This is a genomic window from Streptomyces sp. NPDC002088, assembly GCF_040296605.1.
Lineage (GTDB): Bacteria > Actinomycetota > Actinomycetes > Streptomycetales > Streptomycetaceae > Streptomyces.
Map to the genome: position 1 here is coordinate 1 of NZ_JBEOXO010000026.1, position 55,885 is coordinate 55,885.

Genomic DNA, 55,885 nt, shown 5'->3' on the forward strand with positions numbered 1-55,885 from the left:
ACGCTGGTGTTGGCGGTGACGTTGACCGTCATGCCGAACATGCCGATCGGGGCCCCGTCGCCGGGCCCCTCTGATCGTTTTCTCCACAAACGGAGCACAACTCACCCACAGGGGAGGATTGCATTCCGCAGGTCACGGGTATGACGGGCTACGACCTTGGTGCACAGTCCGGCCGCCTGGGAGGGACCCGACATGATCTTGGAAGCGCTCGGTTCGGCTGTGCTCGGTGTCCTGCTGGCATGGGCGGCGAACCACCGCTTCTCCCACCGCCTGCCGAACCGCGCCCTGGTGTTCGCGACAGGCGTCGCCGGAGCTCTCTTCGGTGACTTCGTCACCCACAGCGCGCTGGGCCCCGGCAGCGTCCTGCCGAGCCTCCTCGGCGCGGCGGTCATCTCCACCGCCTCGCTCTCGCTGCTGCTCCGCCCCGCGGGAAGACTCCGGCGACGATCGGCACCGGCGTAACCGCCGAAGACTCTCGTCGCCATCAAGAGCACCGCCACAGCCCCCGCCGGCCCGCGGGTTCGTCACCGCACTTCCGGCGGAGCGCTTAGGCGGCCAGCCCCAGCGCCGCCATCCGCTTGGTGTGCGCCTCGGTGATCCGGGAGAACATCCTGCCGACCTCGGCGAGGTCGAAGCCGTCCGCGACACCGCCGACGAGCATCGTCGACAGCGCGTCCCGGTCGGCGACCACCCGCTGGGACTGCGACAGGGCCTCGCCCATCAGCCGCCGCGCCCACAGCGCGAGCCGTCCGCCCACGCGCGGGTCCGCGTCGATGGCCGCGCGCACCTTCTCCACGGCGAAGCCGGCGTGCCCGGTGTCGTCGAGGACCGCCAGGACGAGCTCGCGTGTGTCCGAGTCGAGGCGGGCCGCGACCTCACGGTAGAAGTCGCTGGCGATCGAGTCGCCGACGTACGCCTTGACCAGCCCCTCCAGCCAGTCCGAGGGTGCCGTCTGCTTGTGGAATCCGTCGAGCGCGGCAACGAAGGGCTCCATCGCGTGGGTCGGCTCCTCGCCGATCTCCGTGAGCCGGTCGCGCAGCCGCTCGAAGTGGTGGAACTCGGCCGACGCCATCTTCGCCAGCTCGGCCTTGTCCGCCAGCGTCGGCGCCAGCTTGGCGTCCTCCGCGAGCCGCTCGAACGCCGCCAGCTCGCCGTACGCCAGCGCGCCGAGCAGGTCCACGACCGCTGCCCGGTACTGCGGCTCGGTGGAGGCCTGCGCCCAGTCCTGGGCGGCGACTCCGGTGTGCTCGACGGATCCGGTGGACTCGGCGGCCTTGGCGGGTGCGGCGGGTGCGGCGGCGGTTTCGGAGGCGTTCTCGGGCTTGTCAGAGCTCGTCATGAAGCGCACAATAGCTCGCCCGCCGCGCGACGGAAGTCCCTGGTCAATCAGTGTGACCACGACTACGTGAATCGGTGTGACGACGACTACGTGACCGAATCGGCCATCACGTGTGCGCGATTCCAGGGTATGGTGGTAATGCGCCTGCTGGTACTGACTCGTACCTCGACAGGCCGCACGTATGAGGATGCCCGGTCGGTGGCCCGATCGGCTCCGACCCGACAGCCCTCCCTGACCGTACGGCACTGTGCGTACGACGATCGGAGGGAACCCTCAGCGGTTCGAGCGCTAGAGCGTCGGCAGTGGTCCCGTGCCCTACGGCCTATCCGTAAGGCAGCCGACGTCCCCCCGGCACGGTCCCGACACGACCCCCGCGCTCGCCTCGCACCGCCCACACAGAAGAGGCAGCACCCTGACTACGACGTTCCGAGAGCTCGGGATCCTTCCCGAGACCGCCGAGGCCCTTGAGGCCGTCGGCATCATCAATCCCTTCCCCATCCAGGAGATGACGCTCCCCGTTGCCCTGACCGGCACCGACGTCATCGGCCAGGCCAAGACCGGCACCGGCAAGACGCTGGGCTTCGGCCTCCCGCTCCTCGAGCGCGTGACCGTCCCCGCCGACGTCGAGGCCGGGCGTGCCAAGCCCGAGGACCTCACCGACGCTCCGCAGGCGCTCGTCGTCGTCCCCACTCGCGAGCTGTGCACGCAGGTCACCAACGACCTGCTGACCGCGGGCAAGGTGCGCAATGTGCGCGTCCTCGCCATCTACGGCGGCCGGGCGTACGAGCCCCAGGTCGAGGCCCTCAAGAAGGGCGTCGACGTCGTCGTCGGCACCCCGGGCCGACTGCTGGACCTCGCGGGGCAGAAGAAGCTCGACCTCAAGCACATCAAGTCGCTCGTCCTCGACGAGGCCGACGAGATGCTCGACCTGGGCTTCCTGCCCGACGTCGAGAAGATCATCAACATGCTTCCGCCGAAGCGCCAGACCATGCTGTTCTCGGCGACCATGCCGGGCGCGGTCATCGGCCTGGCCCGCCGTTACATGTCACAGCCCACGCACATCCGCGCCACCGCGCCGGACGACCAGGGCGCGACCGTCGCGAACATCGCGCAGCACGTCTACCGCGCGCACTCCATGGACAAGCCGGAGTTGGTCGCTCGCATCCTGCAGGCCGAGGGCCGCGGTCTGGCGATGATCTTCTGCCGTACCAAGCGCACGGCCGCCGACATCGCCGAGCAGCTCCAGCGCCGCGGCTTCGCCTCCGGCGCGGTCCACGGCGACCTCGGCCAGGGCGCCCGTGAGCAGGCGCTGCGCGCCTTCCGTAACGGCAAGGTGGACGTCCTCGTCTGCACCGACGTCGCCGCGCGCGGCATCGACGTCGAGGGCGTCACCCACGTCATCAACTACCAGTCCCCCGAGGAAGAGAAGACCTACCTGCACCGCATCGGCCGGACCGGCCGCGCGGGCGCCAAGGGCATCGCGATCACCCTCGTCGACTGGGACGACATCCCGCGCTGGCAGCTGATCAACAAGGCGCTGGAGCTGGACTTCAACGACCCGCCGGAGACGTACTCCACGTCCCCGCACCTCTTCGACGAACTGAACATCCCCGCGGGCACGAAGGGTGTCCTGCCGCGCGCGGAGCGCACGCGCGCCGGCCTCGAGGCGGAGGAGCTGGAGGACCTGGGCGAGCCGGGCGGCCGCGGGGCACGCGGTCGCGGTGGCCGCGGTGACCGTCCCGACCGGGGCGACCGGGGCGACCGGGGCGAGTCCCGGTCCGCCGACCGCGAGCGCCCGGCCCGTACGCCGCGTCGCCGCCGTCGTACGCGCGGTGGTACAGCGCTGGACGCGACGCAGCCGATCGCGTCCGAGGCGACCACCGCACCCGAGCAGACGCCCGCGGCGGAGGACGGCACCGCGTCCCGTACCCCGCGCCGCCGTCGCCGTACCCGCGGCAGCTCGGGCCTGGAGTCGACGCCGGCCACGGCGACGACCACCGAGTCCCCGGTAGCGGAGACCGCCGTGGCAACGGCGGAGGGCACCGTCCTCGACGCCCCGGAGGCCCCGGAGCAGCCGCGCCGCCGCCGTACCCGCAGGTCCGCGGTGGCGACGGAGACGCCGGTGGCCCCGGCCGAGACCACGCAGGTCCCGGAGCAGGCACTGACGGAGCCCGCCGAGGCCGCGGCCACCACGCCGCGCCGCCGTACGCGCAAGGCGACGGTTGCCGCTGAGGCGGCGGTCGACACCGCCGAAGCCACCGAGGCAAAGCCCCGCCGCACCCGCAAGACCGCGGTAGCCGCCCCGGAGACGACCGAGGTGGCGGAGACGGCGGAAGCCAAGCCCCGCCGTACGCGCAAGGCGACGGTTGCCGCTGAGGCGGCGGTCGACACCGCCGAAGCCACCGAGGCCAAGCCCCGCCGTACCCGCACCCGCAAGGTCACCGAGCCGGAGACGACGGCCACCGCCGACATCCCGGCCCAGACCGCGCAGGAACCGGAGCCCAAGCCCCGCCGCACCCGCAAGACCGCGGCAGCAGCACCCGCACCGGAGGCAGAAGCCGCCGAGGCGAAGCCCAAGGCACGCCGCACCCGCAAGGTCGCAGCCGCGGCCGAGACGGCCGTCGAGACCGCCGAAGGCACCGAGGCCAAGCCGCGCCGCACCCGCAAGACCGCGGCAGCCGCCCCGGAGACGACCGAGGTGACGGAGACGGCGGAAGCCAAGCCCCGGCGTACGCGCAAGGCGACGGTTGCCGCTGAGGCGGCGGTCGACACGGCCGAAGCCACCGAGGCCAAGCCGCGCCGCACCCGCAAGACCGCGGCAACAGCAGCCGAGACGGCCGTCGACACCGCCGAAGCCATTGAGGCAAAGCCCCGCCGCACCCGCGCCCGCAAGGTCACCGAGCCGGAGACGACGGCCACCGCCGACATCCCGGCCCAGACCGCGCAGGAACCGGAGCCCAAGCCCCGCCGCACCCGCAAGACCGCGGCAACAGCACCCGCACCGGAGGCAGAAGCCGCCGAGGCGAAGCCCAAGGCACGCCGCACCCGCAAGGTCGCAGCCGCGGCCGAGACCGCGGAGAGCTGAGCGGAGAGCTGAGCACAGGTCCGAGGGCCCGGTCCACATACGTGGGCCGGGCCCTCGGCGTTTCGGCGCCCACCGCGCCGTTCCGCCGTTCCCGATAACCTCCCCCCGTGACCAACCCCACCGCCTTCGACACACCCCCCGGCGCTCGCGCCTACCCCCTGCGCACCGCGCGCGGTGAGTTCGCCGTCGTCGACATGCCCGCGGTCGCCGACACCGAGGTGAAGGGCGTGGCGTTGATGCTGCCCGGGTTCACGGGGAGCAAGGAGGACTTCAACCTGGTGCACGAGTCGCTCGCGGTGCGCGGGTACCGCAGCGTCGCCGTGGACGGGCGGGGGCAGTACGAGTCCGACGGGCCGACCGAGGACGAATCGGCGTACACGCGGGCCGAGTTGGCGCGTGACGTGCTCGCGCAGGCCGAGGCGCTCGGCGCTCCCGTGCATCTCGTCGGGCACTCCCTCGGTGGCCAGATCGCCCGCTCCGCCGCCCTCCTGGACCACTCCCCCTTCGTCTCGCTGACCCTCGTCGCCTCGGGTCCCGCCCAGATCTCCGTCTCCCAGGAGCAGCGCGTGAAGCTGCTGCGGGACGCGCTCGCCGTGATGACGATGGCCGAGATGTGGGAGGCGATCCGGGCCATGGGGCCGCCCGAGGAGGTCGGCGGCCCGGCCCGCGGTCTCGGCACCCAGGAGCAACTGCGCCGCCGCTGGCTGGGCACCAAGCCGGCCCAACTCCGCGCCACGGGAGGACAGTTGTGCAGCGAGCCGGACCGAGTCGACGAACTCGCAGCCCTCCCGCTGCCGTTCCACGTCCTGTCGGGCGCCCGCGACGACACCTGGCCGGTGACCGTCCTGGACGAGATGGCGGTACGACTGGGCGCGCACCGGACGGTCGTACCGGGCGCCGAGCACTCACCGAACCTGGACCAGCCCCTCCCCACCGCCCGCGCCCTCGCCGACTTCTGGGACAAACACACTCGGTAGTCCCATTCGTCGCCGGCAGACACCGGAAAGCCGGCCCCCGGAGAGATCTGGCCCCCGAAGAGAGCCGGCCGAGAGAGCCGGCCCCCGGAAAAGCCCTAGTACTGCGTCCGCAAGTGCTCCCAGAAGCCGTCCCGCAGCGCGCGCCGCAGGTCCGCCTGGCCGCGGAGTGAGTACGAGAGGAGCCCCTCGGCCTCCACCAGCAGGTCCTGGTCGACCGACCCGGGCAGATACGGATGGCCGGGCAGGAGTTCCACCAGTGTGTCGCGGCCACGCGCCGCAAGCCACTTCGCGGCGACCTGGGCGCCCACGAAACGGACGTCCTCGCGCGTGGGCCGGGCGGCCCCCGCCGACGACTCGTATGCCGGAGCGGTGCGCCGGAACACGTACGGCTTGAAGAAGTCGAGGTCGAGGGTGCGCTGACTGTCGACCTCCCAGAGGAGGGGTTCGGCCTGGTTGCGGCCTTCGGGGGACTCGATGCCCCACAGGTGGACCCGGGCGCCGTATCCCTGCGCCGCCTCGACGGCCGACACCAGGTCCTCGTCGCCGCCGAGGAGCGCGGCGTCGCTGATGGATCGGTGCCGGGCCAGTGACTCCAGGTCCGACCGGATCAGGGAGTCGACGCCCTTCTGCTGGTTGTTGGCATTGAGGTTGCCCAGGCGCACCTTCACGTCCGGCAGTTCCGCGATGGACTGCTGCTCGGCGGTGTGGATGCGGCGCCGGGCGCCGTCGTACCAGTAGACCCGCAGCAGCCTGCTGTCCGCGAAGATCGTGCGGGCACGGTCGATGAGCGCCTCGATCAGTCCCTCGGCGTCGAGGTCGAAGGCGCGGCGGTCCTCGGTCCCGGCCACCAGCCGGCCGGCGGCCGCGTACAGGTACCCCGCGTCGACGAAGATCGCATGGGTCGAGGGCGTCTTCGCCACCTCGGCAAGCATGCGCTGGAGCAGTTCGTTGGTGCGGTCGATGCGGGCCGCCAGGGCCTCGAGGTCGTCGTTCATCGCGTCCATTGTCCCGGCGGTCACGCTGCGAACACAACTGGTCCCGTTCAGTCTCCACAAACCCATCTACCGGTCGGTAGTTAGACGTTCGAAAAATTTATTTAGCGTAGGGAATGTCTGTAACACGCAGCGCGTTAGCTAGGTATGGAACAAGGGGCACTGCCGCCCCATGGGCCTTACGCCAAGTAGTTCTCCTCAGGAGGATGACCAGACGAAGGGGGAAGCCAATGCGCTTCGAAATCCTGCGACTCGACGACATCGACGGCACGCCCGTGGACACCACCGTCGTAGACGCCGCCTCCGTCAACCGGATCGTTCAGCAGGCCGCCGCCATCGGGCAGCGGCTGTGGATCCGTCCGGCCGACACCTCGGCCTCATAACACTCGGATCACCATCCACAGACTTCAGAGCCCCGTGAGGCAGCCGGTACGACCGGCGCCCCACGGGGCTCTGTGCGTTCCGGGGCCCGCACGCGGGCAGCGGTTCGGGCTCAGCCGGCCCGGATCACCTGAGTGACCCCGTTGATGATCTGCTGCACGGCGATCGCGGAGAGCATCATGCCCGCGAGCCGGGTCACCAGGACCACGCCGCCGTCCTTGATGACGCGGATGATCAGCAGCGAGTACCGCATGACCAGCCACAGCACGACATGGATCGCGAGGATCGCCGACCACACCGACACCTGTGAGGCCACGTTGTCGGCCTTCTGCACGGCCAGGATGACGGACACGATCGCACCCGGGCCCGCCAGCAGCGGCATGCCCAGCGGTACGAGCGCCACGTTGACGTCCTTGGTCTGCTTCGGCTCGTCGGTCTTGCCGGTGAGCAGGTCGAGCGCGATGAGCAGGAGCAACAGGCCGCCCGCGATCATCAGCGCCGGCACGGACACGTGCAGGTAGTTCAGGATCTGGTGCCCGAGCAGCCCGAAGACAGCGATCACACCTCCGGCCACGCACACGGCCTGGAAGGCCATGCGCTTCTGCACCTTGGCGGGGCGTCCGGCGGTCAGCGCGAGGAAGATCGGGGTGACCCCAGGGGGATCCATGATGACAAAAAGGGTCAGAAAGAGGGAGCCGAAGACGGCGACATCGAACACGGGTGAGCAGGCCTTGCGGGAGAGATGAGTGAACGGGGGCGCGCGGAGGTGAGTCTCAGACTCCGCCGGTCCCCGGGACCGGGAACGCTCCGGTCGCCCGCCGGGTGATCTCCCCGTACACCTCGGGGTCCGTCGTGTACTCGCCGAGCGAGACCGTCTTCCGGCTGCCGTGGTAGTCCGAGGATCCCGTGACCAGCAGCCCCAGGTCGGCGGCCAGGGCGCGCAGCCGCACCCGTGCGTCCGGGTCGTGGTCCATGTGGTCGACCTCGATGCCGTCCAGTCCTGCGGCGGCCATCTCGGCGATCGCCGACTCCGGCACCGTACGGCCCCGCTTGGCGGCGGCCGGGTGCGCGAACACCGCGACTCCCCCGGCGCCCTTGACCAGCCGGATCGCCTCGAACGGGTCGGTCTCGTGCTTCTCCACGAAGGCCCGGCCGCCGTCGGCCAGCCAGTCCTGGGTGAACGCGTCGCCCACGGTCGGCACGACGCCGAGCTCGACGAGCGCGGAGGCGACATGCGGCCGCCCGACCGAGCCTTCGCCGGCGATCCGCGCGACCTGCTCCCAGGTGACGGGCACGCCCAGCTCGTTCAGCTTGGCGATCATGCCCCTGGCGCGCGGCACCCGGTCGTCGCGTACCAGCTCGCGCTCGGCGAGCAGGGCGGGCTCCTCGGGGTCGAAGAGGTAGGCCAGCATGTGCATGCTGACGCCGTCGATACGACAGGACAGCTCGGCGCCGGTGACCAGCGTGAGCCCCTCCGGCAGCGCGGCGGTCGCCTCGGCGTACCCACGAGTGGTGTCGTGGTCGGTCAGTGCGACGACGTCCAGTCCGGCCGCGGCGGCGTTACGCACCAGCTCGGCCGGGGTGTCCGTACCGTCGGAAGCCGTGGAGTGGCAGTGCAGATCGATGCGCACGACGCGAACTCCAGGCGGTGACGGGGCGGAAGGGGACGCTCCAGCATAGCCGGAAACCGGAGCACCCCTGTCACACCCTCAACCCTGGTACGCCCCCTACAGCCATCCTCCAGCCGCGCGGCCAGCCCCTAAGGTTCCAGCAACCGCGGTGACAGCGCCCCGCACGGCACCAGCTCCAGCTCGGCCCCGGCGTCCCGCAGATCGGTCAGCACCAGCTCGTCGTACATCAGCAGCCCCGACTGCTCGGGCCACACCACCGCCCACAGCCACAGCCCGAGCGCCTCGCCCGCGAAGACGGCGCGGTCGTCGGGGGCGCCGGAGACATGCCAGAGCGGGGTCGGGCGGCCGGCGGCCAGGACCTTGGCCTGGGGCGGCTTCTCGACGTTCATGTACGGCCCCGGGTCCGGGCCGTCGATGCCGGCGTACCGCGCGCCGAGGCCGACGCCGAGCTCCTCGGCGACCAGGATCAGTTCACCCATACCGCCGAGCGGGCCGGGCCCGGAGCAGGCCACGACGGTGGCGCGGCCGCCACTGCGCTCGTCGCCCGCGTAGGTCACACCCGTGAACAGCCAGCCGACCGGCAGCGGCCACGGCATCCACACCGGCACCTGGGTGCGGTGCACCACGACACTGAGCGCCTCGACGCTGGGCGGGATCACGGGCTGCAGCGGATACACGGTGCCGTGCACATCACACTGCCAGGAATCGGCGAAGAGTCCGGGAGCCCTGACCCGGCCACCACACTTCGGGCAACTGGGTTCGCCCCTCATAGGGCCCCACGGTCCTACCCCGGCACGCCCACGTCAAGGACGATCACCCGTCCGGACGGAACCCGCCGCCGACCGGTCGCCACCCCGACGCCGATCCGTCTCCACTCGAAAAAACTACATGTACCTTGCATTAATTAGCCGACCTAACTTACTGTGTGTATATACCAACTATCTCCTCTTCGGATTGGAGAACCCAATGGACCCCCTCGACGCCGGATCCGGCGGCCTCCTGCGACAGCCCATGGCGGTCTGGGCGACGGCCGGCGCATCGGTCGTCGCGTTCATGGGCATCGGCCTCGTCGACCCGATCCTGCCGTCCATCGCCCAGGGCCTGAACGCCACAGCAAGCCAGGTCTCCCTGCTCTTCACCTCGTACTTCCTGATCACCGCCGTCGCGATGCTGGTGACGGGCTTCGTCTCCAGCCGCATCGGCGGCCGCAAGACCCTGCTGCTCGGCCTCGCCTTCGTCGTCGTCTTCGCGGGCCTCGCGGGCACGTCGAACTCGGTCGGCCAACTCGTCGGCTTCCGGGCCGGCTGGGGTCTCGGCAACGCGCTCTTCGTCTCGACGGCCCTCGCGGTCATCGTCGGCGCGGCCGCGGGAGGAAGCGCAGCCGCAATCCTGCTGTACGAGTCCGCCCTCGGCCTCGGCATGGCGTGCGGCCCGCTGCTGGGCGCGCTGCTCGGCAACGCCAGCTGGCGCTACCCGTTCTTCGGCACCGCGTTCCTGATGGCGGTCGGCTTCCTGTGCATCACGCTGTTCCTGAAGGAGCAGCCGAAGCCCGCGCGGAAGACGTCCCTGCTCGACCCGATCAAGGCGCTCGGCCACGGCGGACTGGCCTCGGCGGCGACCTCGTCCTTCTTCTACAACTACACGTTCTTCACCGTGCTGGCCTTCACGCCGTTCGTGCTGAACATGACGCCGTACAAGTCGGGCGCGGTCTTCTTCGCCTGGGGTGTTCTGCTCGCCGTGTTCTCGGTGTTCGTGGCCCCGCGGGTGCAGGAGCGGTTCGGCTCGGTGAAGGTGCTCGGCGGCTCGCTCGTGCTGCTCGCCGCCGACGTACTCGTCCTCGGCTACGGCGACCACACCACGGCCGTCGTCTGCACGATCCTGTCCGGTGCCTTCATCGGCGTGAACAACACCGTCTACACCGAGCTGGCGCTCGGCGTCTCGGACGCACCACGCCCGGTGGCGAGCGCGGGCTACAACTTCGTACGGTGGTTCGCGGCCGCCGCGGCGCCCTACTTCGCGCCGAAGATCGAAGAGTGGAGCAACATCCACATCCCGTTCGTGGTCGCGGCGATCACGGCCGTCATCGGCGCGGTGGTGGTCTTCGTACGACGGAACGCCCTCACCCACGAGGCAGAGGAGCTTCAGACGCGGCACGCGACAGAGGACGGCGTCACTGTCTTCACCAACTGACTGTTTCCGGCCAGGGGTTGGTGAGCTTGCTCACCTTGTACTCACTCCAGCGGGACGGACTTGCGGGACGGATCCCGCAGGTCCGTCCCGTTCGTCAGCCAGCGCTCCTGGAGGGCCTGCGCGCCGTGCACACGCTTCCAGGCGGCCTCGTTCGGCGTCATGGGGAGCAGGGGCAGGAACCGTACGGGGTCGAGCGGCTCGTCCAGTTCCAGGTCCTCGACCAGACCGCCCGGCTCGGCGACCAGGACCGAGGTGAAGGGGGCGCCGGGCCACAGCGGCCCGCCCACGTCGAGGGAGGCGCCGGGGGCCACGATCAGGCCCTCGACCTGCGGGGACGCGGCGAGCACGGCGAGCGGACGGAGCACCTTGTCGGTGTCGGCGATGCCCGCGCGGACGGAGAGGACCAGCTCGGCGCGGGGGCCCTTGACCGGGTCGGCGAGCACCGCGGTGGGGTCCGCCATGGGCTGCGCGGACATGCCGAGCGTGGCGTAGCGGACGACGGCGCCTTCCCTGGAGTCGTCCAGGAATCGCAGCACCTCGATGCGGTCCGTACCGAGGAAGGTGACCGCGGCGCGCGCGTCCGGCTCGCCCAGCGCGGTGCGCAACCGGGCCTCGACCAGAGGAAGAACATCAACCATGCGGCGAGCATAGAACTCGTCAGCACCGGGCAAAGCAGCACCTTGACACTTCAGTCGGCTGATACTCTTGCCCGGTGGTTCGGGGCAGCACGCAGAAGCGTCGCGATCAAGCCCCGACGCCGATGGGACTCCCTTACGAGGGACCGGCCGGAGGAGGTGGGGCTGCAATGGACCGAAGTCGACCTGGCAGTACCACCCGCTCTTCCGGCCGCTGATGTAGCTGCTCTGGCTCTGGCTGGCTGCCACCTCTCGCGCCCGTATCACTACGGAAGAGCACTTCGTTTTGCCTGATCTGTCTGATCCGTATGACCTGAATCAGTACCTGTATCAGTAGCGAAGCTCGCCACCGCAACGGTGCGGTGCTCCCCGCTTTGTGGACGTGCCAAACATCCGCAGTCAGGACGTCCCCATTCCGGGTAGTTCCACCCGTTCACCGGCGGCCTTTCGTTGCTCGTTGCGAAGGAGCCTGCCCATGTCGATGATCCGCGACCTGCGTGCCGTGGTCCGTCCGTCCCGCGTCTCGCCGCGCAAGGACGGCCTGCGCATGGACAGCGGCGTGTACGACACCACCCGCGACCCCTCGACGCCGTCCGCCGTCGTGGACTGCGCCGTCTACCGCGACGGCGCCCGTGTCGCCACCGCGAAGCCGCTGACCCCGCACGAGGCGATGCGCCAGGTGCGCCGCGACGGTGGCTTCGTGTGGATCGGCCTGCATGAGCCGACCGAGGCCGAATTCGCCGGTATCGCCGGTGAGTTCGGGCTGCACCCGCTGGCCGTGGAGGACGCCGTGCAGGCGCACCAGCGGCCGAAGCTGGAGCGCTACGACGACTCCCTGTTCACGGTGTTCAAGACCATCCACTACGTCGAGCACGACCGGCTCACCGCCAACAGCGAGGTCGTCGAGACCGGCGAGGTCATGTGCTTCACCGGCAGGGACTTCTTCATCACCGTCCGGCACGGCGGCCAGGGTTCGCTGCGCGCGCTGCGCCACCGCCTCCAGGACGACCCCGAGCTGCTCGCGAAGGGCCCGTCGGCCGTGCTGCACGCCATCGCCGACCACGTCGTCGACGGCTACATCGCGGTCGCCGACGCCGTACAGGACGACATCGACGAGGTGGAGACGGAGGTGTTCTCGCCGGGGCGCAAGGGCAGCCCGCGCGGCACGGACGCCGGCCGGATCTACCAACTCAAGCGCGAGGTGCTGGAGTTCAAGCGCGCGGTGTCGCCGCTCGTGCGCCCCATGCAGCTGCTCAGCGAGCGGCCGATGCGGCTGGTCGACCCGGACATCCAGAAGTACTTCCGGGACGTCGCCGACCACCTCGCCCGCGTCCAGGAGCAGGTCATCGGCTTCGACGAGCTGCTCAACTCGATCCTCCAGGCCAACCTCGCGCAGGCGTCGGTCGCCCAGAACGAGGACATGCGGAAGATCACGTCCTGGGCCGCGATCATCGCCGTACCGACGATGGTGTGCGGGGTGTACGGCATGAACTTCGACTACATGCCGGAACTGCACTCGAAGTACGGCTACCCCGTCGTCATGTCGGCGATGGTGGCCATCTGCCTGGGCATCCACCGCACGCTGAAGCGCAACGGCTGGCTCTGACAGCGCCTGGTTAGGCTGGGCCCATGACAAGCGAGCTGCTCGACCAGGCCCTCGTCGAGGAGGCCACGAAGAAGTCCGGCCTCATCTGGGTCAGGGGCGCCGGTGTCCCGGCCGCGCGTGCGCTGTGGCACGTGTGGCACGAGGGCGCGGCGTGCCTGATCGGCGACGGGCCCGGGGAGCAGCCGCTGCCGGGGCTGGCCGACGGGACCGAGGCCGAGGTCACCGTCCGCAGCAAGGACAAGGGGGGCCGGCTGGTCACCTGGACGGCGAAGGTCGTCGAGCTCGCGCCGGGGTCCGAGGAATGGGCGGCGGCGGTCGCCGAGCTCAAGGGCAAGCGCCTCAACGCGCCCGACGGCGAGGCGATGACGGACCGCTGGTCCCGTGAGTGCCGGGTGCTGCGTCTGGAGCCGACGGGGGCGATCGCGCCGCTTCCCGACGGCTCCCTGGCCGAGGCGCCGGTGCCGACGCCGGCCACGACCCGACAGCCGATCCCCGCGGGACTTCACCGGCTCCTGCTGAAGAAGCGCAAGCGCCGCTGAGCAGCCTTGACGAAGTCCGGTGCGGTATCGCGCCCCGCAAGGGGCGCGGGGCCGTGTCGACATGCGGCTCCGCCGCGCGGGCGCGACCAGCCCCCCACCGGCCCGCGGGTTCGTCACCGCGCTTTTCAACGGAGCGCTCAGCCGCTACGACGTCGGCAGCTGCTTCCCGTAATCCACGGTGTCGTCCTTCGCCGGTTCCTTGACGGTGAAGTCCTTGCCCCAGTCGGAGAAGGCGAGCGTCCCCGCGCCGCCCGCCCGCACCAGGCGCAGCGGATACGGCTTGCCCTCCAGGGAGACGTCCAGCGTGCCGCCGGAACCGTCGTCGCCGGTGATGCGGATCGTGCGGACACCCGACTGCTCGTGGTGGCCGTCCGTCCCGAGCGTGCCGTGCAGGGTCAGCAGACCGTCGAGGAGGACGTCCTTGTCCGTGAAGCCGCTGAACTTCTTGTACGCGGGGTCGTCCTGCGGCACCTTCACGTACTTGCCGTCGAGCTTGTCGGCGGCCGCCGTGTCCGTCCCGCCGTCGTCGGCCTTGCCGTCCTCGTGGCTCCAGAACCCCGCGCCGGCCTTGAGAAACAGCTGGTCATCGATCCGCAGCAGCTGAAAGGTCACCCCTTCCGAGGTGACCGACCCGGTCCCGCCGTCGGACTTCAGGCGCATGTCGAGCTTGTAGGTGCTCCCGCTGGCGACCACGGTGCCCGACAGCCGCACCGCGTCCACGGACGAGGCCGCCGTTCTGGTTCTGGTCTGGATCTGCTCGGCGGGCAGCTTGCCCACCCCGTTCGTGCCCGAGTCCGGGTCCGAGCTGCACCCCGTCAGTCCCGTTCCGGTCACGACCAGGGCGCACAGCGCGCTCACCAACACGGCCCGGCGGCCACGGCCCTGGGGAATCGCAGTCACAGATGGGGCTGCCTTTCTCGCGGGTCCTCAACGCAGTACGGCAGCGTACCGGGGTCCCGGACGACGAGCGGAGTCAGTCCGTCCGGACCGCTCACCAGGGCGTTACCGATCGGGACGGGCTAGCCTGAACCCCACCCGAGCGGGCAATCCGAAGAAGAAGGGGAAAGCAGCAGAAAGCATCGGAAAGCAGCACAGGGCGATACGCCCCGTAGGAAAAGGAAGCGCAGCCATGGCAGCCGGCGCCCCCCGGATCTTCGTCTCGCACCTCGCCGGTGTCCCGGTCTTCGACCCGAACGGCGACCAGGTGGGGCGCGTCCGCGATCTGGTGGTCATGCTGCGCGTCGGCCGACGGCCCCCGCGCCTGCTCGGGCTGGTGGTGGAACTGTCCACCCGCCGCCGTATCTTCCTGCCCATGACCCGGGTGACCGGCGTCGAGTCCGGCCAGGTCATCACCACCGGCGTGGTCAATGTGCGCCGCTTCGAGCAGCGGCCCACCGAACGCCTCGTCTTCGGCGAACTCCTCGACCGGCGCGTCACGCTGGTGGAAACCGGCGAGCAGGTCACCGTGCTCGACCTGTCGGTGCGGCAACTGCCCGCCCGCCGCGACTGGGAGGTCGACCGCGTCTTCATGCGGAAGGGCAGGAAGAGCAGCGCCTTCCGGCGCGACAAGGGCGAGACGCTGACCGTCGAGTGGTCCGCCGTCACCGGTTTCTCCCTGGAGGAGCACGGGCAGGGCGCCGAGAACCTGCTCGCCACCTTCGAGCAGCTGCGCCCCGCCGACCTCGCCAACGTCCTGCACCACCTCTCCGCGAAACGGCGCGCGGAGGTCGCCGCCGCCCTCGACGACGACCGTCTCGCGGATGTCCTGGAGGAGCTGCCGGAGGACGACCAGATCGAGATCCTCGGCAAGCTGAAGGAGGAGCGTGCCGCCGACGTCCTGGAGGCGATGGACCCGGACGACGCGGCAGACCTGCTCTCCGAGCTCCCCGAGGAGGACAAGGAGCGGCTGCTGAGCCTGATGGAGCCCGCCGACGCGGCCGACATGCGGCGCCTGATGTCGTACGAGGAGCACACCGCGGGCGGTCTGATGACGACCGAGCCGATCGTGCTGCGGCCGGACGCCACCGTCGCCGACGCCCTCGCGCGGGTCCGCAACCCCGACCTCTCCCCCGCCCTCGCCGCCCAGATCTACGTCTGCCGCCCGCCCGACGAGACGCCGACCGGCAAGTACCTCGGCACGGTCCACTTCCAGCGGCTGCTGCGCGACCCGCCGTACACCCTGGTCAGCGCGATCATCGACGACGACCTGCAACCCCTCGACCCGGACGACGCGCTGCCGCTCGTCGCCGGGTTCTTCGCGACGTACGACATGGTCGCGGCGCCCGTCGTCGACGAGGCGGGCTCGCTGCTGGGCGCGGTGACCGTGGACGACGTACTGGACCACATGCTGCCGGAGGACTGGCGGGAGACGGAGTTCGACCTCGACGAGGAAGCAACCGGTCATGGCTCCTGAGCGCGAGACCACCCGCGAGCGGACGCCCGCGGGCGCCACCGCCACCACCCGGCCGCGCGCCCGGCTGGACCAGCCGCGGCCGCCCCGGCGCCGGATCCTGCCCGAATGGGACCCGGAGGCCTTCGGGCGGCTGTCGGAGCGGATCGCGCGCTTCCTGGGCACGGGCCGGTTCATCGTCTGGATGACGGTCGTCATCATCCTGTGGGTGGTGTGGAACGTCTCCGCGCCGGAGCGCCTGCGCTTCGACAACTACCCGTTCATCTTCCTGACCCTGATGCTGTCCCTCCAGGCCTCCTACGCGGCCCCGCTGATCCTGCTCGCGCAGAACCGGCAGGCCGACCGCGACCGGGTCAACCTGGAGCAGGACCGCAAGTCGAACGAGCGGTCGATCGCCGACACCGAGTACCTCACCCGCGAGATCGCCGCACTGCGCCTGGGCCTGGGCGAGGTGGCCACCCGCGACTGGATCCGCTCCGAGTTGCAGGACGTGGTGAAGGAGTTGGAGGAGCAGCACCCGAACGGACATGTCGTATTCCCGGCAGAACGGTCGGAACGGTCGGAACGGTCGTCCGCACGTGACGTAGACGACCGCTGACGGGCTTCCCGCGGCCCCCGCCCGGCGCCGTACCATCGTCCTTATGGCTACGGAAGACGCGGTGCGCGAAGCACTGGCGACGGTGAACGACCCCGAGATCAACCGACCGATCACCGAACTGGGGATGGTCAAGTCGGTGGAGATCGGCGCGGACGGAGCGGTCGCGGTCACCGTGTACCTGACGGTCTCCGGCTGCCCGATGCGCGACACGATCACCCAGCGCGTGACGGAGGCGGTCTCCCGGGTCGAGGGCGTCACCCGCGTCGACGTCACCCTCGACGTGATGAGCGACGAGCAGCGCAAGGAGCTGGCGACCGCGCTGCGCGGCGGCCAGACCGAGCGCGAGGTCCCCTTCGCCAAGCCGGGCTCGCTGACCCGTGTGTACGCGGTCGCCTCCGGCAAGGGCGGCGTCGGCAAGTCGTCGGTGACGGTGAACCTGGCGGCGGCGATGGCGGCCGACGGTCTCAAGGTGGGCGTGGTCGACGCCGACATCTACGGCCACTCCGTGCCGCGGATGCTGGGCGCCGACGGCCGCCCCACCCAGGTCGAGAACATGATCATGCCGCCGTCGGCGAACGGCGTGAAGGTCATCTCCATCGGCATGTTCACCCCGGGCAACGCCCCGGTCGTCTGGCGCGGCCCGATGCTCCACCGCGCCCTCCAGCAGTTCCTGGCGGACGTGTACTGGGGTGACCTGGACGTGCTCCTGCTCGACCTGCCCCCGGGCACGGGCGACATCGCCATCTCGGTGGCGCAGCTGGTCCCGAACGCGGAGATCCTCGTCGTCACCACCCCGCAGCAGGCGGCGGCCGAGGTGGCCGAGCGTGCCGGCTCCATCGCCGTCCAGACCCACCAGAAGATCGTCGGCGTGGTCGAGAACATGTCCGGCCTGCCCTGCCCGCACTGCGGCGAGATGGTCGACGTGTTCGGCACGGGCGGCGGCCAGGCGGTAGCCGACGGCCTCACCCGCACGACCGGCGCGACCGTCCCGGTCCTCGGCAGCATCCCCATCGACGTACGCCTGCGCGAGGGCGGCGACGAGGGCAAGCCGGTGGTCCTCACCGACCCGGACTCCCCGGCGGGTTCCGCGCTGCGGTCGATCGCCGGAAAGCTCGGGGGGCGGCAGCGGGGTCTTTCGGGCCTGTCGCTGGGGATCACCCCGAAGAACAAGTTCTAGGAGTTCTAGGAGTTCTAGGAGTTCTGCGAGGAGTTCCAGCCAGGGCTTCTAGCCAGGGCTTCCACGAAGAAGGGGCGCCGTCTTTCACGGACGGTGCCCTTCGTCGTATGCCCTTCTTGTGATCGCCGTCAGTGCTCGCGCCCCGGGCACAGGTCGAGCGAGCTGCACAGCAGGATCTCCTGGTAGGAGCCCCCCTCGGAACCCGCTCCCTGCTCGCGGTCGGCATGCGGCACGAACCGCCACTGTGACGCCTTGATGTGCCGTGTGCTGTCCACCTTCTCCACGTGGGCGTGGAGCGTGCGCGCTCTGGAGTCGTTCGTCTCCACCAGCACCTCGTCCGCGGCGAGTGGGAAGTGATCGTGCAGAAGGCACAGGCCGAAACGGTTCAGGTTGCCGTGCTTGGCCAGCACCGCCACCAGATCCCGGACGAACGCCGCGTCCTGGGGGCCCAGACCTTCGGCTTCCTCGAAGCGGGGAAGCCGATTCCTCGCAGCGGACACACTTGTTTCGGTCATGACCCCTCCGTCAAATAGTCGGCGATCATCTGATTCCATCATCAGCCACTGACCGATTTCCTGCAATTCCGCAGCCCACGGCCGAAGGAGTGGGCTGCCTGACCTCCTGCCGTGTGTCTTGGTGTGACCCATAGAACGCACGTCTAAATTCTCCGGGCAGGAGGTGTCGGGGGCTATGACGAAGATGCGGTGGTGGCAACTTCTGTCGCTGGTGGTCATCGCGGTGATGTGGTGGGGATGCTCCCCTGCGGAGGCGCGGCAGGATAATCATGACATCTGCCTGACGGATCAACTCAAAGCCAGCGATGTTGACGCCACGATCCGGTTCGATCCGCACGGCAAAAATTACGTCAAGGTCTATTCGGGTATGACTGTCACGGTACCCGTGAACGAATGGCGGCTGGCAAGGCATCTGACATTCAGTGAGGAATCCACGGAATATCGGACGGCGATGCGCTGCCTGCTGCGAGGACAGGACAATTCCCGTCGCCTCAACGAATGGCGCACCCACGACCCGGCGGTAACCTCCGAAAATGGCACGGTTACAGTTCGGTACGACTCCTTCGCCTGGATCAAGGGTTACAACACCTTTCAGCTCGGCCCTTGGAGGATCGCCAGGATCGAGGGACAGAAATGGAACGTTTCCCTCCGGCCACCGACGCTGCAAACAATTCCCTGGCGGCATGTCGAGGCCAAGCTGGGCGGCCTCAATTTCAATGATCGCTATGGGAAGGCATCCTCTTCCGACGGGAACGGGCTGGAATGGAACAACCAGCTTCCCGAGCGCATCATGATCGAAGTCGAGCTACCGTGGCAACGGTCCTGGACCCTGACCTACGATCAGTCGTTCTGGAGTTCGGTAGGCGTTGCCGCGTGGTGGGTGTGCGGCTCGATCGTGATCGCACTGGCCGCGTTCCGTACCCAACGTTCGTACGCATCGCCCGCGTTCGGGACGTCGGCACCCAGGTGGCGGGTCGGCAACATCGTCGGCAGGCGCGGCGAAAGCCCCGCGCAGTCAGTTCTGCACTGGGCCCTGCTCAGCGGAGCAGTCGCCCTGGTACTGATTCTGATCATCTCGCAGCAGCCCGTCACACCCCGATGGCGCACGCTCATCTGTATTGCCGCCGGCCTGGCCCTGATCCTCGCCGCCCGCCCTTGGGGCCACAGCCCGTCACCCGCGGTCCCGAACGCCTGGACCGACGAGTCCGACGTTCCGGGCGGCCGCCGACGACGGCAGACTCATGCCGTCATCGGATGCGCCTCGACGGTGGCGGCGGCCGGCCTGCTGGTGGTGCTGGCCCCTGAACTCTTCGGCCTGTCTCCGACCCTGGATTCGGTTGGCCCGCCGACCGCCTTCGGCAAGGTCGGGTATGCGCTCATGGGCCTGACGACGGTGTGGTTGTGGCTGGCCGCGATGACCGCATGGGCATGGCGCTTCGCATGCGAAGGAGGACTGGTCCGCACTCGCTGGACCGCCAGGTGGGACCATGCGCCGGTTCGCTGCGCCGTAGCCGCCTCAGTCCTGCTGGGGGTGATCGCCGGGGGCCTGCTCGCGTGTCTCTGGTGGGCAAACGAAAACCAATGGGAACGGGTCACCTGGCTCACCGACCAAAAAGGTCCCGCTGCACACGGGGTATACGTCAGCGATTATCTGGCGAATTTCTCGTACACCATCCTCACCTGGATTTTCTCCTACAGCTGGGTTTTGACGGGTATCGCACTCTTCGCCCTGCTGAACTTTCGCACCAAGCCGCAGCGGGTTCAGGGCGGCCCTAAGGAGGTATTCTCCTTGGGACCGGAAAGGCCCGACCTTCTGCTGGTCGTCGTCGTATTTGCCTTCACCGTGGGACTGAGGGGCGCCACGATCACAGGCACCAACGCGCAGTACAGTATCTGGCTCTGGCTGAACATCGGCTCACTGTTCATGGTTCTTGCCGCGGGGCGGCGATGGTCGGTGCTGAGCCAGATGGGGCTTTGCTTTTACTTGCAGAGACTGGGTACCAGTAAGCGCCGACGCGAACTGATGGAAAAAGCCCATGAGTACCGCAATCTGAACCACCGACTACGCTTGTTGGAGCAAGGGCGCGCCGGTGACACGACACGCGAGCAGTTGGAGGATCAACTGCGTCAGCAACGCCAGTGGCTGGCCGCCGGATGCGACAGGGAAAATCCACCCGCGCAGCTTTCCGTACTGGACACCGCCCTGGCTTGGGGACCGGAAGACCATTGGTGGTCCAATGCCCTGCATGCCGCACGTCTGGCATTCTGCTTCGGAATTCCCGCCAGCGGCGCCCTCATGTATGTGGACATGGCGAGCGACTGGGGTTTGATGCAGTTTTCCCATGAGCCCACTCGGATTCCGAGTGTCGTCACGAGTTTCATTGCCTATCAGGTGGCGTGGGCCGGTGCGGGATTCGTCCTGGGCGCGCTGTGGCGTCTGCTGCCCGGCCGCCGCGGCCCTGTTCGCGCGTGGAGCCTGACCTTCGCCTACGCCGTGCCGGCCTGTCTGACTGCTTTGATCATCCAGGTCATTGATGCGGACTTCGGCCTGCTGCTCCTGTATTCGGTGCTCATGCTCACCATCCTGACGCTCACCAGTATCTGGATGGATACGGCGACGTTCAGGCAGGAGCGGCAGTACTGGCCCACCCGTTTCGCTTTGCTGCAGTCGATCTACCAACTGGGCGGCTTCTCCGGACAGGTCACCTGGCTTCTCGCCCAGGTCGTGGCTGCCGTAGGAATTTGGCGCACATTGGTCAAAAGCTAGTGGGACCGGACCGCCGCATTGCCGCGACGGTCCCCCTTGATGCCGTGCCTAGGCGTAGGCAGAAATGTCCTTGATCATGGCGAAGCCAAGACCATACGCACTCATGCCCCTCCCATACGCCCCCACGTGCACCCCTTCCTGCGTGGAACCCGCGAGCACCCAGCCGTACTCGGACTCCCGGTAGTGGAAGGGCGTGGGCGCGCCGTCCACGGGCAGGGAGAGCGTGGACCAGTCGGGACCGCCGAGGTCGTCGGCCAGCACCCACGCCGTTTCCGTCTGCTGCTCCAGCCAGGAGTCGCGCAGGCTGTGGTCCATGTGGCCGGGCCAGGTGAAGGACAGCAGCCCCACTCCGGCGAGCCAGGCCGCCGAGGACACCGAGGTGGCCTCCAGCAGGCCGGTGCCGTCCGCGCTGCGCCGCACCGGGTTGGCGGCGACGGTGACCACGACCGCGAAGCGCTCCTTGTCCTCGGTCGCCTCGTTGCGGATGGAGGGCTCCTCACCGTGCCCGATCGACCCGTGTTCGACGGCGCCGTCGGCCGCCGTACCGACCTGCATCAGCCAACGCGGCCCCGTGAAGGCCTCGTCGAGGCCGTACCAAGGGAAGGGCGCCAGCAGGTAGCCGTCGACCGTGCGCCGGTCCGAGGGGAGCTGCTGTCCGCCCTCCGCGGCCGGCGCCTGCGCGACTGCCCCACTTGTCGTCTCCATGTGCCGGACGCCTCCTCGCTCTCGTCGGATCCGGGCAGCCCGCCCCCCTTCGGGCGTACTCGTCCGGTCCGCGCAACAACTCGGCAGCATAGCCACCCCGCTCCGGGCAGCCGGGAAACCGCCCGGCGCGTGGGTCGCTCCGGCGCCCGGTTCAGGCCCTACCGGGCGGCGGCGGAATGTGAAACGCGTCACGTACGCCAGGGCGTGCGTGACGCGTCGTGGGCTCGACAGCGCGGGTACGGGCGCTCAGGTGGCGTCCGCATCGAACGGCGGGCGCTCGTCGCGGCCGTCGGAGCCGTCGGGCTTCTTCGTCATGTCGATGCGGCCGCCCGAAGAGGTGGAGGGGGACGACGACTCGGTGTCGCGACTGTGCACCGCGTCCGTGACCTCGGCCATCTCCTTCTTCAGGTCGAAGCCGTTGCGGATCTCCTTGAGCCCCAGCTCGTCGTTGTCCAGCTGCTTGCGGATGAACGTCTTGGGGTTGAGGTCCTCGAACTCGAAGTCCTTGAACTCGGGGCCCAGTTCCTGGCGGATGTCCTGCTTGGCGCTCTCCGAGAACTCACGGATCTTCCGGACCGTGCGCATCACGTCCTGGATGACCTTCGGGAGCTTGTCCGGACCGAAGACGAGCACGGCGAGGACAACGAGCGTGATCAGCTCGAGCGGTCCTATGTCATTGAACACCTGAAGCTCCTTGCGATGTCCTCGGCCCTCGGCCCTCGGTGGTCTGTGCGGTCTTCCGTGGTCCGGGCCGGGTCCACGGTACCCGGCCCACCTGTCCGACCGGTACCGTCCTGAGGCGTCCGAGTGCATGTAGGCGACCGGTTTTTCGCGCTGTTTGCCTTGTCAGGCCCGGAATCGCGCCCTGACCTGTGAGGATTCTGTCAATCGCGGCCGAAGCCGGTCCCCGGGCGATGCCATGGCCGATCCTCCGGTCCTCGCTGTCACTCGCCGTCCGCGGATCCGAGCACGAGCGTGACCTTCCGCTCCTGGCCGTCGTGTTCGACGGTCAGCTCCAGGCTGTCGCCGGGGCGGTGGGCGCGGGTCTTGACGATGAGTTCCTCGCCGGAGTGGACGGGCCGCCCGTCGACCTCGGTGATGACGTCGCCCGCCTTGAGGCCGGCCCGGTCGCCGGGGCCGCCGGCGGTGACCGGGGAGCCGCCGTCACCGCTCTTGGTGCCGACGCGGGCGCCGTCGCCCGTGTAGTCCATGTCGAGTGTGACGCCGATGACCGGGTGGGTCGCCTTGCCGGTGTTGATCAGCTCCTCGGCGACGCGCTTGCCCTGGTTGACGGGGATGGCGAAGCCCAGGCCGATGGAACCGGCCTGGCCGGTCTCGGAGTCCGAGCCGCTGTCGGCGGAGCGGATGGCGGAGTTGATGCCGATGACCCGGGCCTGGGAGTCGAGGAGGGGGCCGCCGGAGTTGCCGGGGTTGATAGGCGCGTCGGTCTGCAGGGCGTCCACGTACGAGACGTCGCTGCCGTCCGTCTCGCCGCCCGCCGTGATGGGCCGCTCCTTGGCGCTGATGATGCCGGAGGTGACCGTGCCCTCCAGGTCGAAGGGGGCACCGATGGCGACGACGGGGTCGCCGACCTGCACGTTGTCGGAGTTGCCGAGCGGGATGGGCTTGAGCCCGCTCACGCCCGTCACCTTCACGACGGCGAGGTCGTAGCCGCTGTCGTGTCCGACGACCTCGGCCTTGGCGGTCTCGCCGCCGTTGAAGACCACGGTTATGTCGCCGTCCGCGCCGGCGGGCTCCACGACGTGGTTGTTGGTGAGGATGTGGCCACGCGTGTCGAGCACGAAGCCGGTTCCGGTGCCCTGCTCCTCGCTGCCGGTGACGTGCAGGGTGACGACGCCGGGCAGGGCCCGCGCGGCGATGCCCGCCACACTGTCCGGAGCCCGCCCGGTGTCCTCCTCACCGGCCTGCGGCAGCTCTACGGTCCCCAGCCCGCCGTCGCGCTCCAGATACGCCCCTACGACGCCACCGACGCCCCCGGCCACGAGAGCGAGCAGCACCGCACCGCCGACGAGCGCCCGCCTCACCCGGCTGCGGCGCTGCCGCTCGCTGGGCACAGCGGCCCCGTTCAGCTGGAGAGGGGCGGAGGTGGCGAGCGGGGCGGGGGCCCAGGGGTCGTAGCGCTGCCAGGGGTCGGTGGGGGATGGGGTGTCGGGGAACGGGGCCTGGGGGAGGGTGGGGGCGGCTTGGGGGGCGACAGGAGGGTGGGCGAGAGCAGCGGGTGCGACGGGGGCGCCGTGCGGGTGCGACCCCTGTGCGGCGTACGGGCCATGGGGCGCGAACGGGACGGGCTGGGCGCGCTGGGCAGGCGGGCCGGGCGGAACAGGGGCTCCCTGGGCGGCCGGAGCGTGCGGGGCGGACACCCCCTGAGCGCTCGCGGCCTGCGCGGGCGCCGGGACCGTCGTGCCGTGCGTGGGCGTCGCCGCGGGGTGCTGGACCGGCGGGGCGGGCGCCCAGGGGCCCGGTTCGCCGTACGGCGGGGTGCTGTAGGGGTCGGGGTCGTGCAGGGGTGGGCGCTCGGCGGAGGGGGCGGCGGGGGCGGAAACGATCACCACCGGCTCGTCCCGCCCGCCCCGCCCATCTGCCTCATCCGGCTCATCCGTATCGGCAGCGGTCGGACCGCCCTCCGGGACGGCAGCCACCGACTGTCCGAGGTCCTCCGCGACCGGTGCCGGGATCGCTGCCGGGATCGGTTCCCTCACCGTTGCCCTGGCCGTGGCCGGCTGTTCCAGCACGAAGTCCCCCTCGTGCGTGTCACCGTCCGCGACCACGGCGGGCCGTTCCAGCTCGAAATCGCCTTCGTCGGTTTCCGGCGCGGCCGCCCGCTCCGCCGAGCCGTCCTGCGGTCGAGGCCGGCTCCACCACTTCGCCTTCGTGGGCTTCCCCTCGTTCATGCTCTCCCCACAGCCGCCGCGGCACGGCACTTCGGCGGCCGCGGCACGTCGAATCCCTCACCGCGCGCCCGGCTGCGTGCCGTGGGCGCGGCCCACCCTGGATTCAACCAGGTTCGCGGGTCGCCGCGCAGAGGCCGGTTCGGCGGGACCGCTGGTCGGCGGGACGGCTGGTCAGCGGGACGACGGTGAGGAGGAAGGGGCCGAGGTCGTGTCGGGGACGGGTGCGGCGAGCAGGCCGGGGGCGGTGACCTCCGGGGCCGAGGACCATGCGGTCAGAGCGATCGGTGAGACGGCGGTGAGCGGACGCACCAAGGGAGACATGGCTGCGGCACCGGCCATCACCGGTGTGGTGAGCGTGTGCACGATGTCCTGGGCCGTCCCGGGCGACGGCACCCCGGGCAGCAGCGGCGCGCTCGCCTCGGTCGGGGCGACCAGGCTCTCGCCGAGCGATCCCTGCCCACCCTGCGCGATGAGCGGACCGAGCCCGCGGCGACGCTGGCTCTCGGATGTGGCCGCGGCTCCCGTGCCCGGCGTACGCGCCGGCGTCACATTGCTGCCGCTGCCGGAGCCACCGCGGGCATCGGCGGCCGTGGCGCCCGGCGTGCCGGTGGTCACCCCGCCGAGCGCGACCGCGGCCAGCGACACCGCCCCAGCGGCGACGAACGCGAACCGCAGCCCGCGCGAGGCGGACCGCTCGGCGTCGCTCCGGCCGACCGGATGGATGCGGAAGCCCCGGTCCGGGGAAGCGGGCGGCAACATGGAACCGTGCTCGCCGGAGGGGACGTAGTCGAAGTCGAAAGGGTCGTCCCGCTTCACGCCGAAGACCCCCGGTCTCCCGCCGAAGCCCCCGGAGGCGCGTCCGGAGAATCCCCCGAATCCACCCCCGCCGAACGGCGAGCCACCGCCGTCCGGGTCACCTCCCCCGGGAAGCCCCTGGAGTCGGGCCAGGAAACTCTCGGAGGGGGGTGGAGGGGCCACTTCCGCGAAGACGTTCTTCAGCCGGCGCTGGGCGTCGACCTCCGTTTTGCACCTCGGGCAGGTCGCCACGTGCGCCAGCACGCGCTCGCGCGCGTCATGACCGAGCTCTCCGTCCACCAGGGCGGAGAGACGGTCTCCCAGATGCTGCTCGGCCAGGAGCCGTTCGGCCGGGTCGGGTCGTGATCCACTCACGCGGTCGCGCCCCCTCCCCCCAGAGCGGGCACACGGGCCACGAAGGAGCGGCGCTCGGCGCGCGCCTCCGGCGAGCGGTGCGCGAGGGCCTTGCGCAGCTGGGAGCGGCCCCGGTGGATCCGGGAGCGGACCGTGCCGAGCTTGACGCCCAGGGTCGCGGCGATCTCCTCGTACGACAGTCCTTCGATGTCGCACAGGACGACCGCGGCGCGGAACTCGGGCGCGAGGGTGTCGAGGGCCTGCTGGACGTCCGCGTCGAAGTGCGCGTCGTTGAAGACCTGCTGCGGGGAGGGCTCGCGGCTGGGCAGCCGCTCCGCCGCGTCGTCACCGAGGGCGTCGAAACGGATGCGCTGCTTGCGGCGGACCATGTCCAGGAAGAGGTTCGTGGTGATGCGGTGCAGCCAGCCCTCGAACGTGCCCGGCGAGTACGTCGACAGAGAGCGGAAGACGCGGACGAAGACCTCCTGGGTGAGGTCCTCCGCGTCGTGCTGGTTGCCGGTGAGGCGATAGGCCAGCCGGTACACCCGGCCGCTGTGCATGCTGACGATCTCCTCCCACGTGGGCGGAGTCCACGCCTGCCCGTCCGCGTCGGTGGAGAAAGTCGCGGTCTGGGCCTGGTCAGCGGCGTGGCTGTGGTCAGCAGCGGTGTCGTTCACGGATTTCGGCCTGCCCGCCGATCCGAGGAAGCGCTTCAGCACTCCGCCCCGATCCACAGGCGCAGCCGCACCTCCCCTATCGGCTCTGGTGGTGTCCAGTGGAGCCCCTACCATAGCCACCTCGCCCGTTAGCTCCGGATAAGCGGTTTTACGAGAATTTGATCTGTGCTGATACGGCTCATACGGCTGCGTCAGCAGTTGCTCGTCGTCTCGTCCGTCGTCGTGATCCAACTGTGTCCCCCCGCTGTCTCTGCCACCCCTATAAACGCCTGGTCCCATCTGCGGGTTCCCGGCGGCAACGGATACAGTCACGCCCAGGCAACCATGGGACAGGAGAGGGCCATTACCGGCAACCGGCAGACGAGCTGGGCGTTCGCCGACGCCTATGTCGCCGAAGACGAAGCGCTGCGCTGGGCCCGCGACCGTGCCCGCGACGCAGGGCTGCGCTCGGTGTCGCCCGGCACGGGCGCCGCGCTGCGGTTGCTGGCGGCCTCGGTGGACGCGAAGGCGGTCGCGGAGATCGGTACGGGGACCGGCGTGTCGGGCATCCACCTGCTGCACGGCATGCGCCCGGACGGCGTCCTGACCACCGTCGACCCCGAGCCGGAGCACCAGCAGTTCGCCCGGCAGGCCTTCCGCGCCTCGGGCTTCGCCAGCAACCGGGCCCGTTTCATCCCTGGCCGCGCGCTGGACGTCCTGCCCCGGCTGGCGGACGCCGGCTACGACCTCGTCTTCTGCGACGGCGACCGGCTGGAATTCCTCGACTACCTCGCCGAATCGTTGCGCCTGCTACGCCCCGGGGGCCTGGTGGTCTTCGAGGGCGTCTTCGCCAACGGCCGCACGGTCGACTCCGGCCCGCAGCCGACGGAGGTCATACGGATCCGGGAGCTGTTGCGCGGGGTGCGCGAGAGCCAGGAGCTGGTGCCGTCGCTGCTCCCCGTGGGCGATGGCCTGCTGTGCGCGGTCAAGCGCTGACGCACGGCCTCCAGCAGGCGGCACGAAAGCGCCGTACCCCCCACAAAACAGCTGCCCCGGCACCACGTAGGATGCCAGGGCGGCTGAAAAGGGTATGGTCGCTTGCGCGCTCAGCCGACGACCTTCTTGAGGGCGTCGCCCAGTGCGTCGGCCTCGTCAGGGGTCAGTTCGACGACGAGTCGACCGCCGCCTTCGAGCGGAACGCGCATGACGATGCCCCGCCCCTCCTTGGTCACCTCGAGCGGGCCATCACCCGTTCGCGGCTTCATGGCCGCCATGCTCGTTCCCCTTCCTGAAACCAGCTCATCGTCAAAGCCGACGGCCCCTGGGAGGGCACGCGCGATCCCTAGCGTGAGACGCGCGACACCGGCATCGAACACATTGCTTCCAGGCCATTATCCCGCATCTCAGGACCCGATGACCAACATCAGTCGGCATCGCTTGGGCAACGCGCGCGAGCAAAACCACTCAATTCGGCGATGTGACTGCGATACTGCGCCGCCGCACGGACTCCCATGGACCGGAAACCCACCGGAATTCTTTGACGCAGGTCACACGTAGGCTCAGGTCCATGGACGGTGATCTCCGCCATGCTGTCCTTCGGACACCGGACGTACCGACCGGTACGTCCTCACTGCGACACCGGAGGCGTTCCGCCATGGCCGACACCGTGCTCTACGAGGTGAGCGACGGACTCGCGATGATCACCCTTAACCGCCCCGAGGCGATGAACGCGCTGAACATCTCGGCCAAGGTCGCCCTCCGCGACGCGGTCGAGGCGGCGGCCGCCGACGGCGCCGTACGGGCCGTGCTGCTGACCGCGGCCGGTGACCGGGCGTTCTGCGTGGGGCAGGACCTCAAGGAGCACATCGGGCTGCTGGCCGCCGACCGGGAGACCGGGTCCGGGCAGACCATGACCACGGTCAAGGAGCACTACAACCCGATCGTGCGGGCGCTGGCCGGTGCGCCGAAGCCGGTGGTCGCCGCGGTGAACGGGGTCGCGGCCGGAGCCGGCTTCGGGTTCGCGCTGGCCGCTGACTACCGGATCGTGGCGGACACGGCCGCCTTCAACACCTCCTTCGCGGGCGTCGCCCTGACGGCGGACTCGGGCATCTCCTGGACCCTGCCGCGGGTCGTCGGCCCCGGTCGCGCCGCAGACCTGCTGCTCTTCCCGCGCAGCATCAAGGCGCAGGAGGCGTACGAGCTGGGAATCGCCAACCGGGTCGTACCGGCGGACGAGCTGCGCGGCGAGGCCGAAAAGGTGGCGCGGGCACTGGCCGCGGGGCCGACGGTGGCGTACGCGGCGCTCAAGGAGGCCGTCGCGTACGGGCTGTCCCACTCCCTCGCCGAGACCCTGGAGAAGGAGGACGAGCTCCAGGCGCGGGCCGGGGCCTCGGAGGACCACGCGATCGCGGTCCAGGCGTTCGTCAACAAGGAGAAGCCGAAGTACCTGGGCCGCTGAGCCCGGACGGGCCCACATGGGCCCGACGGACCCGTCCCGGCTCAGGGGCGGCGTGCGGTGCAGTCCGCCAAGTGGTCGTCGACCAGACCGCACGCCTGCATCAGCGCGTACGCCGTCGTCGGCCCGACGAAGCGCAGGCCCCGCTTCTTCAGGGCCTTCGACAGGGCCGTCGACTCGGGCGTGACCGGCGGGACGTCACCGACGGTCTTCGGGACGGGGCGGCCGGCCGGGTCGGGGGCGTGGGACCAGATCAGCTCGTCCAGCTCGCCCGGGGCCCACTCGGCCAGCACGCGCGCGTTGGCGAGCGTGGCGTCGATCTTGGCGCGGTTGCGGATGATGCCGGCGTCGGCCAGGAGGCGCTCCCGGTCGACGTCGGTGAAGGCGGCGACCTTGGCGATCACGAAGCCGTCGAAGGCGGTACGGAAGCCCGACCGGCGGCGCAGGATCGTGATCCAGGACAGGCCGGACTGGAAGGCCTCCAGGCTGAGCCGTTCGAACAGCGCGTCGTCGCCGTGGACCGGGCGGCCCCACTCCTCGTCGTGGTACGTCACGTAGTCCGGCGTGGACAGGGCCCAGGGGCAGCGCAGGGCGCCGTCCGGGCCGGCCACGGCCGCTCCGTCGCTCACCGGTGGTCCTCCTCGTCGGGCTTGTCCATCGAGACGCGGGACGCGGCCTGGGCGCCCGCCAGCGCGGACTCCAGGTCGGTGATACGGGCGTCCCGCTCGGCGAGCTCGGCACCGAGGCGGTTCAGCGCGTCGTCCACGTCCGCCATGCGGTAGCCGCGGGGGGCGAGCGGGAAGCGCAGGCTGTCGATGTCCGCGCGGCTGACCGGGCGCTCCGGGGGCAGCGGGTCGTGCAGTCGCTCGGGTGCCGCCTCCGGGAGTGGACCGGTGCCCTCGCCGCCGCCCACCACGGCGAGTGTCACCGCGGCGACCACCACGGCGAGCGCGACGACCAGGAACAAGAACATAACCATCGCTGGGTCCCCACGCTCGGTGTGCTCGATGCTGAAAGTGTCAGGGTCCGATCGTGCCATGCGAGTCCGACAGTTAGGGTCGCAGGCGGCCGAGGAACCGGTCATACCCAGGTCGTACTACGAGAGGTCACAGGGGATGCTCAGGCTGGGCAGGCGTGAATTCGACGCGCACGAGCCGGTGATCATGGCGATCGTGAACCGGACCCCGGACTCCTTCTACGACCGGGGGGCGACCTTCCGGGACGAGCCCGCCCTCGCGCGCGTGGAGCAGGCGGTGGCGGAGGGCGCCGCGATCATCGACATCGGCGGGGTGAAGGCCGGGCCGGGGGAAGAGGTGACGGCCGAGGAGGAGGCGCGGCGGACCGTCGGCTTCGTCGCGGAGGTACGGCGACGCTTCCCGGATGTCGTCATCAGCGTGGACACCTGGCGGGCCGAGGTCGGCGAGGCGGTCTGCGAGGCCGGTGCCGATCTGCTGAACGACGCGTGGGGTGGGGTGGACCCCGGGCTGGCGGAGGTCGCCGCGCGGTACGGGGTGGGGCTGGTGTGTACACATGCGGGGGGTTCGGAGCCGCGGACCCGGCCGCACCGGGTGACGTACGACGACGTCATGGCCGACATTCTGCGGGTGACGGTGGGGTTGGCCGAGCGGGCGGTGGCGCTGGGGGTACCGAGGGAGTCCGTGCTGATCGATCCCGGGCACGACTTCGGGAAGAACACGCGGCACAGTCTCGAGGCGACGCGACGGCTCGGGGAGATGGTCCGGACGGGGTGGCCGGTGCTGGTGTCCCTGTCCAACAAGGACTTCGTCGGGGAGACGCTGGACAAGCCCGTGAAGGAACGGGTGCTCGGCACGTTGGCGACCACGGCGGTGTCGGCGTGGCTGGGGGCGCAGGTGTACCGGGTGCATGAGGTGGCGGAGACACGGCAGGTGCTGGACATGGTGGCGTCGATCGCGGGTCACCGCCCGCCCGCGGTGGCCCGACGAGGGCTGGCGTAACTTTCCATGCCGTACCCGGGAGCGGAGCCCCCTGGTACGGCATGGACCAGCCCGTTCTAGCGGCCCGCCTCCTTCGACACCAACGCCACCGCCTCGTCCACGTCGTCCGTGACGTGGAACAGGGTGAGGTCCTTCTCCGATGCCTTGCCCTGGGCGATCAGGGTGTGCCTGAGCCAGTCCACCAGGCCGCCCCAGTACGCGCTGCCGAAGAGGACGATGGGGAAGCGGGTGACCTTCTGGGTCTGGACGAGGGTCAGGGCCTCGAAGAGTTCGTCCAGGGTGCCGAGGCCGCCGGGGAGGACGACGAAGCCCTGCGCGTACTTCACGAACATCATCTTGCGGACGAAGAAGTAGCGGAAGTTCAGGCCGATGTCGACGTACGGGTTGAGTCCCTCTTCGAAGGGGAGCTCGATGCCGAGGCCGACCGAGATGCCGCCCGCCTCGCACGCGCCCTTGTTCGCCGCCTCCATGGCGCCGGGGCCACCGCCGGTGATGACGGCGAAGCCGGCTTCCACCAGGCCTCGGCCCAGCCGGACGCCCGCGTCGTACTCCGGGGTGTCCCTCGGAGTGCGGGCCGAGCCGAACACGCTGATCGCGGGCGGGAGTTCGGCGAGTGTGCCGAAGCCCTCGATGAATTCCGACTGGATGCGCAGGACCCGCCAGGGGTCGGTGTGGACCCAGTCGCTGGGGGCGCGCTCGTCCAGCAGCCGCTGATCCGTCGTGCTTGCCTGGACCTGACTGCGCCTACGGAGGACGGGCCCCAGGCGCTGCTCGTCCGGCGGCACCTTCTTGCCCTCGGGGTTGCCAGTAGGCATGTGCGCTCCCTCCACTTGCGGGCTTTCCACCTCAGCGTAGATCTACGCGGGTTACGGACGGGGGACGTCACCATGTCCTCCGTGAAGACGTCCGCATGTCCTCCGTGAAGCGGTCAGCCCGCCGGCCGGCCGTCAGTCGGTCGTCAGCCAGGCACGCAGGCGCTCCTCGCCCGCCAGGATCTTCCTGGTTTCGACCCGTTCGTCCCGCTTGTGTGCCAAGTGCGGGTTTCCCGGGCCGTAGTTGACCGCCGGGATGCCCAGTGCCGAGAAGCGGGAGACGTCCGTCCAGCCGTACTTGGGCTGCGGGGTGCCGCCCACCGCCTCGATGAAGGCCGCCGCGGCCGGGTGGGACAGGCCGGGCAGGGCGGCGCCGCTGTGGTCGTCGATCACGAACTCCGCGACCCCGCAGTCCGCGAAGACCTCGCGGACGTGGGCGATGGCCTCCTCCTCGGTGCGGTCGGGCGCGTAGCGGAAGTTGACCGTCACGACGCACTCGTCGGGGATGACGTTGCCGGCCACTCCGCCCGAGATGCCCACCGCGTTCAGGCCCTCCCGGTACTCCAGGCCGTCGATCACCGGGTAGCGCGGCTCGTAGGAGGCGAGGCGGGCCAGGATCGGGGCGGCCGCGTGGATCGCGTTGGAGCCCATCCAGCCGCGTGCCGAGTGGGCGCGTTCGCCCGTCGTCTTGAGCAGCACGCGCAGGGTGCCCTGGCAGCCGCCCTCCACCTGGCCGTCGGACGGCTCCAGCAGCACCGCGAAGTCGCCCTCCAGCCACTTTGGGTGCGCCTCGGCGACGTGCTTCAGTCCGTTGAGGTCGGCGGCGACCTCTTCGTTGTCGTAGAAGACGAAGGTCAGGTCGCGGTTCGGGGCCGGGACCGTGGCGGCGATGCGGAGCTGGACCGCGACGCCCGACTTCATGTCGCAGGTGCCGCAGCCCCACAGCACGCCGTCCTCGTCGAGGCGGGAGGGGACGTTCCCGGCGATGGGCACGGTGTCGATGTGGCCGGCCAGGATGACCCGTTCCGAACGACCCAGGTTCGTACGGGCGATCACGTTGTTGCCGTAGCGCTCCACCGTCAGGTGCGGCAGGGCGCGCAGCGCGGTCTCGATGGCGTCCGCGAGGGGCTTCTCGGTGCCGCTCTCGGACGGGAAGTCGACCAGCCGCGCGGTGAGCTCGGCGGCGTCCAGCGTGAGGTCAAGGGGGGTGTCGGCCATGTCGTCGACCCTAGCGCGCCGGGCCGTCCACCCGCGTGTGCCGGCGGCCCCCACCCGGCGCGGCGGCCTCAGGAGCCTCCAGTACCTTGTACGGGTGCCAGAGCCGTCACCCACCTCCTCCAAGCGTCGTGGTCGCCTCTTCCGTTTCGGAGCGGCCTTCGTGGTCCTGTCCGCGGTCGCCGGTTATCTCGTGGTGCAGTACGTGACCGGCGGCACCGCCGGTCCGGGGTGCAGAGTCGTCTCGGGCGACGACGATGGGGCGGTCTACGAGTTCACGCCGGAGCAGGCGGTCAACGCGGCGACGATCTCGGCGGTCGGCACCGACCGCGGTCTGCCCGAGCGGGCCGTGACCATCGCGCTCGCGACCGCGCTCCAGGAGTCGGGGCTGCGCAACATCGAGCACGGCGACCGCGATTCGCTGGGCCTGTTCCAGCAGCGGCCGTCGCAGGGCTGGGGTACCGAGAAGCAGATCATGGACCCGACGTACGCGGCGGGCATCTTCTACGAGCACCTGGTCAAGGTGTCCGGCTACACGAAGCTCCCGCTCACCGTGGCCGCGCAGCGCGTGCAGCGCAGCGGCTACCCGGAGGCGTACGCCAAGCACGAGCCGGATGCCACGCTGCTCGCCGCGGCCCTCACCGGGCGGGCGGCGGCCACGCTGACCTGCGAGGGCCGTCCCGCGGCCGCCGCGACCGCGGGGCCGGACGCGGTGCGCACCGCTCTCGTACGGGACTTCGGGCGTGACGCGTTGCAGGAGGCCGGTGCGGAGGTGAGCGGGAGCGGTGGTGGCAGCGGCACCAAGGCCGCGTCGACGCCCGCGCCCGGCGTGACCGCCGAGTCCAGCGGGCGGACCGTGACGGTGCCCGTGCCGAGCGCTACGGGCGACTCCGCGGGGCGCAGCAGCGAGGAGCGCGGCTGGCAGCTTGCGCACTGGGCAGTGGCCAACTCCTCCGCCCTGCACATCGCACGCGTCGCCTACGCCGGACGGGAGTGGACCGCCGGGAGCACCGACAGTCAGTGGCGTACGACCGGGGCGAGGAGCGACGGCGGAGCGGAGCGGGCGGCCGCCGACTCGGTCCGGATCGTCACCGCTCAGTAGTACGGGACTTCACCCGCACGGGTTACGTACGGTGGCCGTGAACAGGGGGCGCGCAGGTTTTCGCGCCGTCACCCTCGCATCCGCCCAGCCCTTGCAAACAAAGAGCCGTAAGGATTCGGCGGACTCTCGGAGCGGGCGCCCTTTGCCCGATTTTATCCGTAACCGATAATGCGACGCATTACCAACTCTTTACGTTGGCTCGCCGCAACCTTCCCGGGCTTCAAGCGGTAGTCACTGCGTCCGAGCCCGGACCATCAACTGCGGTCGAGTGCCGGGACGGGCGGACACTTCCATCGTCTCTCCCTCAAAGGAGCATCATGTCCCTCCCTCTGACCCGCCGCATCGCCCGTGCCGCGCTGCTCGTCGCAGCGGGAGCGGCTGCCGGGGTCGGTGCGGCCGGCTCCGCGAGTGCGGCCGCCGAACTGCCGGCCACCCCGAACCTCGGCGGAGTGACCGCCCTGGACGGCGCGACCGTCGGCAACACCGTCGACGGCGCGGCGCAGCAGGCCACCGGGCTCGCGGGTGACGCCGGCGGCCAGGCCGTCAAGACGGCGGTGCCGGCCGCGGGCAAGACCGGTGGCAAGGCCGTGAAGAAGGCTGCGCCGGTGGCGCAGAAGACCGCCGGTCAGGCGGCGGGGTCCGCGGGGGCTCTCCTCGGGGACACCGCGTCGACCGCCACGAAGGGCGGGCTGCCGACGGACTCCCTCACGAAGGGCGGGCTCCCGACGCAGTCCGCGCCGGTGAAGGGGCTGCCGCTGGGCGGCTGAGTCTCGGGTTCCACAGCGAGGTTCCAAAGCGACGGGGTCCAGGTTTCCACCTGGACCCCGTCGCTTTGTGCACGACGGCTACACCGCCAGCCTCTGCACCGCTGCCCGCACCCGCTCGTCCGTCGCCGTCAGGGCCACGCGTACGAAGTTCTCGCCCGCCGTGCCGTAGAAGTCACCCGGGGCGACCAGGATGCCGCGGTCGGCCAGGTGGGACACCGTGGCCCAGCAGGACTCGTCCCGCGTCGCCCACAGGTAGAGGCTGGCCTCGCTGTGTTCGATGCGGAAGCCGTGGTTCAGGAGCGCCTCACGCAGGAGCGTGCGCCGGGACGCGTACCGTTCGCGCTGCTCGCGGACGTGGGTGTCGTCGCCGAGGGCCGCCACCACCGCCGCCTGTGTCGGGGCCGAGGTCATCATGCCGCCGTGCTTGCGGATCTCCAGGAGCGGGCCGAGGACCGCCGGGTCGCCCGCCAGGAAGGCCGCGCGGTAGCCCGCGAGGTTGGAGCGCTTGGAGAGGGAGTGGACCGAGACGATGCCCTCGTAAGAGCCGTCGTTCACGTCCGGGTGCAGGACCGAGACCGGGTCGGCCTCCCAGCCCAGCTCGAGATAGCACTCGTCGGAGAAGAGCAGGACGCCGTGCTCGCGGGCCCAGGCGACGATCCGCGTCAGTTCCGCCTTGCTCAGCACCTTGCCCGTCGGGTTGGAGGGCGAGTTGAGCCAGAGGAGCTTCAGGCCGGTCGGGTCCAGGTCCGTGGGGTCGTCGTAGACCTCGTACTCCGCGCGGGCGAGGCGGGCGCCGACCTCATACGTCGGGTAGGCCAGACGCGGGTAGGCGACCCGGTCGCCGGGGCCGAGGCCCAGCTGGGTGGGGAGCCAGGCGACCAGTTCCTTGGAGCCGACGATCGGCAGGACGTGCCGGTGGGTGACCTCGCGGGCGCCCAGGCGGCGCTCCAGCCAGCCCGTGATCGCGTCGCGCAGCTCGGGGGTGCCCCAGACCGTCGGATAGCCCGGGGAGTCCGCCGCGGCGATCAGGGCCTTCTGGATCAGCTCGGGGACCGGGTCGACGGGGGTACCGACGGACAGGTCGACGATGCCGTCCGGGTGCGCGGCGGCCGTTTTCTTGTACGGCTCCAGCTTGTCCCAGGGGAAGGTGGGCAGACGGTCGGAGACTGCGGACACGGGAATCTGGCTCACTTTCTTGAACGGCAAACGCCCCGGTCCCATGCGGCGCGATCTGCGGCGATCAGGCCGTACGGGACCGAGGCGGCACGGCTTGCGGGCCGCTGGTGCGGGGTTACCCGGCCTGCGGCGGCAGCGCGGCGATGAAGGGGTGATCGCGCTCGATCAGCCCCAGCTTGCTGGCACCACCGGGAGAGCCGAGCTCGTCGAAGAACTCGACGTTCGCCTTGTAGTAGTCCTTCCACTCCTCCGGAGTGTCGTCCTCGTAGAAGATCGCCTCGACCGGGCAGACCGGCTCACAGGCACCACAGTCGACGCATTCGTCCGGGTGGATGTACAAGGACCGCTGGCCCTCGTAGATGCAGTCGACCGGGCACTCCTCGATGCACGCCTTGTCCTTGACGTCGACACAAGGCTGCGCGATGACGTAGGTCACGCTGTCGTTCCTCCTCGATACGGGCGCTGGCGGGCCTCCCACAGGCTCCGCCGCCTGGCGCGCGGGAGCGCGGCGTAATCGATGCCCGCCTCTAGTATCTCCGTTCTTGGGCATGATCCGAACAGGAGGGGTGGACCGACCTGTGGAAATATCGGCCGCTGGACGTCTCGAGGTCCGTATCACCGCCGCTGACGTGGGCAAACGCGTCTCTGTGCGGCGATTGAGCGACCCCGGAGACACCGAAGGGAAATTCACCGACACGGTGGGTGTTCTCACATCATGGGACAACGCTGTGCTCGTGATCACACAGAAGGACGGCGAGAGCGTCCGGATCGCGGAATCCTCGCTGGTCGCGGGGAAGGTGGTGCCCGCCGCGCCGGCCCGGCGGCGGGGGCCGGCCGCGTCCTACGAGGAGCTCGTCCACGTCGCCGCACGAGCCTGGCGGCCGGTGGAGAGCGCGCGTCTGGGCGAGTGGGAGCTGCGGGCCGCCTCCGGGTTCACCCGGCGGGCGAACTCGGTGCTGCCGCTCGGCGACCCGGGCCTCCCGCTCGACGAGGCGCTCACCGAGGTACGACGCTGGTACGGAGAGCGCGGCCTGCCCGCGTACGTCCAGACCGCGACCGGCGCCGAGGGCACCCAGGAGCTGCTCTGCGCGGAGCTGGAGCGGCGCGGGTGGGTGCGCGAGGTGACCGCCGAGCTGTGGATCGGGGCGCTCGCGCCGGTCGCCGACCTGGGTGAGCCGTCCGGGGTCGTGCTGTCCCGGGAGGCCGGTGAGGCGTGGCTGGCGCGCTATCAGCGCAAGGGAGTGAGCGACGTGGCCCTGAAGGTACTGGGCAGCGGGCCCTCGGTGTGGTTCGCGACCGTGCCCGGTGAGCGCGAGGGGGAGCCGCCGGCGGCGATCGGGCGGTGTGTCGTCGACGGGCGGTGGGCCGGGTTCGCCGCGGTCGAGGTGGATCCGGCGCAGCGGCGGCGCGGGCTGGCCAGCGCCGTCATGGCCGCGCTGGCCCGGCAAGCCCTCGAGGAGGGCGCCTCGGCCGCCTGGCTCCAGGTCGAGGCGGACAACGCGGGAGCGCGTGCGCTGTACGCCCGGCTGGGCTTCGCCGCGCATCACGCGTACCACCACTACCGGGAACCGGCCGAGCCCGGCAGCGGCCGGTACGGATCGCCGTGAGGGGGCACGAGCCTGCCATGCGTTCCTGCTTCCCCCCACCGCCCGAGCGCTCCGCCGAACTGCGGCTGCGGTTCGCCGAGGAGGTGCGCTGCGAGCGGCCCGATCTGTCCGAGCTGTGCCTGCTGGTGGGGGCGGCGGCCGACGGGGGGCTGGACGAGGCGGGCATGGACGCCGCGCAGATGGAGCTGGACCGGCTGGCGGGGCAGCTGCCCTTCCGGCCGGGCGGTCCGGCGGCCTGGGCGGGGGCGCTGCGTTCGGTGCTCGGGGAGCGCTGTGGGTTCCACGGGTCCCCGGCCGACTTCCAGTGGCTGGAGTCGTCGTTGCTGCACCAGGTGCTGCGACGGCGGCGCGGGCTGCCGATCCTGCTGTCGGTGGTGTGGATGGAGGTCGCGAGGCGGGCGGGGGCGCCGGTGTACGGGGTCGCGCTGCCAGGGCATTTCGTCGTCGGGTTCGGGCCGGCGGAGGAGCAGGTGCTGGCCGATCCGTTCGACGGGGGGCGGGTGCTCAGCGGGTCCGACGCGGAGTTGCTGGTGGCCGGGGCGACGGGGGCGGCGCTGCATCCGTCGATGCTGGTTCCCGCGGATCCGCTGGAGGTGGTGCTGCGGATTCTGAACAACGTCCGGGCGTGGGCCGCGGCTCGGCCCGAGCGATCGGATGTGGCCTTGTGGGCGGTGGAGTTGTCGCTGCTGTTGCCTTCGCATCCGGCTCGGTTGCGGTATGAGCGGGCGCAGATCCTTGTGCAGCGGGGGGACTTCGTGGGTGGGGCCACGGAGTTGGAGACGTATGCGGAACTGGTGGACGCGGTGGATTCGGCTGCGGCGCAGAGGGTGCGGGGGCAGGCGTTGGCAGCTCGGGCCAGGCTGAACTGAGGCCGGTTACAGCCAGCCTTTCTCTCTGGCGATCCGCACCGCCTCCGCCCTGTTCCGTACCGCCAGTTTCTGGATCGCCGTCGAGAGGTAGTTGCGGACCGTGCCCTGGGACAGGTGCAGGGTTTTCGCCAGTTCCGCGTTGGTGGAACCGTCGGCCGCGGCGCGCAGGACCTCGCGTTCGCGGTCGGTGAGGGGGTTGGCGCCCTCGGCCAGGGCGGCGGCCGCGAGGGTGGGGTCGATGACCCGTTCGCCGGCCAGCACCTTGCGCACCGCTTCGGCGAGTTGGGCAGCCGGGGCGTCCTTGACCAGGAAGGCGTCGGCGCCGGACTCCATGGCGCTGCGGAGGTAGCCGGGGCGGCCGAAGGTGGTGAGAACGACCAGCTTCACCCCCGGCAGTTCCCGGTGCAGGAGGGCCGCCGCCTCGATGCCCGTCGCGCCCGGCATCTCGATGTCGAGGAGGGCCACGTCCACGTCGTGTTCGCGGGCTGCCGCCAGGACCTCGTCCCCGCGCGCCACCTGGGCGACGACCTCGATGTCGTCCTCGAGGCCGAGCAGTGCGGCCAGTGCCTCGCGGACCATCGACTGGTCCTCGGCCAGGAGGACCTTGATCGTGTGGCTCATGCCCCGGATCCTATGTCCGCCGACGAGCCGGCCGGGACGCGGGCGACCAGTCGGAACCCGTGCTTGAGGCTGCCCGCCTCCAGGGTGCCGCCCGCCTTCTCCAGGCGCTCGGTCAGGCCCGTCAGACCGTTGCCGGGGCCGTCGCCCGAGCCGCCCGAGCCGTCGTCCTCGACGGAGAGTTCGAGGACCAGGCCGTCGAGGGTCTGGCGGCGGAGCAGCTCCACCGTGCAGCGCCGGGCGCCGCTGTGCCGTACGACGTTGGTGACCGCCTCGCGCAGCGCCCAGGCGAGGGCGGACTCGCTCTCCTCGGGGATGCCGGTGAGGTCGGGGGCGACGGGCACTCCGGCGGTGACGCCGGCGGCCGTCAAGGCGACCTGGGTGCCGGCGAGTTCGTCGGCGAGGCGGGGGCGCCGGTAGCCGGTGACGGCCTCGCGTACGTCGACCAGGGCCTGGCGGCTGACCTGTTCGATGTCGGCGACCTGCTGGGCCGCCTTGTCGGGGTGGTCGGGGAGCATACGGCCGGCCAGTTCGCTCTTCAGCGTGATCAGGGAGAGCGAGTGGCCGAGCAGGTCGTGCAGGTCGCGGGCGAGGCGCAGGCGCTCCTCGTTGGCGGCGAGTTGGGCGACCGTGGCGCGGGCTTCGCGCAACGCGATGGTCGTGCGGATCAGTTCGCGTACGCCGGTCATGGAGAACCCGCCGAGGAGCGCCGGGAGAAGCAGTCCGGCCAGGAACTCCTTCCCGTCGGGCACGACCAGGGCGACCGCGGTCAGCAGCGCGGACACGGCCGGGATGCACCAGCGGGCGAGCCGCAACGGAAGCGCCGCGCCGGAAGCGATCGCCACGTAGACGAACAGCACGAGCCACTCCCGGCCCAGGGCCAGGGCCAGGACGGTCGACTGGGTGGCGAGGACCGCCAGGGAGCCGAGCACCACGCCGTTGCTCTCGCCGCGTCCGGTGCGGAAGAGCAGGACGAAGTACCAGGCCACGAAGGCCACCAGACCCAGCGCGCCGAGGACACGGACGCCCGCGCTGTGCCCACCGTGCAGCAGGTCGTTGACGGGCGCGCTCAGATAGGCGAGCCAGATGCCCGACCACAGCGTCTTGATGACCTTCTGCCTGCGGTTCTGCGGGCGTTGCCCGATGCCGACGCTGCTCACGCCTTCAGCGTGTCCTTCCGGTACAGCCAGGCCGCGCCGCCCGCGAACAGGACGAAGAAGACGACGAGGATGGCGAGGTCCTGGGCGTGCGGGGCCTGGCTCTGTTCGATCGCCTGTCCCAGGGCAGCGTACGCGTGCGTGGGCAGCCACCTGGCGATGTCCTGCAACCACTGCGGGAAGGTCGTCGACGGCATCCACAGGCCGCCGAGCATCGACAGACCGAAGTAGGTGATCATCGTGATGGGGCGGACCGCGTCCCCGCTGGCGAGGTAGCCGATGGCGACGCCGAGCGCGGCGAAGACGAGGCTGCCGGCCCAGATCGCGCCGGTCAGGGCGAGCCACTGCCAGGCGTCCAGGCGTACGTCCTTCACGGCCGCGGCGACGACGAAGACGATGACGATGGACGGCAGGCTCACCACGGCGGCGCTCGCTGTCTTGGCGAGGACGTAGCCGCGGCCCGGCAGGGTGGTCAGCCGCAGCTGCCGTACCCAGCCGCTCTCGCGCTCCTTCGCGATGCGCTCGCTGTTGCCCATCAGGACGGCGGTCAGGGCGCCGAAGGAGGCCATCGAGACCATCATGTAGGTCGGGATGGTCAGGCCCGTGCCGTCGACCTGAGTGGTGGCGTCGGCCTTGCCCGCGATGAGCAGGAACAGGACGGACGGGTAGATCACCGAGAAGAACAGGAACTTGCGGTTGCGCAGGGCGCGGGCGAGTTCGAGCTTGATGAGGCCCCGCGAAGCAAATGTATTCAGCACGACTGCTTGGCCTCCTCGGCCTCGGTGATGGCGACGAAGGCCTGCTCGAGCCCCAGCCCGGCGACTTCGAGGTTGCGGGGGTAGACGCCGAGACCGTAGAGAGCGTGGACGGTCGCGTCGGCGTCGGTGGACTGGATGCGGATCGTCTGGCCGGATATGTCGATGGCGGTGAGGAAGGGAAGCGCCCGCAGCGGTGCTTCGTCGATCGGGCTGTCGTGGAGGTCGAAGGAGATCCTGCGTGCTCCCGCCTTCGCCTTGATCTCGGCGGCGGTGCCGTCCGCGAGGAGCCGGCCCCGGTGCAGGACGAGGACGCGGTCGGCGATGGCGTCGGCCTCTTCGAGGTAGTGCGTGGCGAACAGGACCGTACGGCCCTGGTCGGCCTGCTCGCGCATGGTCGCCCAGAAGGCCTGGCGGGCGGAGACGTCCATGCCGGTGGTCGGCTCGTCCAGGACGATCAGGTCGCTGTCGCCGGCGGTGGCGAGGGCGAAGCGGACGCGCTGGGACTGTCCGCCGGAGAGCTTGTCGACCTTGCGGTCGGCGATCTGCGAGATGCCCGCGCGGGCCAGTACGTCGCTCGCCCGGTACGGCTTCGGGTGCAGGTCGCAGGCGAGCTTGACCAGTTCGCCGACCGTCACCTCGTCCATCAGCCCGCCGCTCTGCAGCATCGCGCCCACGTGTCCGGCGACGATGGCCTCGCGCGGGCTGGTGCCGAAGACACGGACCGTGCCGCTGTCGGCGTGCTTGAGGCCGAGCAGCAGGTCCAGGGTGGTGGACTTGCCGGCCCCGTTGGGCCCGAGCAGGGCCACGGTCTCCCCCGGGTGCAGCCGGAGCGTGAGGCCGTCCACCGCCCGTACGGTTCCGTAGCTCTTGCTCACCTGATCGAACCCGACCACCTCGGTTGCGGTGGCCGTCACTGTCGTCGTCATGCAGACCATCGTGGCGGTGGGGCTCCGGTGCCCGGCAGTGTCGGCGGTCCTGACTGCCGGATGACAGATGTCATGTGTACGCGGTGACGGGCAGGCCGTCCCGTGGCCGGATACGGCCAGGGGCACCCGGCGGTGACGTACCGGACCGGGTGCCCCTCGTGTGCCGTGGTGTCCAGGACCTGTCCGGCCCTAGCTGGGGTTCGTGTCGATGGTGGCGACACGGTTGGTGGTGCTGGTCAGGGCCGGGCGCAGGGCGCTGATCACGTCCTGGACCGTGACGGCGGTCTTCTGGCCGGTACCGCGGGTGATGAGTACGCCGTCGAAGGTGTGGCCGTAGAGCTCCTTGAGCGCGGCCTCGTTGTAGCTTTCGACGAGCTTGCCGTCGACGGCCTTCACTTCGAGGAACTTCCACAGGGAGTTCTGCGGGCTGAAGGCGATCGAGTGCGCGGCGTCCGTCTGGACGGTGACCTTGCCGGACATCGCCGGCTCGGCGAATTTCTTCATCATCCGGTCGACTTCGGCGTTCGAGACCGTCGGCTGCTTGGTGGCCGTCGGGACCTTCACGGTGGTGGGCGTCCCGGTCTCCACCTGGGTGCGGAAGGCCTGTTCGACCGCGGTCTTCGACTGGGCCACGTCGATGCCCTTGCCCGTCTTGCCGTACACGGCGACGGCCTTGCCGGACTGGAACTTGATCGTGCCGTCGCTCGCCGAGCCGGAGCTGCCCGCGGCGCTCTCCAGGGCGGCCTGGAACTTCTCCTCGTCGACGTGTATCACCGGCTCGATGACGCGCTGCCGGCCGAAGAGCGAGCCGATCACGGAGACCGGGTTGTAGTCGCTCTGCGCGGCCGCGGCGACCGTGGCCTGCTCTTCGAACTGGAGCCCGGCCTGGTCCGGCTTGAGCGTGACGGTGTCGCCGTCGACCGACAGCTTCAGCTGCTGGTCGACACGCTTGCCGAAGGCGTCGTCGAGCTTCTTGACGGCCTCGTCGCGCGTACCGCCGCCGATGTCGACGCCGAGCACGGTGGTGCCCTGGGGCACGTCGGAGTGGTTCATCAGCAGACCCGCACCGTAGGCGCCGGCCGCGACGACGACTACGAGGCTGCCGAGCAGGACCAGCTTGCTGCGGCCCTTCTTCTTCCGGGGCGCGGCCGCTGGCACGTTCTGCGCGGCCGGCTCGGGCAGCTTCGGGGGCGTGTGCGGCAGCGGCCCGTCGGGGTGTGAGCCCGATCCGAACGGCGCGCCCTGGATGCCGGGGGGGACGACGGGGATGCCGCTGGTGACGGTGTGCCCGGAGACGTTGTCCATGCGGCCGCCGTAGCCGCCGGCGCCGGGTTCGGGGGCCGGCTTCTGCGGGGTGAGGATCGCGGTGTCGTCACTCAGACCGCCACCACCGCCTGCGGCGACGGGGCCATGAGCGGAGGCCGTGCCGGGACCGCCGGGACCGCCGGGACCGCCAGGTCCACCGGGACCACCAGGTCCACCGGGACCGCCAGGGCCACCGGGACCGCCAGGGCCACCGAGGCCGCCAGGGCCACCAGGGCCGCGGCCACGCGGTCCGCCGGGCACGCCGGGCACACCGAATGCCTCGGGGCCGCTGAATGCCTCTGGGGTGCCAGGAGCACCGGGAGCACCAGGACCGCCAGGAGCACCGGAAGCGCCGGGAACACGACGAACACCGAGACCACCGGAGCCACCAGGGCCACCAGGGCCACCAGGGCCACCAGGGCCACTCGGACTACCAGGGACGCCGAATCCGTTAGTCCCGGAACCGCCCGGGCCACCCGGCCTCCCGCCCATCGGAGGTGCCAGCGGGCCGTCGCCGGTGACCGGGCCGCCGGTCGGGCCGGAGGGGCCCTGAGAGCCGCCCTGGCCGCCGGGGCCGATCGGCGGGCCGCCGTAGCCGCCCTGGCTGCCGTGGCCGCCCTGACTGTTCTGGCCACCTTGGCCGTTCTCCGCGAAGTACGGCAGGTCGTCGCGGCGGGGCTCGCCGGAGCCGGGGCGCGAGCCGTTGCCCAGCGGACCTGCCGCCAGCGCCTCGGTCACGTCGAAGGAACCGGTGCCGCCGCCGTGGCCGGGCGCGACGGGGCCGCCGGTGGCACCCGGCAGTCCGGCGCCGTTCGTACCGCCGGGGCGGGAGCCGCCGGGGGCGCTCATGGAACCGACCACCCCGCCGGGACGGCCGCCGGTCGGCCGCGCACCCGCGGAAGCGCCGGCACCGGCACCGGCACCCGCCGCCGAACCGCCGGGCATGCCCGCGCCGTTGGTGGAGCCGCTGCCCTGTCCGCCCTTGCTCGTTCCACCCCTGCGGGGGGCGAACCAGTCGCTCGTCTTCTCCTCGGCCGTGCCCGCGGGCTCGGCGGGCGGTTCGACGGTCCCGGCGGACGGGGCGGCGCCGGCCGGCTGCGCGTCGGCGCCGGTGTCGTCGCCCGCGCCGCCCTCGGTGTCCCCGACGGGCGTGCGTACGACGACCGGCGGAATCGGCCGTGACCCAGGGATGTTGATCCGGATCCGGGTCGTCAGCGTGGTCTCGGTCTTGCGTTCCTCCGGTTGGGCGGCCGAACGGCCCGCGTCCGTACCGCCGTCGGAAACCATGGGGGTCCCGTACGGCGGCGTGCCCGAGGGGTATGCGGCTCCGCCGCGCCCGTCGGGCCCGGAGGACGGAGTGTCAGTTTCACGACTCAAGGCAGGTTCTCCCGGTTGGCTCCGCCGCCCGCACAACCTCACGGGCGGCTCGGCGGCGCGCACCACCATACTGGCCACTTCTGGCGTGTATCCCACGACCGTCGGGGAAACCCACACGGCACGTACACGCGCGCCGCACGGCGAAGTGGTACGTCACTTGCCAAGTCGGACGCGGTCTCCGTCCGGTTGCCGCCCCCGGCCAAGGGTGGCGCAGATCACAGCCAGAGCCATGCCGCCGAGCAGGAAGAGATAGGAGCCGCCTCCCGCGCCGAACAGGAAGTCCCCTTCGGGCCGGCTTGCGGTGAGGAAGACGACGGTCACCATCCAGCCCGCGGCGGGCGCGACGGCCCCGCCCCGGCTGCCCGTGGCGCGGGCTCCGCCGAGGAAGAGCCCGGCCGCGCCTGCGAGCGCGAGCAGGAGTCCGCCCGGGAACCACCCGGCCTGCACCAGCGCCCCGGCCAGGGCGACCAGCACGCCGAGCAGGAAGAGCCCCAGATAGGCGAGGGCCCGCCCGGCGGAGGGGGGTCGCAGCGGCTGGGCGAGCATCGATCCGTGTTCCGTCATGACGCCTCCCCAGCCCCGGCGAAGAGATCCGTCTCCCGGACCGTCTGCCGGGCCTGCTCCCCCGCCGTCTCCCGCCCGCCGCGCACCAACTCGTAGTACTCGGTGCTGAAGAGCGGCTGCGCAAGCTCGTTGGAGAGCGCGAAGTACGGTCCTTCGGGGGCCACCTCGATCTGCGTGGCGTGCGCGCTCATCGCGGCGGCCTTCGCGGCCGCGTAGGCGGTGCCGTCGATCTCGGTGGTGATCCGCTCGTCGGCCACGACGCCCGGTACGTCGTCGATGGCGGCGGCCTTGGCATAGGGCAGGCCGGGCAGCTCGGCGCGGAGCCGGTCGAAGGCCTCCTCGGCGACGGGGCGCGGCACGCGGTTCCAGTAGACCTTGGGGATCGGCCGGCCGGCGTCGGCGGCGAGTTCGGCGGCGCGCATGGCTACGCGGTGGGCCTGGATGTGGTCGGGGTGGCCGTAGCCGCCGTTGTCGTCGTAGGTGACGAGGACCTGGGGGCGTACCTCGAGGATCACTTCGAGGAGGTGTGCGGCGGCTTCGTCGACGTCCGCCTGCCAGAAGGAGGCAGGGTCGTCGTTGTCGGGGAGGCCCATCATCCCGGAGTCCCGGTAGCGGCCGGGGCCGCCGAGCTGACGGAAGTCCTCGACGCCGAGCTCGCGCATCGCGGCGGTGAGCTCGCGCAGGCGGTGCTCGCCCAGGGCGGCGCCGGTCAGGTGCGCGAGCTCGGGCGGGATGACCTCGCCGAGCTCGCCGAGGGTGCAGGTGACCAGGGTCACCCGCGCGCCTTCGGCCGCGTACCTGGCCATGGTCGCGCCGTTGTTGATCGACTCGTCGTCCGGGTGCGCGTGCACCAGCAGCAGACGTCGGGCGGGTGGTTCCGTCATGGGTTCACCCTACGAGGTGCTCCGCTCCTTGCAGCGTGGAAGGTTCCTCGTCGGGCTTCGTCCAGGAGATGCGCCGACCTCGCGCTCCAGCCAGGCGGCGACGCCGGGAGCGAGATGGGTCGTGTCGCACGCGGAGAGGAGCAGGCGGGGGTCGCGGCGGCGGTGGTCCGCCAGGAGGTCGGTAGCCGCCTGGAGAAGGGCGGGTGCCGGGCAGGCGGGCTGCGGTACGGCGGGGAGGGGCTTGCGGGGTGCGCGCTTCTTCGGGGCCGCCGCCGGTCGGGCCGGGGCGGAGCACTCGCCCTCGCCCTCGCCCTCGTCCTCACGGCGACGTCCGGGCTGGTTGCGGGAGACCGTGCGGGTGACGATGCGGCCGCCGGGGACGCGTTCGCGGGTGCGGCGCAGGTAGCCGTGGGCCTCCAGCTCGCGCAGTCCGGCGGCGATACGGTCCGCGCCCTCGGGGAAGCGAGCGGTGACGGCGCCGATGAGCTCGCCGCCGCCCCTGACACAACCCCCGGCGTCAGAACTTGATGCTGCCGATCATGCTCGCGACGCTCGTCGTCAGATCGCTGATCGTGGGCGCGACGGTGGAGGAGGCGAGGTAGAACCCGAGCAGGATGCAGACAACCGCGTGACCGCCCTTCAGGCCTGACTTCTTGACCAGCAAGAAGACGATGATCGCCAGCAGCACCACCGCCGAAATCGAGAGTGCCACGGCGGCTCACCTCCAAGGACCCGGGGATGTGGGGGGCAGAGCAGAGCAATTTGTAAATCCATACAACAGCCAGCAGGTTCATACCCACACAGCGCTAGCGATCATAACTATCCGTGCGTGCGCAAGCGTCGGCGCACTGCCGCACAAGGGGGCGCATGGCCAATATGGTCAGGGCATGACGACCGAGTCTGACTCCTTCCCCCGTCGGCACGCCCGCACCCAGCGCTTCACGCTCGGCGCGCCGCGTTCGTTCACCGTGGCTCCCGACGGTTCCCGTGTCGTGTTCCTGCGTTCCGGGTCCGGCACGGACCGGGCCAACTCCCTGTGGGTTCTTGATGTTCCGGACGGCGGGGAGCGGGTGGCGGCCGACCCGCGCGCCCTCCTGGGCGGAGCCTCGGAAGACCTCTCGCCCGAGGAGCGGGCCCGCCGCGAACGCAGCCGCGAGGGCGGTGCGGGCATCGTCGGCTACGCCACCGACACGGCCGTGGAACTGGCGTCCTTCGCCTTGTCCGGGCGCCTGTTCACGGCCGAACTGCGGGCCGGCACGGCACGTGAACTGCCCGTCCCCGGACCGGTGATCGACCCCCGCCCCGCCCCCGACGGGCGGCACGTCGCGTACGTCCACCAGGGCGCCCTGCGGGTGGTGGGCGCCGAGGGCGAGGGTGACCGCGCGCTCGCCGAACCCGAGTCGGCACCGGTTTCCTATGGATTGGCCGAGTTCATCGCGGCCGAGGAGATGGGGCGTTCACGGGGCTTCTGGTGGGCGCCGGAGTCGGACCGGCTGCTGGTCGCGCGGGTGGACGACACGCCGGTGCGGCGGTGGTGGATCTCGGACCCCGCACACCCGGAACGTGATCCACAACACGTCCCGTATCCGGCGGCCGGCACGGCCAACGCGGAGGTGCGGCTGTTCGTGATCGGGCTGGACGGGGCGCGCACGGAGGTTGTCTGGGATCGGGCGCGCTACCCGTATCTGGCGCGAGTGCACTGGTCAGAGGCGGGTGCGCCGCTCCTTCTGGTGCAGGCCCGGGACCAGCGCAGCCAGCTGTTCCTGGCGGTGGACCCGGACTCCGGGGCGACCCGGATGGTGCACGCGGACGAAGATCCAAAATGGCTGGAACTTTTCCCTGGGGTGCCGTGCTGGAGCCCGTCCGGACAACTGGTCCGGATCGCGGACGAGGGTGGCGCGCGGGTGCTGGCGGTCGGGGAACGGCCGCTGACGGGACCGCAGTTGCACCTGCGCGCGGTACTCGACGTCGCCGACGAGGACGTACTCGTCTCGGCGTCGGCAGGCGAGGCCGCGGCGGCCCCGGAGACCGGCGAGGTGCACGTCTACCGGGTGAACGAGCTCGGCCTGGAGCGCGTGTCGCAGGTACCCGGCGTGCACACGGCGGTGCGCGCCGGGGGCGTGACCGTTCTGGTCTCCGCCACGCTGGACCGGCCGGGGGCGCAGGTACAGGTGCTGCGTGGCGGGAAGCAGACGGCGACTGTCCCTTCGTATGCGGAAAATCCTGGTATGTCCCCGCGCGTGACGCTGATCGAGGGGGGCGCACGGCGAATCCCGTGCGCCGTGCTTATGCCTTCGGACTACCCCGGTGACACTCCCCTCCCGGTCCTCATGGACCCGTACGGTGGTCCGCACGGCCAGCGTGTGGCCGCCGCGCACAACGCGCACCTGACCTCGCAGTGGTTCGCCGACCAGGGGTTCGCGGTCGTGGTCGCCGACGGGCGGGGCATGCCGGGCCGCTCCCCCGCCTGGGAGAAGGCGGTTCACGGGGACTTCACCGTGTCGCTGGACGACCAGGTCGAGGCGCTCCAGGACCTCGCGAAGTCGTACCCGCTCGACCTGTCCCGGGTGGCGATCCGCGGCTGGTCGTTCGGCGGTTACCTGGCGGCCCTGGCCGTACTGCGCCGACCGGACGTCTTCCACGCGGGCATCGCGGGCGCGCCGGTCACGGACTGGCGCCTCTACGACACCCACTACACCGAGCGCTACCTGGGCACCCCGGACGCGGACCCCGACTCGTACGCGAAGAGCAACCTGGTCACGGACGGGGGCCTGTCCGCGGCCGCCGAGCCGCACCGCCCGCTGATGATCGTGCACGGCCTGGCCGACGACAACGTGGTGGTCGCGCACGCCCTGCGACTGTCCTCGGCCCTCCTGGCCGCCGGCCGCCCGCACGAGGTCCTGCCCCTGTCCGGCGTCACCCACATGACCCCACAGGAACAGGTCGCAGAGAACCTGCTGCTGCTTCAGGTGGACTTTCTACGGCGCGCCCTCAAGCTGGGCTGAGCGGTAACACTCCACAGAGCACCGCAACCATCGATTGAGGAACCACGACGAAGCACCAGCCAGGTCCGCGAGAGCGGCGCCGGCTCAGGCGCAAAAAGGGGCAACGGGCCGGGGCGACATGGCGCGCCCCGGCCCGTTTACGGCACCCGCACGGCCGTACGTTGTTCAGATTGACGCGTCCGTATATCGGAACCGGGTCGGCCAAGTTGCCTGCGTGTTAACGCGGTTGATGAGCTTTTGTATGGCTATGCCGTCCCGTCGGCGTGATCGTCCGGTGTCTCCTCGGGAGGTACGACCTGCTTCTCCTCCGCGAAGTGGCAGGCCGAGTCGTGCGCGGCCGGGCCGGCGGAGAGCCGGAAGTCGGCCGGGACCGCGAGGGCCGGCACCTCCAGGGTGCACCGTTCCTGGGCCTTCCAGCAGCGGGTGCGGAAGCGGCAGCCGGAGGGGATGTTCGTCGGGGACGGGACGTCGCCCGCCAGGATGATCCGCTCGCGGTGGTCCCGGGCCTCCGGGTCGGGGACCGGGACCGCGGAGAGCAGGGCCTGGGTGTAGGGGTGCGTGGGATGGTCGTAGATCTCGGCGTCCTTGCCGATCTCCACGATCCGGCCCAGGTACATCACCGCGACCCGGTCGGAGATGTGCCGCACGATCGACAGGTCGTGCGCGATGAAGAGGTAGGAGAGCTCGAACTCGTCCTGGAGCCTCTCCATCAGGTTGATGACCTGCGCCTGCACCGACACGTCCAGCGCGGAGACCGGCTCGTCGGCGACGATCACCTCGGGGCGCAGGGCCAACCCGCGGGCGATGCCGATGCGTTGGCGCTGGCCACCGGAGAACTGGTGGGGGTAGCGGTTGATGTACTCGGGGTTGAGGCCGACCACGTCCAGCAGTTCCTGGACCTTCCTGCGCCTCTCGCCCTTCGGGGCTGCCTCCGGGTGGATCTCGTACGGCTCCCCGATGATGTCGCCCACCGTCATCCGGGGGTTGAGGGAGGTGTAGGGGTCCTGGAAGACCATCTGGATGTTGCGCCGTACGGCCTTCAGGGCCTTCCCGGACAGCCGGGTGATGTCCTCGCCCTTGTACTTGATCGAGCCGGCCGTCGGCTTCTCCAGGTTGACCAGCATCCTGGCGACCGTCGACTTGCCGCAGCCGGACTCGCCGACGATACCGAGGGTCTCGCCGCGGTCCAGGGTGAAGTCGACGCCGTCGACGGCCTTCACCGCACCGACCTGCTTCTTGAACAGGATGCCCTGGGTGAGCGGGTAGTGCTTGACGAGCCCGCTGACCTCCAGAATCGGCTCAGCCATGCAGGCACTCCCGCCAGAAGTGGCAGGCGCTCACGCGGTCGGCGGAGACCTCGTACAGGGGTGGTACGTCGGTCCGGCACACGTCCTGGGCCATGGGGCAGCGGGGGTTGAAGGCGCAGCCCGGCGGGATGTTCATGAGGTTGGGCGGGAGGCCCTTGATGGCGTAGAGCTCCTGGCCCTTCTGGTCCAGGCGGGGGATGGAGTCCAGCAGGCCCCGGGTGTAGGGGTGGGCGGGCGCCTTGTAGATGTCGTGGACCGGGGCCTGCTCCACGATCCGGCCGGCGTACATGACGGCGATCCGGTCCGCGACGTCCGCGACCACGCCCAGGTCGTGGGTGATCAGGATCAGCCCCATGTTGTACTCGCGCTGCAACTCGGCGAGCAGGTCCATGACCTGGGCCTGGACGGTGACGTCGAGGGCGGTGGTGGGCTCGTCGGCGATGATGAGGGCCGGTTCGAGGGCCAGCGCCATCGCGATCATGATGCGCTGGCGCATGCCGCCGGAGAACTGGTGGGGGTACTGCCGCACCCGTTCCCTGGCGGCCGGGATGCGGACGCGGTCCATCAGCTCGACGGCCTTCGCCCGCGCGTCCTTCCGCGACATGCCGCGGTGCACGACGAACATCTCGCCGAGCTGGTCGCCCACGGAGAGCACGGGGTTCAGGGAGGACAGCGCGTCCTGGAAGATCATCGCCATCTCGGCGCCTCGGACCTTGCGCCGCTCGTCCTCCTTCAGCGTCAGCAGGTCCCTGTCCTGGAAGAGGATCTCGCCGCCGGTGATCCGTCCGGGCGGCATGTCGAGGATGCCCATGATCGCCTGGGCGGTGACCGACTTCCCGGAGCCGGACTCGCCGAGCACGGCGAGGGTCTCGCCCGCGTCGACGCCGTAGCTGACGCCGTTGACGGCCTTGGCGATCCCGTCCCTGGTCCGGAACTCCACGTGCAGGTCACGCACTTCGAGCAGCATGACGCCGTCACCTCAGCTTCGGGTCGAGGGCGTCGCGCACCGCGTCGCCGAGCATGATGAAGGCCAGGACGGTGAGCGCCAGTGCGCCGGAGGGCCACAGCAGCGCGTGCGGGGCGTTGCGGATGAAAGGGGAGGCGGCGGAGATGTCGATCCCCCAGGACACGCTGGGCGGCTTCAGGCCGACGCCGAGGTACGACAGGGTCGCCTCCAGCGCGATGTAGGTGCCGAGTGCGATGGTCGCCACGACGATCACCGGTGCGACCGCGTTGGGCGTGATGTGCCGCAGCAGGAGCCGGGAGTTGGAGGCGCCCAGGGCGCGGGCGGCCTGGACGTAGTCGTTCTGCTTGGCGGTGATGACGGAGCCGCGGGCGATGCGGGAGATCTGCGGCCAGCCGAGCAGCACCATGAAGCCGATGACCGGCCAGACGGTGTTGCTGGTGACCACGGACAGCAGGACCAGGCCGCCGAGGACGACCGGGATGGCGAAGAAGACGTCGGTGATCCGGGACAGGACCGAGTCCCAGATGCCGCCGAAGAACCCCGCGAGGCCGCCCAGGACGCTCCCGAGGAGCGCGACCCCGAGCGTGGCGCAGACGCCGACCGTGACGGACGTACGGGCGCCGTAGACGGTGCGCGTGTAGACGTTGCAGCCCTGGCCGTCGTAACCGAACGGGGCGCCGGGCTGGGAGCCCTCCTGGGCCTTGGCGAGGTCGCATTTCAGGGGGCTGCCGGAGGCGATCGCCGAGGGCCACAGGGAGATGAGGACGAGGAAGAGGATGACCAGCGTGGAGACGATGAAGACGGGGTTGCGGCGCAGGTCGCGCCAGGCGTCGGACCAGAGGGAGCGGGGTTTGCCGGCGGGGCCTGTGCCTTCCGGGCCTCCCGGAGCCCGTCCGCCGGAGGCGGCTGATGGATGCCGCTCCAACGTCGCGGCCTCGCTCGCGGCGAGGTCCATCGCGCCCCCCATGCCGGTGCCTGCGATCACGCCCTCCGGTTCGTACGACTGCTCAGGCATAGCGGATCCTCGGGTCGAGTACGGCGTACAGGAGGTCGACGAGCAGGTTGGCGACCAGGAAGACGAGGACGAGGACGGTCACGAAGCCGACGACGGTCTGGGTGTTCTGACGGAGGATGCCCTGGTACAGCTGGTAGCCGACGCCGTGGATGTTGAAGATCCGCTCCGTGACGATCGCGCCGCCCATCAGGGCGCCGATGTCGGTGCCGATGAAGGTGACCACGGGGATGAGGGAGTTGCGCAGCAGGTGCCGGGTGACGACGCGGCGCCTGGGCAGGCCCTTGGCGATCGCCGTACGGACGTAGTCGGACCGTTTGTTCTCCGCGATGGAGGTGCGGGTCAGCCGGGTGACGTAGGCCAGGGACACGGAGGCCAGCACCAGGCCCGGGACGATCAGCTCGCCGAAGCCGGCGTCCGGGGAGACGGAGGGTTTGATCCAGCCCCACTGGACGCCGAGCAGCAGCTGGAGCAGCAGGCCGGTGACAAAGGTGGGCACGGAGATCACGACGAGGGTGAGCAGAAGCACCCCGGTGTCGACGGGCCGGCCGCGGCGCAGGCCGGTGACGACGCCCAGGGTGATCCCGACGACGATCTCGAAGATGATCGCGACGATGGTCAGCCGGATGGTGACCGGGAACGCGGTCGACATCAGCTCGGTGACCGGCTGGCCGTTGAACGCCGTACCGAAGTCGCCGGTGAAGACGTTCCCCATGTAGGTCAGGTATTGCTGCCAGACCGGCTTGTCGAGGCCGAACTCCTTCTTCAGCTGGGCGGCCGTGGCGGGGTCGCACTGCCTCTCGCCGCACAGGCCCGCGATGGGGTCGCCCATCACGTTCACCATCAGGAAGATCAGCAGGGTGGCGCCGATGAACACCGGGATCATCTGGAGGAGGCGCCGGACGACGTAGCGTCCCATGGCGGCTCAGCCGACCTTGATCTCGTTGTAGACGGGGACGGAGAACGGGTTGAGCTTGACGTTCGACAGGCGGTCGGAGTAGCCGGCGCTGCCGTTCTGGTACCAGAGCGGGATGGCGGCCATGTTGTCCCGGACGACCTTCTCGGCGTCCTGGAAGGTGCTCACCGCCTTGGCGGTGTCGGTCTCGGCGTTGGCCTGGTCGACGAGCTTGTCGAACTGCGCGTTGGACCACTTGCCGTCGTTGGAGGAGGCGTTGGTGTAGTAGAGCGGCTGGAGGAAGTTCTGGATCAGCGGGTAGTCCATCTGCCAGCCGGCGCGGAACGGGCCGCTCATCTTCTTGGCGGTGATCTGGTTGCGGAAGTCGGCGAAGGTGCCGACCGGGTTGCCGGCGCAGGCCTTGTCGTTGCCGAGGGCGTTGTTGATGGAGTTGCAGACGGCGTCGACCCACTGCCGGTGCGAGCCCGTGTCCGCGTTGTACGTGATCCTGACCTGGCCGCCGGGGAGGCCGCCGCCCTCCTTGACCAGCTTCTTGGCCTCGGTGGGGTTGTAGTCGCAGGCGCCCCCGCACAGGCCTTCCTTGAAGCCGCCCTCCACGCCGAGCACGGGTGAGGTCCAGTCGGTGGCCGGGGTGCGGGTCTTGTGGAAGATCGTGTCCGTGATCTGGGCGCGGTTGATCGCCATGGACAGGCCCGTACGGACCTTCTCCATGCCGTCCTTGCCCCAGTTCTTGTCGTAGTACGGGAAGGCGAGGGTCTGGATGATGCCGGCCGGGGTGTTGATGTACCGGCCGCCGAGGTCGTTCTTGACGTTCTTGAGCTGGGCGGCGGGCACGTCGTCGACCAGGTCGAGGTTGCCGGCCAGCAGGTCGGTGTAGGCGGTGTTGCTGTCGGTGTAGACCTTGAGGGTGACCCCGCCGTTCTGGGCCTTGTCGTCACCGGGGTACGCATCCCACTTGGTCAGGGCCATCTGGGAGCCCTTGGTATAGGACTGGATGGCGTACGGGCCGTTGCCGACGGGCTTGCTCATCCAGGCCGCGTGGTCGCTGAAGAACGTCTTCGGGAGCGGGGCGTAGGCCGGGTAGCCGAGGGTGTCGGGGAAGGTCGAGAACTTCTGGCGGAGCTTGACGGTGAAGGTCTTGTCGTCGACGACCTTCAGACCGGAGAGCTTGTCGGCGCGCTGTTTGCCGCCGGCCGGGTGGACCTTGTCGTAGCCGTCGATGTAGCCGTAGAAGTACGCGTTCTTCTGGTTGTTCTTCAGGCTGGCGCCATAATTCCAGGCGTCCACGAAGGAGTGGGCCGTGATGGGTTCGCCGTTGCTGAACGTCCAGCCGTCCTTGATGGTGATGGTGAAGTTCTGGGAGTCCGAGGTGTCGATCTTCTCGGCGAGCATGTCCTCGGCCTTGCCCGTCTCCGAGTTGTACTTCTTCAGACCCCGGAAGATCATGTCGAGGACCTTGCCGCCCTGCACCTCGTTGGTGTTGGCCGGCTCCAGTGGGTTCTGTGGGTCTCCCCAGGAGGAACTGAGCACCGTGCCGGAGTCGCCGGCGGCCCCGCCTCCGCAGGCCGTCGCCGCGAGCGCTGCCGCCGCCGCGCATACGGCCCATGTGGCGTGCGTGGCTCCGCGCATGGAGTGCCTCCTCAGGAACGCGCATGACTGCGCTGTGCCGCCAGCGCCAAGACGCTGATCCTTTATCGGCCAATATCACCTCAAAAGGTGCATAACGCACACGCACTCACCCGTTTCGGGGGAGGATTGCTCCTCAACACCCGGCCGGACGCACGCGACCGGGGCGGGGGTGGCTTCACCCCCGCCCCGGTCGGCGGGCTACGCGTACCGCGGAGTCACTCCTGCTCGGCGGACTCCTCCAGCGCCTTCAGGGCCGGGTCGAGGATGACGTCCTCGTCGCGGGCCTCCGTGGTGGGGTCCTCCGGGAAGTGGCAGGCCGTCAGATGGCCGCCGCGGTTGCCGGAGATCTGGACCAGCGGGGGCTCCTCCGTGGCGCACTTGTCCTGCGCCTTCCAGCAGCGGGTGCGGAAGCGGCAGCCGGACGGCGGGTGGATCGGGGACGGGACGTCGCCGGAGAGGCGGATCCGCTCGCGGGACTCCGTCTCGTCGTCGATCTCGACCTCCGGCACCGCCGAGAGGAGAGCGTGCGTGTACGGGTGACGCGGGCGGTTGTAGATCGAGTCCCGGTCGCCGACCTCGACCACCTTGCCGAGGTACATGACCGCGACACGCTGCGAGAAGTGCCGGACGACGGCGAGGTCGTGGGCGATGAAGAGGAAGGCGATACCCAGCTCTTCCTGGACCTTCTTGAGCAGGTTCACCACCTGCGCCTGGATCGACACGTCCAGCGCGGAGACCGGCTCGTCCGCCACGATCAGCTTCGGGTTCAGGGCCAGCGCGCGGGCCACGCCGATGCGCTGGCGCTGACCGCCGGAGAACTCGTGCGGGAAGCGGTTGTAGTGCTCGGGGTTGAGGCCGACGAGCTCCAGGAGCTCGCGGACCTTCTTCTCCCGGCCGCCCTCCGGCTCGATCCCGTTGACCTCCATCGGCGACTTGATGATCGCGCCGACGGTCTGCCGCGGGTTCAGCGAGGAGTACGGGTCCTGGAAGATCATCTGGATCTCGGACCGCACCGGCGCCAGCTGACGGCGCGTGGCGTGCGTGATCTCCTGACCGGCGTACGTGATCTTGCCGGCGGTCGGCTCCAGCAGGCGGGTGATGAGCCGGCCCGTGGTCGACTTGCCGCAGCCGGACTCGCCGACCAGGCCGACGCTCTCGCCGACGCCGACCGTCAGGTCGACACCGTCGACGGCCTGCACCGCGCCGACTTTCCGTTT

53 protein-coding genes and 1 pseudogene (1 of these 54 cut by a window edge) are annotated in these 55,885 nt (G+C 70.4%); 19 read left to right on the forward strand and 35 right to left on the reverse strand.

The annotated features are described in order from the left end of the window. Positions 1 to 192 precede the first annotated feature (192 nt). Positions 193 to 462, forward strand: a complete 270-nt coding sequence (locus ABT114_RS38990) for a hypothetical protein (protein WP_351148604.1) — start codon at positions 193 to 195, stop codon at positions 460 to 462. Positions 463 to 547: 85 nt separating this feature from the next. On the opposite strand, the gene ABT114_RS38995 is transcribed toward ABT114_RS38990, so the two are convergent. Further along, positions 548 to 1,348: a ferritin-like domain-containing protein gene (locus ABT114_RS38995; RefSeq protein ID WP_351148915.1), complete on the reverse strand. Its 801-nt coding sequence runs from the start codon at positions 1,346 to 1,348 to the stop codon at positions 548 to 550. Between the two features lie 496 nt (positions 1,349 to 1,844). Here ABT114_RS38995 and ABT114_RS39000 point away from each other — a divergent pair, with 496 nt between their 5' ends. Together ABT114_RS39000 and ABT114_RS39005 are read left to right on the forward strand one after the other, a co-directional pair. Further along, positions 1,845 to 4,424, forward strand: a complete 2,580-nt coding sequence (locus ABT114_RS39000; protein WP_351148607.1) for a DEAD/DEAH box helicase — start codon at positions 1,845 to 1,847, stop codon at positions 4,422 to 4,424. A 107-nt stretch (positions 4,425 to 4,531) separates the two neighbouring features. Next, complete coding sequence (locus ABT114_RS39005) at positions 4,532 to 5,401, forward strand: alpha/beta fold hydrolase (RefSeq protein ID WP_351148610.1); 870 nt, start codon at positions 4,532 to 4,534, stop codon at positions 5,399 to 5,401. A gap of 95 nt (positions 5,402 to 5,496) precedes the next feature. Here the strand turns inward: ABT114_RS39005 and ABT114_RS39010 are convergent, their stop codons facing one another. Continuing rightward, positions 5,497 to 6,405 carry an NYN domain-containing protein gene (locus ABT114_RS39010; RefSeq protein WP_351148917.1) on the reverse strand — a complete coding sequence of 303 codons (909 nt, stop codon included), beginning with the start codon at positions 6,403 to 6,405 and terminating at the stop codon, positions 5,497 to 5,499. A gap of 218 nt (positions 6,406 to 6,623) precedes the next feature. Here ABT114_RS39010 and ABT114_RS39015 point away from each other — a divergent pair, with 218 nt between their 5' ends. Beyond that, a complete protein-coding gene (locus ABT114_RS39015) occupies positions 6,624 to 6,776 on the forward strand; it encodes a DUF8834 family protein (protein ID WP_351148613.1) in 153 nt (50 codons plus the stop codon). 110 nt (positions 6,777 to 6,886) lie between these two features. On the opposite strand, the gene ABT114_RS39020 is transcribed toward ABT114_RS39015, so the two are convergent. From ABT114_RS39020 to ABT114_RS39030, 3 genes are all read right to left on the reverse strand, one after another. Further along, positions 6,887 to 7,492, reverse strand: a complete 606-nt coding sequence (locus ABT114_RS39020) for a MarC family protein (RefSeq protein WP_351148616.1) — start codon at positions 7,490 to 7,492, stop codon at positions 6,887 to 6,889. Between the two features lie 55 nt (positions 7,493 to 7,547). Beyond that, positions 7,548 to 8,405: a PHP domain-containing protein gene (locus ABT114_RS39025; RefSeq protein ID WP_351148619.1), complete on the reverse strand. Its 858-nt coding sequence runs from the start codon at positions 8,403 to 8,405 to the stop codon at positions 7,548 to 7,550. Positions 8,406 to 8,533: 128 nt separating this feature from the next. Continuing rightward, positions 8,534 to 9,175, reverse strand: a complete 642-nt coding sequence (locus ABT114_RS39030) for a DUF6758 family protein (protein WP_351148622.1) — start codon at positions 9,173 to 9,175, stop codon at positions 8,534 to 8,536. Between the two features lie 196 nt (positions 9,176 to 9,371). On the opposite strand from ABT114_RS39030, the gene ABT114_RS39035 reads away from it, so the two are divergent. After that, positions 9,372 to 10,595 carry an MFS transporter gene (locus tag ABT114_RS39035; protein WP_351148625.1) on the forward strand — a complete coding sequence of 408 codons (1,224 nt, stop codon included), beginning with the start codon at positions 9,372 to 9,374 and terminating at the stop codon, positions 10,593 to 10,595. A 41-nt stretch (positions 10,596 to 10,636) separates the two neighbouring features. Here the strand turns inward: ABT114_RS39035 and ABT114_RS39040 are convergent, their stop codons facing one another. Then, positions 10,637 to 11,233: a suppressor of fused domain protein gene (locus ABT114_RS39040; RefSeq protein WP_351148627.1), complete on the reverse strand. Its 597-nt coding sequence runs from the start codon at positions 11,231 to 11,233 to the stop codon at positions 10,637 to 10,639. Between the two features lie 472 nt (positions 11,234 to 11,705). Here ABT114_RS39040 and ABT114_RS39045 point away from each other — a divergent pair, with 472 nt between their 5' ends. Together ABT114_RS39045 and ABT114_RS39050 are read left to right on the forward strand one after the other, a co-directional pair. Then, positions 11,706 to 12,836, forward strand: a complete 1,131-nt coding sequence (locus ABT114_RS39045; RefSeq protein ID WP_351148630.1) for a magnesium and cobalt transport protein CorA — start codon at positions 11,706 to 11,708, stop codon at positions 12,834 to 12,836. A gap of 23 nt (positions 12,837 to 12,859) precedes the next feature. Continuing rightward, positions 12,860 to 13,375 carry a hypothetical protein gene (locus ABT114_RS39050; RefSeq protein WP_351148632.1) on the forward strand — a complete coding sequence of 172 codons (516 nt, stop codon included), beginning with the start codon at positions 12,860 to 12,862 and terminating at the stop codon, positions 13,373 to 13,375. A gap of 144 nt (positions 13,376 to 13,519) precedes the next feature. Here the strand turns inward: ABT114_RS39050 and ABT114_RS39055 are convergent, their stop codons facing one another. Continuing rightward, on the reverse strand, positions 13,520 to 14,275 hold the full coding sequence (locus tag ABT114_RS39055; RefSeq protein WP_351148635.1) for a hypothetical protein: 756 nt from the start codon (positions 14,273 to 14,275) through the stop codon (positions 13,520 to 13,522). 229 nt (positions 14,276 to 14,504) lie between these two features. Between ABT114_RS39055 and ABT114_RS39060 the strand changes: the two genes are divergently transcribed. Genes ABT114_RS39060 through ABT114_RS39070 form a run of 3 tightly spaced genes read left to right on the forward strand, consistent with a single transcriptional unit; the run spans position 14,505 to position 17,560 of the window. Continuing rightward, positions 14,505 to 15,788 carry a magnesium transporter MgtE N-terminal domain-containing protein gene (locus tag ABT114_RS39060; protein ID WP_351148637.1) on the forward strand — a complete coding sequence of 428 codons (1,284 nt, stop codon included), beginning with the start codon at positions 14,505 to 14,507 and terminating at the stop codon, positions 15,786 to 15,788. Beyond that, the gene (locus tag ABT114_RS39065; protein WP_351148639.1) at positions 15,778 to 16,383 is read left to right on the forward strand and encodes a DUF1003 domain-containing protein; all 606 of its coding nucleotides are present in this window, start codon (positions 15,778 to 15,780) and stop codon (positions 16,381 to 16,383) included. Before ABT114_RS39060 ends, ABT114_RS39065 begins: the two co-directional genes overlap by 11 nt. Before the next feature lie 43 nt (positions 16,384 to 16,426). Then, the gene (locus tag ABT114_RS39070; RefSeq protein WP_351148642.1) at positions 16,427 to 17,560 is read left to right on the forward strand and encodes an Mrp/NBP35 family ATP-binding protein; all 1,134 of its coding nucleotides are present in this window, start codon (positions 16,427 to 16,429) and stop codon (positions 17,558 to 17,560) included. Between the two features lie 128 nt (positions 17,561 to 17,688). On the opposite strand, the gene ABT114_RS39075 is transcribed toward ABT114_RS39070, so the two are convergent. After that, positions 17,689 to 18,075, reverse strand: coding sequence for a hypothetical protein (locus ABT114_RS39075; protein WP_351148644.1), 387 nt, complete (start codon positions 18,073 to 18,075; stop codon positions 17,689 to 17,691). 175 nt (positions 18,076 to 18,250) lie between these two features. Here ABT114_RS39075 and ABT114_RS39080 point away from each other — a divergent pair, with 175 nt between their 5' ends. Then, positions 18,251 to 20,842 carry a DUF6185 family protein gene (locus tag ABT114_RS39080; RefSeq protein ID WP_351148646.1) on the forward strand — a complete coding sequence of 864 codons (2,592 nt, stop codon included), beginning with the start codon at positions 18,251 to 18,253 and terminating at the stop codon, positions 20,840 to 20,842. 48 nt (positions 20,843 to 20,890) lie between these two features. Here the strand turns inward: ABT114_RS39080 and ABT114_RS39085 are convergent, their stop codons facing one another. The 5 genes from ABT114_RS39085 to sigE form a co-directional block, all read right to left on the reverse strand. Beyond that, positions 20,891 to 21,547, reverse strand: a complete 657-nt coding sequence (locus ABT114_RS39085) for a hypothetical protein (protein ID WP_351148649.1) — start codon at positions 21,545 to 21,547, stop codon at positions 20,891 to 20,893. A 246-nt stretch (positions 21,548 to 21,793) separates the two neighbouring features. Then, positions 21,794 to 22,231 carry a sec-independent translocase gene (locus ABT114_RS39090; RefSeq protein ID WP_351148651.1) on the reverse strand — a complete coding sequence of 146 codons (438 nt, stop codon included), beginning with the start codon at positions 22,229 to 22,231 and terminating at the stop codon, positions 21,794 to 21,796. 260 nt (positions 22,232 to 22,491) lie between these two features. Then, on the reverse strand, positions 22,492 to 24,459 hold the full coding sequence (locus ABT114_RS39095; protein ID WP_351148654.1) for a S1C family serine protease: 1,968 nt from the start codon (positions 24,457 to 24,459) through the stop codon (positions 22,492 to 22,494). A 171-nt stretch (positions 24,460 to 24,630) separates the two neighbouring features. Next, positions 24,631 to 25,629 (reverse strand): anti-sigma factor family protein, encoded by a 999-nt coding sequence (locus ABT114_RS39100; protein ID WP_351148657.1) that lies wholly within the window; start codon positions 25,627 to 25,629, stop codon positions 24,631 to 24,633. Further along, positions 25,626 to 26,327 carry an RNA polymerase sigma factor SigE gene (sigE, locus tag ABT114_RS39105; RefSeq protein ID WP_351148659.1) on the reverse strand — a complete coding sequence of 234 codons (702 nt, stop codon included), beginning with the start codon at positions 26,325 to 26,327 and terminating at the stop codon, positions 25,626 to 25,628. The genes ABT114_RS39100 and sigE overlap by 4 nt, the downstream gene beginning before the upstream one ends. A 282-nt stretch (positions 26,328 to 26,609) precedes the next feature. Between sigE and ABT114_RS39110 the strand changes: the two genes are divergently transcribed. Continuing rightward, complete coding sequence (locus ABT114_RS39110) at positions 26,610 to 27,260, forward strand: O-methyltransferase (RefSeq protein ID WP_351148662.1); 651 nt, start codon at positions 26,610 to 26,612, stop codon at positions 27,258 to 27,260. A 110-nt stretch (positions 27,261 to 27,370) separates the two neighbouring features. Here ABT114_RS39110 and ABT114_RS39115 read toward each other — a convergent pair whose 3' ends face one another. After that, entirely contained in the window at positions 27,371 to 27,538 is a 168-nt protein-coding gene (locus tag ABT114_RS39115; RefSeq protein WP_003966491.1) for a DUF3117 domain-containing protein, read from the reverse strand. Positions 27,539 to 27,918: 380 nt separating this feature from the next. On the opposite strand from ABT114_RS39115, the gene chcB reads away from it, so the two are divergent. Then, positions 27,919 to 28,722, forward strand: a complete 804-nt coding sequence (chcB, locus tag ABT114_RS39120) for a 2-cyclohexenylcarbonyl CoA isomerase (RefSeq protein ID WP_351148665.1) — start codon at positions 27,919 to 27,921, stop codon at positions 28,720 to 28,722. A 41-nt stretch (positions 28,723 to 28,763) separates the two neighbouring features. Here chcB and ABT114_RS39125 read toward each other — a convergent pair whose 3' ends face one another. Then, positions 28,764 to 29,348, reverse strand: a complete 585-nt coding sequence (locus ABT114_RS39125; protein WP_351148668.1) for a DNA-3-methyladenine glycosylase I — start codon at positions 29,346 to 29,348, stop codon at positions 28,764 to 28,766. Continuing rightward, positions 29,345 to 29,692, reverse strand: a complete 348-nt coding sequence (locus ABT114_RS39130) for a DivIVA domain-containing protein (RefSeq protein WP_351148920.1) — start codon at positions 29,690 to 29,692, stop codon at positions 29,345 to 29,347. The genes ABT114_RS39125 and ABT114_RS39130 overlap by 4 nt, the downstream gene beginning before the upstream one ends. Positions 29,693 to 29,834: 142 nt before the next feature. On the opposite strand from ABT114_RS39130, the gene folP reads away from it, so the two are divergent. Beyond that, complete coding sequence (folP, locus tag ABT114_RS39135) at positions 29,835 to 30,695, forward strand: dihydropteroate synthase (protein ID WP_351148923.1); 861 nt, start codon at positions 29,835 to 29,837, stop codon at positions 30,693 to 30,695. Between the two features lie 56 nt (positions 30,696 to 30,751). Here the strand turns inward: folP and ABT114_RS39140 are convergent, their stop codons facing one another. Next, a complete protein-coding gene (locus ABT114_RS39140) occupies positions 30,752 to 31,510 on the reverse strand; it encodes an LOG family protein (protein ID WP_351148671.1) in 759 nt (252 codons plus the stop codon). A gap of 132 nt (positions 31,511 to 31,642) precedes the next feature. Then, entirely contained in the window at positions 31,643 to 32,725 is a 1,083-nt protein-coding gene (gene dapE, locus ABT114_RS39145; protein ID WP_351148674.1) for a succinyl-diaminopimelate desuccinylase, read from the reverse strand. Positions 32,726 to 32,819: 94 nt separating this feature from the next. Between dapE and ABT114_RS39150 the strand changes: the two genes are divergently transcribed. Further along, on the forward strand, positions 32,820 to 33,824 hold the full coding sequence (locus tag ABT114_RS39150) for a VldE C-terminal domain-containing protein (RefSeq protein ID WP_351148677.1): 1,005 nt from the start codon (positions 32,820 to 32,822) through the stop codon (positions 33,822 to 33,824). Positions 33,825 to 34,141: 317 nt separating this feature from the next. After that, positions 34,142 to 34,591: an ATP-binding protein gene (locus ABT114_RS39155; protein WP_351148680.1), complete on the forward strand. Its 450-nt coding sequence runs from the start codon at positions 34,142 to 34,144 to the stop codon at positions 34,589 to 34,591. A 78-nt stretch (positions 34,592 to 34,669) separates the two neighbouring features. Here ABT114_RS39155 and ABT114_RS39160 read toward each other — a convergent pair whose 3' ends face one another. Next, a complete protein-coding gene (locus ABT114_RS39160; protein ID WP_351148683.1) occupies positions 34,670 to 35,767 on the reverse strand; it encodes a bifunctional succinyldiaminopimelate transaminase/glutamate-prephenate aminotransferase in 1,098 nt (365 codons plus the stop codon). Between the two features lie 115 nt (positions 35,768 to 35,882). Continuing rightward, complete coding sequence (gene fdxA / locus ABT114_RS39165) at positions 35,883 to 36,203, reverse strand: ferredoxin (RefSeq protein WP_130443832.1); 321 nt, start codon at positions 36,201 to 36,203, stop codon at positions 35,883 to 35,885. A gap of 142 nt (positions 36,204 to 36,345) precedes the next feature. Here fdxA and ABT114_RS39170 point away from each other — a divergent pair, with 142 nt between their 5' ends. Further along, positions 36,346 to 37,374, forward strand: a complete 1,029-nt coding sequence (locus tag ABT114_RS39170) for a GNAT family N-acetyltransferase (RefSeq protein ID WP_351148925.1) — start codon at positions 36,346 to 36,348, stop codon at positions 37,372 to 37,374. Positions 37,375 to 37,391: 17 nt separating this feature from the next. Further along, complete coding sequence (locus ABT114_RS39175) at positions 37,392 to 38,243, forward strand: transglutaminase family protein (protein ID WP_351148686.1); 852 nt, start codon at positions 37,392 to 37,394, stop codon at positions 38,241 to 38,243. 6 nt (positions 38,244 to 38,249) lie between these two features. On the opposite strand, the gene ABT114_RS39180 is transcribed toward ABT114_RS39175, so the two are convergent. From ABT114_RS39180 to ABT114_RS39220, 9 genes and pseudogenes are all read right to left on the reverse strand, one after another. After that, the gene (locus tag ABT114_RS39180) at positions 38,250 to 38,864 is read right to left on the reverse strand and encodes a response regulator transcription factor (RefSeq protein WP_351148688.1); all 615 of its coding nucleotides are present in this window, start codon (positions 38,862 to 38,864) and stop codon (positions 38,250 to 38,252) included. Beyond that, positions 38,861 to 40,021, reverse strand: a complete 1,161-nt coding sequence (locus ABT114_RS39185) for a sensor histidine kinase (protein WP_351148691.1) — start codon at positions 40,019 to 40,021, stop codon at positions 38,861 to 38,863. The genes ABT114_RS39180 and ABT114_RS39185 overlap by 4 nt, the downstream gene beginning before the upstream one ends. Further along, on the reverse strand, positions 40,018 to 40,776 hold the full coding sequence (locus ABT114_RS39190) for an ABC transporter permease (protein ID WP_351148694.1): 759 nt from the start codon (positions 40,774 to 40,776) through the stop codon (positions 40,018 to 40,020). Before ABT114_RS39190 ends, ABT114_RS39185 begins: the two co-directional genes overlap by 4 nt. After that, a complete protein-coding gene (locus ABT114_RS39195) occupies positions 40,770 to 41,711 on the reverse strand; it encodes an ABC transporter ATP-binding protein (RefSeq protein WP_502988469.1) in 942 nt (313 codons plus the stop codon). The genes ABT114_RS39190 and ABT114_RS39195 overlap by 7 nt, the downstream gene beginning before the upstream one ends. A gap of 180 nt (positions 41,712 to 41,891) precedes the next feature. Continuing rightward, complete coding sequence (locus ABT114_RS39200; RefSeq protein WP_502988470.1) at positions 41,892 to 44,384, reverse strand: hypothetical protein; 2,493 nt, start codon at positions 44,382 to 44,384, stop codon at positions 41,892 to 41,894. 153 nt (positions 44,385 to 44,537) lie between these two features. Then, the gene (locus tag ABT114_RS39205; protein WP_351148701.1) at positions 44,538 to 44,948 is read right to left on the reverse strand and encodes a DUF6113 family protein; all 411 of its coding nucleotides are present in this window, start codon (positions 44,946 to 44,948) and stop codon (positions 44,538 to 44,540) included. Continuing rightward, entirely contained in the window at positions 44,945 to 45,832 is an 888-nt protein-coding gene (gene mshB / locus ABT114_RS39210; RefSeq protein WP_351148703.1) for an N-acetyl-1-D-myo-inositol-2-amino-2-deoxy-alpha-D-glucopyranoside deacetylase, read from the reverse strand. Before mshB ends, ABT114_RS39205 begins: the two co-directional genes overlap by 4 nt. Positions 45,833 to 45,868: 36 nt before the next feature. Next, positions 45,869 to 46,315: pseudogene (locus ABT114_RS39215) on the reverse strand (helix-turn-helix domain-containing protein); the annotation flags it as partial. A gap of 34 nt (positions 46,316 to 46,349) precedes the next feature. Beyond that, positions 46,350 to 46,544, reverse strand: coding sequence for a hypothetical protein (locus ABT114_RS39220; RefSeq protein WP_067236661.1), 195 nt, complete (start codon positions 46,542 to 46,544; stop codon positions 46,350 to 46,352). Positions 46,545 to 46,719: 175 nt separating this feature from the next. Here ABT114_RS39220 and ABT114_RS39225 point away from each other — a divergent pair, with 175 nt between their 5' ends. After that, positions 46,720 to 48,837, forward strand: a complete 2,118-nt coding sequence (locus ABT114_RS39225) for a S9 family peptidase (RefSeq protein ID WP_351148706.1) — start codon at positions 46,720 to 46,722, stop codon at positions 48,835 to 48,837. A gap of 245 nt (positions 48,838 to 49,082) precedes the next feature. Here ABT114_RS39225 and ABT114_RS39230 read toward each other — a convergent pair whose 3' ends face one another. The 6 genes from ABT114_RS39230 to ABT114_RS39255 form a co-directional block, all read right to left on the reverse strand. Next, positions 49,083 to 50,144 carry an ABC transporter ATP-binding protein gene (locus tag ABT114_RS39230; RefSeq protein ID WP_351148709.1) on the reverse strand — a complete coding sequence of 354 codons (1,062 nt, stop codon included), beginning with the start codon at positions 50,142 to 50,144 and terminating at the stop codon, positions 49,083 to 49,085. Beyond that, the gene (locus tag ABT114_RS39235) at positions 50,137 to 51,111 is read right to left on the reverse strand and encodes an ABC transporter ATP-binding protein (RefSeq protein WP_351148711.1); all 975 of its coding nucleotides are present in this window, start codon (positions 51,109 to 51,111) and stop codon (positions 50,137 to 50,139) included. The genes ABT114_RS39230 and ABT114_RS39235 overlap by 8 nt, the downstream gene beginning before the upstream one ends. A 7-nt stretch (positions 51,112 to 51,118) precedes the next feature. After that, positions 51,119 to 52,126, reverse strand: coding sequence for an ABC transporter permease (locus ABT114_RS39240; protein ID WP_351148714.1), 1,008 nt, complete (start codon positions 52,124 to 52,126; stop codon positions 51,119 to 51,121). Continuing rightward, entirely contained in the window at positions 52,119 to 53,042 is a 924-nt protein-coding gene (locus tag ABT114_RS39245; protein ID WP_351148717.1) for an ABC transporter permease, read from the reverse strand. Before ABT114_RS39245 ends, ABT114_RS39240 begins: the two co-directional genes overlap by 8 nt. A gap of 6 nt (positions 53,043 to 53,048) precedes the next feature. Further along, positions 53,049 to 54,668, reverse strand: coding sequence for a peptide ABC transporter substrate-binding protein (locus ABT114_RS39250; RefSeq protein ID WP_351148720.1), 1,620 nt, complete (start codon positions 54,666 to 54,668; stop codon positions 53,049 to 53,051). 215 nt (positions 54,669 to 54,883) lie between these two features. Continuing rightward, on the reverse strand, positions 54,884 to 55,885 hold the 3' portion of the coding sequence (locus ABT114_RS39255; RefSeq protein WP_351148722.1) for an ABC transporter ATP-binding protein. It continues 120 nt past the right edge of the window; 1,002 of the gene's 1,122 nt are visible here — the last part of the coding sequence; its start codon lies beyond the right edge, outside the window; the stop codon is at positions 54,884 to 54,886.

Bases quoted from the DNA above. Each gene is read 5' to 3' on its own strand.
- ABT114_RS39240 (WP_351148714.1), bottom strand. From the start codon at position 52,126: ATGCCTGAGCAGTCGTACGAACCGGAGGGCGTGATCGCAGGCACCGGC.
- ABT114_RS39250 (WP_351148720.1), bottom strand. From the start codon at position 54,668: ATGCGCGGAGCCACGCACGCCACATGGGCCGTATGCGCGGCGGCGGCA.
- ABT114_RS39035 (WP_351148625.1), top strand. From the start codon at position 9,372: ATGGACCCCCTCGACGCCGGATCCGGCGGCCTCCTGCGACAGCCCATG.
- ABT114_RS39175 (WP_351148686.1), top strand. From the start codon at position 37,392: ATGCGTTCCTGCTTCCCCCCACCGCCCGAGCGCTCCGCCGAACTGCGG.
- ABT114_RS39050 (WP_351148632.1), top strand. From the start codon at position 12,860: ATGACAAGCGAGCTGCTCGACCAGGCCCTCGTCGAGGAGGCCACGAAG.
- dapE (WP_351148674.1), bottom strand. From the start codon at position 32,725: ATGGCCGACACCCCCCTTGACCTCACGCTGGACGCCGCCGAGCTCACC.
- ABT114_RS39225 (WP_351148706.1), top strand. From the start codon at position 46,720: ATGACGACCGAGTCTGACTCCTTCCCCCGTCGGCACGCCCGCACCCAG.
- folP (WP_351148923.1), top strand. From the start codon at position 29,835: ATGCTCAGGCTGGGCAGGCGTGAATTCGACGCGCACGAGCCGGTGATC.
- ABT114_RS39030 (WP_351148622.1), bottom strand. From the start codon at position 9,175: ATGAGGGGCGAACCCAGTTGCCCGAAGTGTGGTGGCCGGGTCAGGGCT.
- ABT114_RS39155 (WP_351148680.1), top strand. From the start codon at position 34,142: ATGTCCCTCCCTCTGACCCGCCGCATCGCCCGTGCCGCGCTGCTCGTC.
- ABT114_RS39040 (WP_351148627.1), bottom strand. From the start codon at position 11,233: ATGGTTGATGTTCTTCCTCTGGTCGAGGCCCGGTTGCGCACCGCGCTG.
- ABT114_RS39045 (WP_351148630.1), top strand. From the start codon at position 11,706: ATGTCGATGATCCGCGACCTGCGTGCCGTGGTCCGTCCGTCCCGCGTC.
- ABT114_RS39075 (WP_351148644.1), bottom strand. From the start codon at position 18,075: ATGACCGAAACAAGTGTGTCCGCTGCGAGGAATCGGCTTCCCCGCTTC.
- ABT114_RS39180 (WP_351148688.1), bottom strand. From the start codon at position 38,864: ATGAGCCACACGATCAAGGTCCTCCTGGCCGAGGACCAGTCGATGGTC.
- ABT114_RS39085 (WP_351148649.1), bottom strand. From the start codon at position 21,547: ATGGAGACGACAAGTGGGGCAGTCGCGCAGGCGCCGGCCGCGGAGGGC.
- ABT114_RS39095 (WP_351148654.1), bottom strand. From the start codon at position 24,459: ATGAACGAGGGGAAGCCCACGAAGGCGAAGTGGTGGAGCCGGCCTCGA.
- mshB (WP_351148703.1), bottom strand. From the start codon at position 45,832: ATGACGGAACCACCCGCCCGACGTCTGCTGCTGGTGCACGCGCACCCG.
- ABT114_RS39235 (WP_351148711.1), bottom strand. From the start codon at position 51,111: ATGCTGCTCGAAGTGCGTGACCTGCACGTGGAGTTCCGGACCAGGGAC.
- ABT114_RS39115 (WP_003966491.1), bottom strand. From the start codon at position 27,538: ATGGCGGCCATGAAGCCGCGAACGGGTGATGGCCCGCTCGAGGTGACC.
- ABT114_RS39015 (WP_351148613.1), top strand. From the start codon at position 6,624: ATGCGCTTCGAAATCCTGCGACTCGACGACATCGACGGCACGCCCGTG.
- ABT114_RS39080 (WP_351148646.1), top strand. From the start codon at position 18,251: ATGACGAAGATGCGGTGGTGGCAACTTCTGTCGCTGGTGGTCATCGCG.
- ABT114_RS39140 (WP_351148671.1), bottom strand. From the start codon at position 31,510: ATGCCTACTGGCAACCCCGAGGGCAAGAAGGTGCCGCCGGACGAGCAG.
- ABT114_RS39230 (WP_351148709.1), bottom strand. From the start codon at position 50,144: ATGGCTGAGCCGATTCTGGAGGTCAGCGGGCTCGTCAAGCACTACCCG.
- ABT114_RS39130 (WP_351148920.1), bottom strand. From the start codon at position 29,692: ATGTTCTTGTTCCTGGTCGTCGCGCTCGCCGTGGTGGTCGCCGCGGTG.
- chcB (WP_351148665.1), top strand. From the start codon at position 27,919: ATGGCCGACACCGTGCTCTACGAGGTGAGCGACGGACTCGCGATGATC.
- ABT114_RS39070 (WP_351148642.1), top strand. From the start codon at position 16,427: ATGGCTACGGAAGACGCGGTGCGCGAAGCACTGGCGACGGTGAACGAC.
- ABT114_RS39010 (WP_351148917.1), bottom strand. From the start codon at position 6,405: ATGGACGCGATGAACGACGACCTCGAGGCCCTGGCGGCCCGCATCGAC.
- ABT114_RS39205 (WP_351148701.1), bottom strand. From the start codon at position 44,948: ATGACGGAACACGGATCGATGCTCGCCCAGCCGCTGCGACCCCCCTCC.
- ABT114_RS39060 (WP_351148637.1), top strand. From the start codon at position 14,505: ATGGCAGCCGGCGCCCCCCGGATCTTCGTCTCGCACCTCGCCGGTGTC.
- ABT114_RS39110 (WP_351148662.1), top strand. From the start codon at position 26,610: ATGGGACAGGAGAGGGCCATTACCGGCAACCGGCAGACGAGCTGGGCG.
- ABT114_RS39195 (WP_502988469.1), bottom strand. From the start codon at position 41,711: ATGGTCTGCATGACGACGACAGTGACGGCCACCGCAACCGAGGTGGTC.
- ABT114_RS39065 (WP_351148639.1), top strand. From the start codon at position 15,778: ATGGCTCCTGAGCGCGAGACCACCCGCGAGCGGACGCCCGCGGGCGCC.
- ABT114_RS38990 (WP_351148604.1), top strand. From the start codon at position 193: ATGATCTTGGAAGCGCTCGGTTCGGCTGTGCTCGGTGTCCTGCTGGCA.
- ABT114_RS39000 (WP_351148607.1), top strand. From the start codon at position 1,845: ATGACGCTCCCCGTTGCCCTGACCGGCACCGACGTCATCGGCCAGGCC.
- ABT114_RS39245 (WP_351148717.1), bottom strand. From the start codon at position 53,042: ATGGGACGCTACGTCGTCCGGCGCCTCCTCCAGATGATCCCGGTGTTC.